Consider the following 57671-nt stretch of genomic DNA (forward strand, 5'->3'; position numbering starts at 1 on the left):
TCAACCTCGGCTTCCCCCAGAACTGAGGCACCCCGGCCCGCCCGCCCTTCGACAAGCTCAGGGACCGACACCCCGGAGCCTGGCGAAGGGCAGGGCCGAGCGGCAAGATCGAATCACACACGACGGAGTGAACACCATGCAGTGGATGTACGAGCAGGGCGAGCTCTCCCGCGACGGCTGGGAGAGCGTCGTCGACGGGGCGACCGAGGGTTGGCAGCACACCGGGCTCCGCGTCGCCGAACTCTCGGGTGACGACGAGCTCGGGCTCCTGGCCGGTGCGGTGGAGCGCATCGTCGTCCCGCTCGCCGGCTCGTTCTCCGTGCAGTGGTCCGACGGTGACGGGAACGCCGACACCGCGGTGCTCGGCGGTCGGGCATCCGTGTTCGACGGCCCCACCGACGTCCTCTACCTCGGTACCGGGACGGCCGGGACGCTCCGAGGCTCCGGCCGGGTCGCCGTCGCTGAGGCACCGGCGACCACCGCGCTGCCGACCCGCTACGTGCGCGCCGACGAGGTGCCCGTCGAGTTGCGTGGTGCCGGGCGCTCCAGCCGGCAGGTCCACAACTTCGGCACGCCGGACGCGCTCGACGCCGCGAAGCTCATCGTCTGCGAGGTCGTGACCCCGGCCGAGAACTGGTCGTCCTACCCCGCCCACAAGCACGATGAGCACGTGCCCGGCGAGGAGACTCGACTCGAGGAGATCTACTACTTCGAGTCCGCCGTGTCCAAGGGGCTGGTCGCGCCGGCGTCGACGGATCCCTTCGGCATGTTCGCCACCTACTCCTCGCCCACCGGGGAGATCGACATCACCGCGATCGTCCGCACGGGCGACATCGCGCTCGTACCCTTCGGGTACCACGGACCGGCCGTCGCGGCTCCGGGCTACGACCTCTACTACCTGAACGTGATGGCGGGCCCCGACGACGAGCGGGCCTGGCACATCAGCGACGACCCGGCACACGCGTGGATCCGTCAGAGCTGGGCCGGCCAGGACATCGACCCGCGCCTGCCGTACACGGCCGATGCGGCACCGCACCACTCGAACGACAGCACCGACGACGAAGGACAGCAGTGATGGCGACGAACCCCAGGACGAAGCGGATGACGGTGAGCCAGGCGCTCGTCGAATTCCTCGGTCACCAGTGGACCGTGGACGGCGACCACCGGGAGCGGACCATCCCCGGCATGTTCGGCATCTTCGGGCACGGCAACGTCGCAGGTCTCGGGCAGGCGCTCAAACAGGCGAACGCGCTCGAGCCCGACCTCATGCCCTACTTCCAGGCGCGCAACGAGCAGGCGATGGTGCACCAATCCGTCGGCTACGCCCGCATGCACCGACGCCTCGGCACCTTCGCGAGTGCGGCCTCGGTCGGCCCGGGTGCCGCGAACATGCTCACCGGTGCCGCCCTCGCCACCACCAACCGGCTTCCGGCGCTCCTGCTGCCCAGTGACACCTTCGCGACACGCGTCGCCGACCCGGTCCTCCAGCAACTCGAACTGCCGCACGACATCGGCATCACCGTCAACGACGCGTTCCGTCCGCTGTCCCGCTTCTTCGACCGGGTGCAGCGGCCCGAGCAGCTGTTCTCGATCGCCCTCGCCGCCATGCGCGTCCTCACCGACCCGGCCGAGACCGGCGCGGTCACGATCGCCCTGCCGGAGGACGTGCAGGCGGAGACCGTCGAGGTGCCGATCGAGTTCCTCCAGGACCGCGAGTGGCACCTCCGCCGTCCACTCCCGGAACGTGCGGCACTGGCTCGCGCCGTCACGGCGATCCGCGGGGCGAAGCGTCCCATCATCGTCGCCGGCGGGGGAGTGATCTACTCGAACGCGGAGGAGGCGCTGCGGCTGCTCGTCGAGGCGACCGGCATCCCCGTCGGTACCTCGCAGGCCGGTGGCGGTTCGCTCGTGTGGGACCACCCCCAGAACGTCGGCGCGATCGGCGCCACCGGGACCACGGCGGCCAATCGTCTCGCGGCGGAAGCCGACGTCGTGATCGGTGTGGGGACGCGCTACAGCGACTTCACCACGGCGAGCCGCACGGCGTTCCAGGCCGAGGGTGTGACCTTCGTCAACGTCAACGTCGCGAGCTTCGACGCGTACAAGCACGGAACGCAGATCGCCGTCGTCGCGGATGCGCGGGAGACGCTCGAAGCGTTGCAGACCGAGCTCGCCGGATTCCGCGTCGACGCCGAACACGCCGAGACCGTCCGCCGCGAGAAGGCGGCATGGGATGCGGTCGTCGACGAGGCCTTCGTGCCGTCCGGACTCGCGCTCCCCGGCCAGGCCGAGATCATCGGTGCCGTGCAGTCGAGCACCGACCCTGAGGACGTGATCGTGCAGGCGGCCGGCTCGCTCCCCGGCGACCTCCACAAGCTGTGGCGCGTGCGGGACGCCCTCGGCTACCACGTCGAGTACGCCTTCTCCTGCATGGGATACGAGATCGCCGGCGGGCTCGGCGTGAAGCGCGGTGCCGAGGCGAGCGGATCCGACCGCGACGTGGTCGTCATGGTGGGCGACGGGTCGTACCTCATGCTCCACACGGAGCTCGTGACCGCGGTCGCCGAGGGCATCAAGCTCATCGTCGTCCTCATCCAGAACCACGGGTACGCCTCGATCGGGCACCTCTCGGAGACGGTCGGATCCGAACGCTTCGGCACCTGGTACCGCAGCCTCGACCCCGAGGCCCGCAACTTCCAGGGCGAGCAGATCCTGCCCGTCGACCTCGCCGCCAATGCGCGCAGCTACGGCGTCGACGTGATCGAGATCCAGCCCGGCGCCTCGTCGATCGACGACCTCAGGGCGGCCATGGCGACCGCAAAGGCCTCCGACCGGACGACGCTCATCCACATCAACAGCGATCCACTGCTGTACTCGCCCGACGGCGAAGGCTGGTGGGACGTCCCCGTCCCCGCAGTCTCCGAGCTGCCGAGCACGCGGCGTGCGTACGAGGAGTACGCCGAGATCAAGGCCACCCAGAAGCCGCTGCTCGGCTGAGTCACCGACCAGAACCCCACGAACGAGTACCGAAGGAACCCGATGTCAGCATCCGCCACCACCCCGTCGATCCGTATCGGCACCGCGCCCGACTCCTGGGGTGTCTGGTTCCCCGACGACCCGAAGCAGGTCCCGTGGGAGCGCTTCCTCGACGAGGTCGTCGCTTCCGGCTACGAGTGGATCGAGCTCGGCCCGTACGGGTACCTCCCCACCGATCCGAACCAGCTCGCCGACGAACTCGGCTCTCGAGGGCTCAAGCTCTCGGCGGGAACCGTCTTCACCGGCTTCCACAAGGGCGACGACCAGTGGAAGCGCGCCTGGGACCAGGCGCTCGACATCGCCGGGCTCGTCTCGAAGCTCGGGGCCGAGCACCTCGTCGTGATCCCGGACCTGTGGCGCAGTGACGCGACGAGTGAGGTCCTCGAGGCTCGCACCCTCGACGACGGGCAGTGGGCGAAGCTCGCCGCCGGGCACGATCGCCTCGGCAAGGCCCTCCTCGAGGAGTTCGGGATCAAGCAGCAGTTCCACTCCCACGCCGACAGCCACGTCGGGACGACCAAAGAGGTCGAGCGCTTCCTCGCGGAGACCGACGAGCGGTACACGAACCTCTGCCTCGACACGGGCCACTTCTCCTACTACGGCGGCGACAACCTCAAGCTCATCGACGACCACCCGTCGCGGATCGGCTACCTGCACCTGAAGCAGGTCGACACGAGCCTGCTGTTCGACGTCCTGAAGAACGACGTGCCGTTCGCCGAGGCCGTCACCCAGGACATCATGGTCGAGCCGCCGTTCGGCGTCCCGGAGCTCGGCCCCATCATCGAGCGCGTCGCGGCACTCGACCCGCAGATCTTCGGCATCGTCGAGCAGGACATGTACGGCTGCTCGATCGATCGCCCGTTCCCCATCGCCAAGCGCACACGCGAGCACATCTTCGGCGAGACCGCCGCGGCCCGCGTCAGCTGACCCACCCCGACCAGCCAGAACCCACGGAAGGCACCGACGCCATGAGCACCACCACCCAGACCACTGACCGTCCCACGGGGACCGACGCACGGACCGGCGACCTCCGGGTCGGCATCGTCGGTGCCGGCCTGATGGGAGCCGACCACGTCAAACGGATCACCGAACGCGTGAGCGGTGCGGTCGTCGCGGCGATCATCGAACCGGACGCAGGCCGCGCCGCAGCCGCGGCCGCCAACGCCCCCGGGGCCCAGGCGTTCACCAGGATCGAGGACGCGATCGCGGCCGGCGCTGTGGACGCCGTCCTCATCGCGACCCCCGGGCAGTTCCACGAGCCGGTGCTCCTGCCGGCACTCGCCGCCGGACTCCCGATCCTCTGCGAGAAGCCGCTGACGCCCGACTCCACGTCGTCGTGGCGGGTGCTCGAGGCCGAGCAGCAGCTCGACCGACCGCACATCCAGGTCGGGTTCATGCGCCGGTTCGACGCCGAGTACCAGCAGCTGCGCGCCCTCGTCGAGTCGGGCGAGGCCGGCGAGCTCCTCATGCTCCGCGGTGTCCACCGCAACGCGGTCGTCCCCGACACATACACGCAGACGATGCTCATCACCGACTCCGTCGTGCACGAGTTCGACGTGCTGCCGTGGGTGGCCGGCTCGACCGTCGCGAGCGTCGAGGTGAAGTACCCGCGTCGCAACCGGCTGAGCCCTGACCACCTGCGCGAGCCGATCCTCGTCATCATCGAGCTCGCGAACGGTGTCCTCGTCGACGTGGAGATGAACGTGAGTGTCCAGTTCGGCTACCAGGTTGCGACCGAGGCCGTCTTCGCCGAGAGCATCGCACGCATCGGCCAGCCGTCGGGGCTGCAGCAGTGGAAGGACGGCCGCTTCAGCGTCGCCGACCACACGAGCTTCGTGACCCGGTTCGCCGCGGCCTACGACGAGCAGGTGCAGCGCTGGGTGGACGCCGTCCGTCTCGGCACGCTCGTCGACGGCCCGAACGCCTGGGACGGCTACAAGGTGGCACTCGCCTGCGAGGCCGGCGTCGCCGCCCTCAACACCGACGGCCCGGTGCCCGTCGTCGTTCCCGAGCGCCCCGCGTTCTACGCTTGATCCGCGTCCGGTCGGGGTCCCTCGCGACGCCGGCCGGACGCACTGACGAAGGAGTTCCCCGATGGTCCGCATCGCCCTCGACCCGACCCCGTACCACCACGACCACGGGCTGCTCGACTTCCCCGACATCGCCGCACGGCTCGGGTACGACCACCTGCAGCTGACGCCGCACGCCGACTTCGGGCCGTTCTACCGCTACCCCAAGGCCGACGACGCCCTCGTCGCCGCCCTGCGCAAGCGCGTCGCCGACGCCGGGATCACGATCCCGGCACTCCTGCCGGTGCAGCGCATCTCCTCACCCGAGGAGCCGCAGCGGGAGGCTGCCGTCCGGAACTTCTCGCGCATCATCCGGCTGGCGGTCGAGCTCGGTGTCGACACCCTCAACACCGAGTTCAGCGGCCGGCCGGAGCGCAGCGAGGACTCGGAGGCGGCGTTCTACCGTTCGATGGAGACCCTGTTGCCGCTCGCCGAACGGGAGGGTGTCCGGATCAACTTCGACCCGCACCCCGACGACTTCGTCGAGGACGGGCTCGAGGCCTGGCGGATCATCCGCGGCTTGAATTCGTCATCCGTCGGCTTCGTCTACGTCGCCTCGCACACCTTCCATTACGGCGACCGCGCTGCCAGCCTGCTGCCTGAGCTCGGCGACCGACTCGGTGCGGTGTACGCGGCGGACACCTTCGACCACCACCGGTCGCATGGCCTTCGATACATCAGCAACCCGCCGGGCAACGCGGCACGGGTGCACCAGCACCTCGCGATCGGCGACGGTGACGTCGACTGGACGGGACTCTTCGCAACGCTCGGTCGCACCGGCTTCCTCGATCGCGAGGACGCCATCCTCGTGTCGAACGTCTTCGCGGAGGACGAGCGCGCCGACGAGATCTCGCGGTTCCAGCTCGAGCGCCTCCGCGCCCTCATCGACACCGGCCGCGCGGCCGCCTCGAATGAGGGAGCGGGAGCCGACGCGTGAGACTCGGCCTCGTCGGATACGGTTTCGGCGGGCGCACATTCCACGCCCCGTTCGTCACCGCACTCGGCGAGGGCGTCCTCGCCGGTGTGGTGACCCGATCGCCGGCGAGACGCGCGGAGTTGGCATCGGATCATCCTGGTGTCCCAGCCTTCGACACCCTGGCCGAATTGCTGGCATCCGGCGTCGACGTCGTCACGATTTCAACGCCGCCGTCGGGACGCATCGATCTCGCGAAACAGGTGATCGACGCGGCCGTACCGGTGATCGTCGACAAACCGATGGCCGTCAGCCTCGCCGAGGCCCGCGAGCTCGTCTCTTACGCCGCCGAGCGGGGCGTGCCGCTCAGCGTGTTCCAGAACCGGCGGTGGGACTCGGAGTCCAGGACGCTGCGGGCGATCGTCCGTTCTGGAGCGGTCGGTGACCTCCGGACGGTCGAGAACGTGCTCGACCGCTGGGAGCCCGAGGCGACTGCCGACGGGTCAGGGGGCGGCCAGCTCCTCGACCTCGGGAGTCATATCGTGGACCAGGTGCGCGAAGCCCTCGGGCCGGCGGACCGGGTGTTCGCGACGATCGACCGCCGACCCGCTGACGCCTACGAGTACGCCTTCGATCTGGTGATAGAGCACCGGAACGGTGTCCGGTCGATCGTCGCATCCGACGTCCTCCAGCCTGACGGCCGGCCGCGCCTCCGGGTCACCGGAAGCTCCGGGACCATCACCCTGGACGGACTCGACATCCAGACCGAGCAGGTGCTCGCCGGCCTGCGACCGGGCGACCGGGGGTGGGGTGTCGAGCCGCACGAGCGGTGGGGCAGGCTGACGACGGTCGATGGCGAGCGTCGGCCCTACCCGCGGGCCGACGGCCGGTGGCAGGACTTCTACACCGGTGTCCGCGACGCCGTCGACTCCGGGTCGGGCGGGTTCCCTGTCGCCGTCGAGGGCTCGCTCGCGACGTTCGCGATCCTCGAGGCAGCGCGGCACAGCGACCGCCTCGGAGCGTGGGTCGACCTCTCATCCGTCTGACGCCTCCGGCACACGGAGCCGGGGGATGAAGCCCCCACGACCGAACGGCCCGCCCTCTCGATGAGGGCGGGCCGTTCGGCGGTACAGCGGCTGCCGATCAGAACGTCTTGTACTGCTCCTTGAAGTGGTCCTCGAGGGACTCCAGGCTCTTGCCCTTCGTCTCCGGGACGCTCGTCGCGACGAAGAGGATGGCGAGGAGACCGACCGCTGCGAAGAGCAGGAACGTTCCGAAACCGAGCGACTCGACGAGCGAGGGGAACGCCAACGAGATGATCGCGTTCGTGGACCAGAGCACCAGGACGGTGATGCCGATCATGACGCCGCGCATCTTCAGTGGGAAGATCTCGGCGATCATGAGCCACGCGAGGGGACCGATGGTGCCCTGCATGATCCCGATGAAGAGCAGGATCGCGACGAGGAGCAGCCACGGGCGGACGGGGTTGTCCTCAGGGAGCCCCAGGCCGATGGCGCCGACGAGCAGGTGCATCGTCGTGGTCCCGATGAAGCCGAACAGCATCAGCGAGCGGCGGTTGAAGCGGTTGATGATGGAGAGTGCCACGAGCATCGCCGTGACGGACATCACACCGTTCAGGACGTTGAAGCTCAGCGCGGCGTTCCGTGTGAAGCCGGCCGCCTCGAGCACCTGGGTGCCGTAGTACATCATCGAGTTGATGCCGGTGAGCTGCTGGTAGGCGGCGATGCCGATGCCGATGAAGAGGAGGCGTCGGATCCACGGGGTCCGCACGATGTCCATGAAGGTGCCGGACTGCTCGTCCTTCTCGATCACGGAGAGCTGCCGGACCTCTTCCATCTCGGCGACGGCCCGCTCCTCGGATCGCACCTGCCGGAGCACCTCGAGGGCCTCGTCGTCGCGACCGCGAGCGAGGAGCCAGCGCGGACTCTCGGGCATCCGGAGCATGCCGAAGAACAGGACGAATGCCGGGATCACGGCGATGGCGAGCATGTAGCGCCAGACGTGGTCGTTGGAGCCCCAGACATTGCCGATGATGGCGTTGATGGCGAAGGCGAGGAACTGCCCGCCGACGATCATCAGTTCATTGCGGGAGACGAGGCTTCCGCGCTTCTCGAACGGGGCGACCTCGGCGAGGTAGACCGGGACGGTGACCGAGGCGCCACCCACGGCGAGACCGAGGATGAAGCGGAAGACGAGGAGGATCTCGTAGCTCGGAGCGATGACACAGCCGCCGGCACCGATGAAGAACAGGACGGCGATGATGAGGATGTTGCGCTTCCGACCGAGTCGGTCCGACAGTCGCCCGCCGAAGAAGGCGCCTACAGCAGCCCCGATCAACAGGGTGAAGGTGATGAGGCCCTCTTGGAAGGGATTGAGCCCGAAGTACTCCATCATGAACGACAGGGCGCCGTTGAGCACCCCGGTGTCGTAGCCGAAGAGGAGTCCACCGAAGGTCGCGATGACGGCGACGAGGCCGAGGCGCTTGTTGTAGGGGCCGTTGCCGAGGGGTGGCAAGGCCACCTTCACGGCATTGGTGATCGTTCCACCATGAGACACGTTGTTCGCTCCTTTGCGTGTTCCCGCCTCCAGCCCCGATGGGCCGGTTGTCGACGCTGAACCGGGTGAGAATGTGTCCTTATGTTAGGACATTCTGCCAACAAGCGCCAGTACCGACATGAGCGTCTTCACGAAGCGAGCCCTGCCGCCACGCATCGGTGGGGCAGGGCTCGCAGGAGGTGGCTCCGATTCAGAACGCGCCAGTGCGGAACCGCTCGACGCCGACCGCGCCCTCGACGACAGCAGCAGTGAGTTCTTCGACACTCGTGTCCTCGCGGCGGACATCGAGGATCTTCCGCCCGTGGTTCATCACGATGTGGCGATCACAGACCTGGTAGGCGTGGTGCAGGTTGTGGGTGACCAGCACCGAGCTCACGCCCTCCGACTTCAACTGTCGGAGATAGTTCAGCAGCGCCTCGGTCGCCCGCACGGCGAGTGCGGACGTCGGTTCGTCCAGGATGAGGAGGCTTCGCTTGAAGTGCACCGCTCGGGCGATGGCGACCGCCTGCGCCTGTCCGCCTGACAGCGAGGCGACGAGCTGCTTCGAGGACTTGATGCCCTCGATCGTCACGACGGTGTCCAGGATCTCCGAGGTGATCGCGTCCATCTGCTTCATCTTCATGAGACCGAGACGGTTGGTGATCTCCCGACCCATGAACAGGTTCCGAGTGATGGACATCTGCGGCACGAGCGCCGAGTCCTGGAAAATCGTCTCGACGCCGAGCTGTTCCGTCAGCGCCCGGTTGACGGTGTCGTGCTGCTGACCTTCCCAGGTGTACGAACCCGACGACATCTGGACGACGCCCGACATGATCTTCACAAGTGTCGACTTGCCGGCACCATTGTCGCCGAGCAGGCCGACGACCTCGCTGTGGCCGATGTCGAAGGAGACGTCGTTCAGGACGGTGTTGGCTCCGTATCGCTTGGTGACTCCCTCGACCCTGAGCAGAGGCGTCGCGGTGTCGATGGTGGCGTCGATGATCACGAGGCCTTTCCTTCCATGAGCTTGTTGAAGATGGCGGCGATCACGATGATGAGGCCGACGAAGAGTTGGATGTAGAAGCCGGGCGCCTTCGCGAGGATGAGTCCGTTCTCGATGATGCGGATGAGGGCGGCGCCGATGATCATGCCGACGATGCTGCCTCGACCGCCGAGGAGCGAGGTCCCACCGACTACGGCGGCGGCGATGGCCATGAGCGTGTAGTCGTCGGTGCTCCCCGGCTGCATCGACGAGGTGCGGACCGCGATAAGGATCGAGGCGAACCCGACGAGTCCGCCGAAGATGCCGAACGCCATGAGCCGGACGACGGCCGGGTTGATGGAGATCGCCTTCGCCGCGGCCGCGTTGCCGCCGACGGCGTAGACGTGGTTGCCGCGCTTGTGCCGGTGGAGGAAGAGCCAGCCGATCACGCCGATGACGAGCAACCAGACCAGCTGTGACCGGAACAGGCCGAAGTCGCCGGCGAAGAGCGTGACGAGCGTGTCGTCCTTCGCGCTCGACAGGATTGCGGGCGATGTGCCGTTCACGAAGAGGCTTGCACCGGTCCAGAAGAACCCCATACCGAGTGTGGCGATGAAGGACGGGATCTTGGTGACGACGACGATGAGGCCGTTGATGAGCGCGATGCCGGTGCCGCAGGCGATGGCTGCGAGTGCACCCCAGCCCCAGCCGACGGCCTCGGAGACGCGGATGAAGATGATCGCGGAGAAGCCGATGTTCGCGCCGAGCGACAGGTCGAACTCGCCCGCGATCATGAGGATCCCGGCGCCGATGCCGAGGATGGCGAGCACGGGGATGGACTGGGAGATGACGCCGGAGAGGTTGCTCGGCGACAGGAACGGGAACGCGTCCGGTGCGACCACGCCGGCGATGATGAAGCCGAGCAGGACGATCGCGAAGATGATGCCGATCTCGAGTGCGCCGCGTCCGCGGGTGTAGGTGATCGTGTCCCGCAGTCGGTCGACGAATCCGTGCGGTTGGTTGTCGGACAGCTTGCGCGGCTGGGAGATGCTCTCCGTGGAGAGCGGGGCGGTCAGGATGGGCGCGGGTTCGCGCGTGGGTGGTTGAGACATGGGGGTCCTTCGGTGCGCGACGGATCGCGGTCGGTTCGGAGAGGGGATGCCGTGCGGTGCGCCGAGGGTCGTGGATCGGCCCCCGGCGCTGTGGGCGGGCGTCAGTAGCGGATGCCCTGCAGGTCCTTCTCCTCGAGGAAGGAGACGTTGGACTTGTCGATCAGGCCGAGGCCGCCGGAGTTGATGTTGGCGGGGGAGAGGCCGAAGTCGATCGACAGAATGCCCTGCATGACCGACTGGTACCCCTGCACGTAGCCCTGCTGATCGGCGGTCGCGAGGATCTTGCCGTCCTTGATGCCCTGGATCACCTGCGGGGACGTGTCGAAACCGACGACCGGGACGGAGATGCCCGCAGCCTCCATGGCGGCGACGACGTTCCGGTGCGGCGTGCCGCCGAGCGGGACGATCGCCTTGACGTCGGGGTTCGCGGTCAGCCACGACGTCATGGAGTTGAGGGCTTCCTCGTCGGCGCCGGACGTGCGGAGGTACTCACCCTTGGCGCCGACCTCGTCGAGGGCCTTCTGGACGCCGCCGCCTCGCTTGATCGCGTAGTCCTGTTCCGGTTCTTCAGCCGGGAACATGACCTTGTCGCCCTCCTTGAGGTCGACTTCCTTCAGGAGGCGTTCGCCGACGAGCGTGCCGACTTCGGTGAAGTCCTGGCCGACGAAGCCGGACACGCAGTCCTTCGCGCTGTCAGGAGCGGGCACGTTGTAGGCGATGACGGTGATACCGGCGTCGTGGGCGTCACAGGCCACTTTCGACCATTTCTCACCCTCGTTGAACGGCATGAAGATGAGCGAGGGCTTGGTCGCGATCGCCGTGCCGACGAGGTCGACCATCTTGTCCGGGTCGCCTTCCGCGGTCTGGTGGGTGAGATTCAGGTGACCGAGCTCGGCGGCGTCCTCGCCGCCCTTCAGGATCTGCGCCCAGAACGGGTCGCTCGCCGGGTTGTAGTAGGTGAAGAAGTAGGCGTCGCGGTTGTCCGCGCGCGATCCGAAACCGGAGGCGAGCCCGGCGTCTGAGCTGCTGCCGGCGCTCGGGGTCGCCGTGCAACCGGCCAGGGCGAGTGCAGCGACGCCGACGAGGGCGATCGTGCCGAGGAGCGAGCGTCGTGCTGAGGTGTTCACTTCGTTGTGTCCTTTCGAGGGGTGGGCCTCGGGCGGCCCGTGCATCATTGCAGGGCTCAAGCTAGTGAAGAACTGACAAGAGGGCAATAGAAAGTCAGGACATATTTACTTATTGGTGACAGAGGCCCGGTGAGCCGCTAAGGTAAGAATGTCCTTACAAAGTTTTGCCGAACAGGAGACTTCTATGCCGCTCGTCAGGATCGACCTCACCGCCGGCCGTGATGCCGCGAACGTCCGAGAGATCGCAGACGCCATCCACGAGGCGATCGTGTCCGTGTACGGGATTCCGCCCCGTGATCGCTTCCAGATCGTGACCGAACATCTGGCCGGTCAGATCATCGCCGAGGATGCGGGGCTCGGTTTCGAGCGCTCCGGCGGCGTCGTCATGATCCAGATCTTCACCCAGCGCGGTCGAAGCGACGAGACCAAGCAGGCGCTCTACGCGGCTGTAGCCGGGCATCTCTCCGAGGTCGGCGTCGACGGCGCGGACGTCTTCATCGGCTACGTCGAGAACGGGCCGCAAGACTGGTCCTTCGGCTTCGGTCGCGCACAGTACCTGAGCGGCGAGCTCGCCGTTCCGGCGCGCTGAGGTCGCGCGATCCGGTCGTTACCGGTCGACGAGGGTGACCTCGAAGGAGTACAGGTCGGGTCGGTAGACGTGCTGGCCGAACTCGACCGCCCGACCGGAGTTGTCGAAGGCGGTCCGCGACATCGTCAGGAGAGCGCCGCCCTTCCGGACGTCGAGCATCTCACTCTCCGCCCCCGTCGCCTCCCTCGCGCCGATCCGCTGCTTGGCCACGCGCATCGTGACGCCGCGTGCTCGGAGGAGTTGATAGAGACCGTGGTGCTCGAGGGCTCCGAGGTCGAGGTCGGTGAGGTCCTCGGGGAGGAAGTTCTCGAGGATCGCCAGCGGGACACCGTCCGCCCGGCGCAGCCGTTTGATGTGGACGATCGGGCTACCGGCCGACACGCCGAGGGCGTCCGCGACCTTCTCGTCCGCCGTTGTGACCTCGGCCGAGAGGATGTCGGTCTCCGGTTTCTGGCCCGTACGCTCGAGATCCTCGAACAAGCTCGTGAGTTCGACGTTCCGCGTGACCTTGCCGTGGACGACCTGTGTGCCGATGCCGCGGCGACGAACGAGGAGGCCCTTGTCCACGAGTTCCTGAATGGCTCGACGGATCGTGGGGCGGGAGAGTCCGAGGCGATTGCCCAGCGCGACCTCGTTCTCGAGACGCGATCCCGCCGGCAACGTCTCATCGTGGATTGCTTGCTCGAGCCGGGTCGCGATCTGGTAGTAGAGCGGGACCGGACCCGAGCGGTCGAGGTCGAGGAAGAGTTCGACGGGGAGCGTCTGCTCGAGCTGTGCCATGAGGCTCCTTCAGGGTGGAGTGAAAACTTGTCCTGACAATATCAGGGCTTTCCAAATGGTGGGTATGTCAGGTCGCAGTGAGTTGGTTCGCAGATTGTCAGGACATACTGTCAAAAATTGGATAGGCTCGACGTACTGCGTCGCCGCAGCTCCGGCGATCGCCCACTCGACTTCCGGAGGCATTTCGATGACCGACACACTCACCACAGCCGACACCCTTCCGCTCGCCGTTGCAGCCGCCTCGACGCCGACAAGTCTGTGGAACGACTCCGCGGACCCTGACGAACTCGCCAGGTCGATCGCGTTCGGTGCGGTCGGCGCGACCTGCAACCCGGTCATCGCGCTCGCCGTGATCTCCCAGAACCTCGACGTGTGGGCGCCGCGGATCGCTGAACTTGCTGTCGAGTTCCCGACGGCAGGGGAGGCCGAGCTTGGCTGGAAGGTGGTCGAGGAGCTGTCGATCCAGGCCGCCGTGCTCCTCGAGCCGGCGTTCCGGGAAAGCAACGGCCGCAACGGTCGGCTGTCGATCCAGACCGATCCACGCCTGCACCGAGACGCTGACGCGCTCGTCGAGCAGGCCGTTCGATTCTCGGCGCTGGCCGAGAACATCATCGTGAAGATCCCCGCGACCGCGGTCGGTATCCGCGCGATCGAGGAAGCGACCTATCGAGGCGTCAGCATCAACGCGACGGTCTCGTTCACGGTGGCGCAGGCCGTCGCGGTCGCCGAGGCGATCGAGCGCGGTCTCGATCGACGGGCCGCTGAGGGACTGCCGGACTGGGAGTTCGGCTCCGTCGTCACCATCATGGGCGGGCGCCTCGACGACTGGCTGAAGGCGTCCGTCGCGAAGGACCGCATCCTCATCGATCCCGGCTACCTCGAGTGGGCGGGCGTGGCCGCGTTGAAGGAGGCGCACCGGATCTTCACTGAACGTGGGTACCGGTCGAGGATCCTCTCCGCCGCCTTCCGTAACCACCTGCAGTGGTCCGAGCTGGTCGGCGGCGATCTGGTGGTCTCGCCGCCGTTCGACTGGCAGCTGCGTATCAACGAGAACCGGATCCCCGTCGACCTGCACCGCATCGACGTGCCGGTCGCTCAGCACATCGTGGACACGCTCTTGGAACGAGTTCCGGAATTCCGGAGGGCGTACCTGGTGGATGGCATGTCCATTGATGAGTTCGACGATTTCGGCGCCACACGCCGGACGTTGCGTCAGTTCCTCGAAGCCGATGCCAAGCTCGACGCGCTGGTGCGGGACATCCTCCTGCCGGTGATCTGAGGCCGAACCGTGAGTGTCGGGTCGAGTGGCTCTGCAGCGCGGGCGGAGCAGGCGCAGGGGATCACCTTCCATTCGCGTCGCTGGGTCCGTCCGGAGGATCTCAATGCACACGGGAGTCTGTTCGGCGGCAGTCTGCTGCGCTGGATCGACGAGGAGGCGGCTATCTACGCGATCCTGCAGCTCGGGAACCCGCGGGCGGTGACGAAGTACATCTCCGAGATCGATTTCGTCTCCTCTGCGCTCCAGGGGGACCTCATCGAGATGGGGCTCCGCGCGACCGCCTTCGGCCGGACCTCGCTCACGATGCGGGCAGAGGTGCGAAACATGGTCTCCCGACGGAGCATCCTCACGATCGAACGGATCGTGTTCGTGAGTCTCGACGAGGATGGGCACCCGGTACCGCATGGGTACACCGCGACGACTTACGACCGTGATCGGCTTCCCGCATCACCGGCGTCCCGGTAAGAGCCTTCGTCACAGCACCAAGGCTGGCGGGGCCGTCGTCGCTCGGAACGTGAGCGAGACCGGCGCCGCCAACCTGGCTCTCCTTCGGATCGCGATGACGGAGCAGGTGTGGCATAACCTTGCCGCCGCGATGCCGACTCGCGAGTACTGGATCGGCGACTGAGCCAGTGCAGCCCGAAAGCGTCGCCGTGGTTCGAATGTTTGGAAGCGGGCGTCAGAACCGGAGGATCGTCCGGATCGCTGCCACAGCACCCGCACGAGCCCACTCGGTGAACTCGAACGGGAGGACCTCCAACCGCGCTGGTGCGTCGTTCGGAAGTCGAATCGCTTCGATCGTCCGACGCACCTCAGGGCCTGCGATTTCCAGGACGGCGAGACCATCGCCGGTCAGGACGACCCGTTCCGGATCGAGTCCGTTGATGATCGTCCCGATGATGACGCCCAGGGCTCGGCCGGCTGATTCGAACGCCCGCAGTGCGGTCGCGTCACCCGCGCGGGCGAGTGAGACTGCTCCCGCATAGTCGACGTCCTCGCGGCCCACCGCTCTCACGATGGACTCGCTCGTGAGGTAGACGCTTGCGCAACCGTGATGCCCGAGCCCGCAGGTCGAGCCGGTGGAATCGACGATCAGGTGGTCGAAGCGACCGGCACGTCCGCTGTGGCCGGTGACGACGCGGCCGTCGACGATCAGGCCGAATCCGATGCCGGCGCCGATCGTGATGAGGGCCAGTGAGTCCGATCCTGCGCCCGCGCCGAACCAGTGCTGCGAGGCGGTCAGCGCGTGGACGTCGTTGTCGGCCGTCACCGGGATGCCCAACCGCTGGCCGAGCAGCTCGGCGAGCGGCACGTCCCGCCACTTGAGGAAGTAGGAGGCGAGGACGATCTGACGGCCGTCGATCCGGGCGAGGTCTCCGGCGAGGCAGATTCCCGCGGCGCGGATGTCGTCGAACTCCACGGCGAATCGGTCGTACAGCCGGCCGATCTGGTCCACGGTGTCGGAGACGGACGTGGACACCAATGGTTCCTCCGCGCTCGCGACGATCTGCGCACTGAGATCCGTCACGACCGCGAACACGGCATCGCCGGTCAGCTTCACCCCGAGGAAATGGTGAGCGTCGCCACGGACGACGAGCATCTCACTAGGCCGACCCATGGCGCCGCGCAGGGCTGTCTCGCCTTCCGTGACCATCGCCTGCTCCATCAGCACCCGGGTCGCGCGGGTCAGGCTCGCTCGGGACACGTCGAGGCGTCGCGCGATCTCGGCGCGGGGGAGCGGGCCGTGGATGAGGAGTTCGCGGAGGGCGCCGCGTTCGGCGTCCGCAAGGTGCGGCCACCGGTGTGGAGCGTTCGTGGACAGACGAGTCTCCGTCACGCGTGGGGTCCTCTCGCCATCGGGTCTCGCCGGCATCGGCGTCGGCATCGGGAGCCTACCGCTTCCGTCATCGTGATCGACTTTGTCACGTTAAGTAATAAAGTAGCAGATGACATCCGTCAGCAGGCCCGACACGCAAGGACGCTCATGGCTTACCTCCCGCTTCATTCCGATTGGACCCTCACCGCTCTCGCCGGACCGGTGCCGAACGCGGTCCGTGACGTGACCGTCGCCGCGTCGGTCCCCGGTTGCGTGCACCTTGATCTCCACGCCCACGGACTCATCGCCGACCCGTTCGACGGGGACAACGAGGCGGCCCAGCAGTGGATCGGGAGCACGGTTTGGCGCTATGAGACGACCTTCCACTGGAGTGCCGACCAGGCGGAGCGTCACGATCTGGTGGCGCTCGGCCTCGACACCGTCGCCTCGATCGAGTTGAACGGCAGGCTCATTGCGGAGACCGAGAATCAGCATCGGAGCTACCGTTTCGACGTCGGTCCGCACCTTCGCACGGGCGAGAACCGACTGACGATCACCTTCGCGGCTCCTGTCGACGAGGCGGAGGCGAGATCCGCGGCGCACGGAGCCAGGCCGCATGTGAACCATCATCCCTACAACGCGCTGCGGAAGGCCGCATCGAACTTCGGCTGGGACTGGGGGATCGACGTCGCGACCAGCGGTATCTGGCGACCGATCGGCATCGAGAGCTGGTCGGGAGTCCGGATCGACTCCGTCCGCCCGCTCGTCGACCTGGCGGACCATGAAGACGGCCTGGCTGGCGTCCTGGATGCGCGCATCAGCTTGGACTGGGCCACGCCGTCCCGCGCGGATTCCGAGCGTGTACGACTCCGGGTCGCCGTCGGTGGGGTCGAGGACACCGTGTCCGTCGAGCCGGGCGTCGCCGAGGTGCGGGTCACCCTCGCCGTTCCGGATGTGGACGTCTGGTGGCCGAGGGGTCACGGTGGACAGCCCCTCTACGACGTCGAGGTCGACGTCGTCGGCGAGGAGTGGGCGGGCGCATCGACGGCGCACTGGCACTCGCGCATCGGCTTCCGGACGGTGCGGATCGACACGGTGCCGGACGACCACGGTTCGCCGTTCGACATCGTCGTCAACGGCGAGCCGATCCAGATCCGTGGCGCGAACTGGATCCCGGACCACGCCTTCGTCACGGAGATCGACCGCGACCGATACCGACGCCGCGTCGCCGACGCGGTGGAGGCGAACATGAACCTCCTGCGCGTCTGGGGTGGCGGGATCTACGAGTCCGACGACTTCTACGACGCCTGCGATGAGGCGGGCGTCCTCGTCTGGCAGGACTTCCTGTTCGCGTGTGCTGCGTATGCGGAGGAGGAGTGGCTCGCAGCCGAAGTCGAAGCGGAGGCGCGCGAGGCGATCACCAGACTCTGCCCCCACCCGTCCCTCGTGGTCTGGAACGGCAACAACGAGAACGTCTGGGGATACGTCGAGTGGGGGTGGCGGACCGAGCTCCAGGGACGCACCTGGGGGAACGGGTACTATCGCGAACTCCTCCCCGCCCTCGTCGCCGAGCTCGACCCGACTCGTCCGTACTCGCCCGCGAGCCCGTACTCCTTCGACGAGTACCTGCATCCGAACGACGCCGCGAACGGCACCATGCACATCTGGGACGTGTGGAACCGACTCGACTACTCCGAGTTCCGCCGGCACCGCCCCCGGTTCGCCTCGGAGTTCGGGTTCCAAGGACCACCCGCGTGGTCGACGCTCGTCGATGTGGTCCACGATGAACCGCTCGACCCGCACGGGCCTCAGATGCTGGTGCATCAGAAGGCGGAGGACGGCAACCTGAAACTCGAACGCGGCCTGCGCGGACATCTGCCTGAACCGCGCACGATCGAGGAATGGCACTGGGCCACCCAGCTCAACCAAGCGGCGGCGATCCGGTTCGGAATCGAGCACTTCCGTTCGCTCGCACCCCTCAACACCGGCGTCATCGTCTGGCAATTGAACGACAATTGGCCGGTCGTCTCCTGGGCTGCCGTTGACTTCGCCGAACATCGCAAGCCGCTCTGGTTCGCGCTCCGGGCGGTCTACGAGCCACGTCTCGCGACGTTCCAGCCCGCCGAGGGAGGTCTGGAACTCGTGGTGCTGAACGACACCGCCGACGCGTGGACGGGGGAAGTGCTCCTCCACCGGAGGATGTTCGACGGGACCGTCCTGGCCACCGCGGCCGTGCAGGCGTCGGTCGCAGCGCGTGGGTCGGCACGGGTGATCGTCCCGGCCGGCGTCGAAGCGGTCGTGGACAGGCGCGCCGAGGTCATCACCGCGTCCCTCGCGGGATTTGCGACCGCGATCCACAATCCCTCGGAGGTCGTCGATCAGGCACTCGACGCTGACCCGGTGTCGACCGAGGTGGTCGTGGACGTCGACGATCCGGGTCGCTACCTCGTGACCGTCACCGCGAGGAGCTACGTCAGGGACATCACGCTCCTGGTCGACCGCGTCGACGCTTCGGCCCGCGTCGATCGAGGCATGGTGACACTGCTCCCGGGCGAACAGGCGCTCTTCCGCGTGACGGCGCGCGCTGGTCTCGAGCCGTCGGCGTTCGTCGCCGAGGAGGTCCTGCGTCACGCGAACGGCCTGCACGCCGGACGCTGAGGCCGACGCCGACGCCACGTCGGGACCCGTCCTGCCGGACGGGTCCCGACGTCGGCTTCAGGCCCGCGTGGCGTGGAGGACGAGCGCCTGTGCCGGCCACAGTGGCGGGATCTGCAGGCCGATCGAGTCCAGGACCGAGCCGGGTAGTGTCACGTCTCCTGCGGTGATCCACTCCGGGGTGGCGAATCCATGACTCGTCCGTCCGATCTCGTCGCGGACGCGGATCCGGTAGTCGGCCGTCGTGTCGAGTCCATGGAGTCTGATGCGTTCGGGCAGGGAGTCCTCCAGCGTGGCGATGCTGGCGATGGTGTAGACGGCTTCCGAGCGATCCTCGGACACCGCTCCGACGACGCGGAGCGCGGGATCGCGGACATCCGCGTGGACGGCGGTGCCGGTGTGGATCACGTGTCGCAGCTCCTTGTAGAGCGCGGCCCAGCGGGTGATCACGACGCGTTCCTCGGGGGTGCACTCTGCGATGTTCCATTCGAACCCCGCCGATCCCATCAGGCTGGTCGCGAGGCGGAACGACAGCGCCGTGGTCCTTCCCGACGAGTGCGCCGTGGTCGGACCGACGTGACCTCCGACGAGTTCCGGCGCCAGGAGCAGCTGCGTCCAGCGCTGGATGTCCTGTCGTTCGACCGGATCGTTCGAATCACTCGCCCAGACGCGGTCTGCGACGCTCAGGATGCCGAGGTCGCTGCGCGCGCCGCCGGAGGAGCAGGACTCGATCTCGAGACCGGGGTGCAGCGCTTTGAGCTCGGCCATCAGGCGGTACAGGGCGCGCGTCTGTCGATGCGTACCCGGTCGCCCGTCGTGCGTCGCCTCGACGAGATCGCGGTTGTGGTCCCACTTGATGAAGTCGATGCCCAGCTCGCCGACCAGACGGTGCAGGCGGTCAAGGATGTACGCGTAGGCGTCCTCGCGGGCGATGTCGAGGACGAACTGGCTGCGCCACGAGATCCCCTCGGGTGTCGGGAAGTGATCCGGTGCGTGGAGCAACCATTCCGGATGTGCCCGCGCCAGGTCGGAGTCGAGGTTAATCATCTCGGGTTCGAACCACAGGCCGAACTCCATCCCAAGCTCGTGCACCCGAGCTGCGAGGGGGCCGAGACCGTCCGGCCAGACGTCGCGGTCGACGAACCAGTCGCCGAGACCGCGGGTGTCGTCCCGGCGGCCGAGGAACCAGCCGTCGTCGAGGACGAAGCGTTCCACGCCGACGTCCGCAGCGATCGCCGCGAGCTCGTGGAGGAAGGCCGGGTCGTGGTGGAAGTAGACCGCCTCCCAGGTGTTGAGGACGAGTGGTCGGGGAGCGCGCGGATGACTGGGACGTGCCCGCTCGAATCGGTGGAAACGCTGCGAGAGTCCGTCCAGGCCGGCATCGGACCAGCCGAAGTAGGTGGTCGGCGTCGTGTAGCTTGTGCCCGGAGCGAGTTCGATCTCTCCGGCACGGAGCAGTTCGCCCGCACCGATGAGGTCGACTGCTTCGGCGAGACGGTCGTTGCGGTAGGTGCAGTCGGCGCTCCAACCGAGGTGGACCGCCCACAGTTCGCCGAGCCGGTCCCGGGGAGCGTCGACCGAGGCGATGGAGAGGTTCGGTGCGTCGTGGCCACCGCGACCGCGTCGGGTCTGCCGCACGGTGGAGCCGCGCGGCATTCGACTCGTGCTGGGCACCTTCTCCCGCGTCCAACGCCCGGCGAAGGTGGTCAGGTGGTCGACGGACTTGGGGACCGGCAGGGTGGCCTCCAACCAGTCCACGGTCAGGGTGCTCGACGCTCGGGCGTCCGCGTGTGTCCGTTCGAGGGAGTGGGTGAGCGTGACCACGCCTCCCGCCTGGATGGCGATGGTGGAGGTCAGCCGCAGAGCGTTCGTCGGGTCGTGTGCGATCGTCGTGAGCGTGGTCCCGTCGGCGGCCGCGATGGGCTCGACGTTCGACCAGCGGGGGTACAGCGGCACGCCGTCGCGTCTCAGTTGAACACCTGGCCGACCGGCCCAGGCATCGCCTTCACCCGGCAGGATGGACGCCTGCCAAGAGGCGTCCACCGTTTCCTCGCCGGATCGTCGGCTGAGTGCTGCGGCGAGGTCGAGTATCGCCGCAGGTGAGAGGTCGCCGAGGTCCGCTCCCCAGTGCAGGACGGTCGGCAAGGTCGCGCGGCTGTGCGCGCCTGCACCGTGACCGCCGGTGTCGACGACGAGGGAGACGCCGTCGCGCCGGAGGACGACGGGGTGCGCGGAGCCGGGTCGAGTTTCGGCGTCGTCGCCGTGAAGCTGCGTGTCCAGGAGGTCTGTCATGAGGCCCTTTCGGTACGGCGTCGGATCGGGACGAGTTGGCCCGAAGTGCTTGACGCACATAATTTACCTAAGTAACAATGGACGCGTCGGGTGGAAATATCCACCCCGATCACGAAGTCGGCGTCGACTGCATCCCGCGGTCAACGCCCTGGGAAAGGATCAACGATGTTCCTCAGTACCACGGGCTCCCGGCCCCGTCGCCGCACCTGGGTCGTGGGTGCCGTCGCGGCCGCCGCGGCAGCACTCCTCCTCTCCGGCTGCTCTCCGTCGAGCGGATCGAGCGGCTCGGCCTCAGCGTCCGACACGCTCGTCGCCTACACCGGCCAGTCGGGCGACTACCAGATCAACTTCAACCCGTACTCGCCCTCGCAGATCGGCGGTATCGGCACCATCTACGAGTCGCTCTTCTTCGTGACCAACGTCAACACCGACCCGTACAAGCCGCTCCTCGGTACCGAGTACACGTGGAACGACGACGGCACGCAGTTGTCGGTCACCGTCCGCGACGGCGCGACCTGGTCCGACGGCAAGCCGTTCACCGCGAAGGACGTCGCCTTCACCTTCGACCTCCTGCTGAAGACCCCGTCGATCAACACCGGTGGCTTCGACGGGACCGTCGAGGCGACCGACGACACGCACGTCGTGTTCACCTGGGACCACCCGGCATTCGTGAGCGGCCCGACGCTCCTCGGACGCACACCGATCGTTCCGGAGCACATCTGGAAGGACACCGACCCGACGACCGACGTCATGGAGAAGCCGGTCGGTACCGGTCCGTACACCCTCGGCAACTTCAAAGCCCAAGCCTTCACGCTGGTCGCGAACCCGAAGTACTGGGACGGTGAGCCGGCCGTGAAGGCGGTCCGCTACCTCTCGCTCTCTGGCAACACCGCGGGCGCCGACGCGCTCGCGGCCGGGTCGATCGACTGGCAGACCGGCCCGGTGCCGGACATCGAGAACGTGTCCACGACCTACCCCGGGTACGAGGCGATCACGATCCCGCAGAACCAGATGGCGCTGCTCACCTGCTCGAGCACCGCGCTCGGCTGCGCCGGTCCGCAGACCGACCCGGCTGTCCGGCAGGCGATCTACTCGGCGCTGAACCGCGACCAGATGAACTCGCTCGCCTTCCAGAACACCGCGAGCGACATCTCGCCGACCTTCGCGCTGACCACCACCCAGCAGGACCTGATCTCTCCGGCGATCGCCGAGCCCGTCGCGCCGAACACCCCTGACACGGCGAAGGCCGCCGGTCTGCTGGAGGGCGCGGGCTGGTCGAAGGGCTCCGACGGCATCTACGAGAAGGACGGCACGAAGCTGTCGCTCACCGTCGAGGTCGTCACCGGTTGGACCGACTACATCACCGCCATCGACACCATGTCGCAGCAGCTGAAGGCGGCCGGCATCGAGCTCAAGGTGGCGCAGTCCTCGTGGAACGAGTGGACGGACAAGAAGGGCAAGGGCAACTACCAGCTCGCGATCGACTCCCTCGGTCAGGGTGCCGCTTCCGACCCGTACTACCTGTACGACAAGTACTTCAACTCTGCGTTCACGGCACCCGTCGGTGAGATCGCGCCGCAGAACATCGCCCGCTTCAGCGACCCAGAGGTCGACGCCGCGCTGGCCGTCCTGAAGGCGACCAACCCGAGCGACACCGCGGCTCGTCAAGCGCAGTTCGACATCATCCAGGCGAAGATCGTCGCGGACATGCCGTACATCCCGATCATGACCGGCGGGACGACCAGCGAGTTCCACAGTGAGAAGTTCACCGGCTGGCCGACGCTCGACAACCTGTACGCCTTCCCCGCGATCTGGGCATCTCCGGACAACGCGGAGATCTTCAAGGCACTGAAGCCGACGGGGAAGTGATGATGATCGCCGCTGAGCAGGAGCAGGAGCACGAAACGCGGCACGGGGGAGGGATGTCGTGAACTACTTCGTCCGCAAGCTGGGGTTCTACCTCGTCGCCCTCTGGGCTGCACTGACTCTCAACTTCCTGATCCCGAGACTGTTGCCCGGCAACCCGGTCGACATCCTGCTGGCCAAGCTGCAGCAACGGGGTGGCATCGTCACCCCGGACACGCGCAAGGCCTACGAGCTCCTGCTCGGCGGCGACTCCTCCGAACCGCTGCCCCTCCAGTACTGGAACTACCTCGTCAACGTCTTCCGCGGTGACCTTGGGGTGTCGGTCAGCTACTTCCCGACGCCGGTCACCGAGGTGATCAGCACCTCACTCCCGTGGACGATCGTGCTGGTCGGCATCTCGACCGTCCTCGCGACGATCATCGGCGTCTCCCTCGGCGCGATCGTGGGGTGGAAGCCTGGCACCTGGCTCGACTCCCTCGTGCCGGCGACCACGCTGCTGGCGGCGGTGCCGTACTTCTGGCTGGCCCTGATCCTCGTCTACGTGTTCGCGACGACGCTCAAGCTCTTCCCCTCCCAGGGCGGCTACGACGTCGTCCTCGATCCGGGCTTCTCCTGGGAGTTCATCGCCTCGGCCGTGCAGTACGGGTTCCTTCCGGCACTGACGATCGTCATCGCGTCGCTCGGCGGTTGGCTGCTCGGCATGCGCAACATGATGGTCTCGACGCTGTCCGAGGATTACATCCTCACGGCCCAGGCGAAGGGGCTCAGCCAGGGGCGCATCCTCCGCAACTACGCGGCGCGGAACGCGGTCCTGCCGTCGGTCGCCGGTTTCGCGATCTCACTCGGGTTCGTCGTGTCCGGGTCGATCGTGACCGAGCAGGTGTTCTCGTATCCGGGCATCGGGTCGAAGCTCCTCTCGGCGGTCACCAACAACGACTACGCGCTGATGCAAGGCATCTTCCTGTACATCACGCTCGCCGTCCTCGGGGCCAACCTCATCGTCGACCTCTTCTACGGGCTCATCGACCCGCGCACCCGGGTGAGCGTCTGATGCCCGGGCGCACGATGTGTGTCCCACTCCTGGCGCAGCCGATCGTTCTGGAAGGACTCAGCCGATGACGAACCTCGCTCCTCGCACCGAACCCAACGTGCCCGACGCGACACGGGCCCTCGCGACCGCCGCCGCCGAGCGAGGGAAGAAACCGCGATCGGCCTGGCGGATGATGCTGCCGACCATGACGCCGTGGCTCGCCGTCGGTCTTATCCTCGTCGGCGGCATCGCGCTCTTCGGACTCGTCGGGCCCTTGCTCGTCGGGGACCCGACGACCATCCGCGACGACGGTCTGCAGCCGCCGAGTGCCGAGCACCTCCTGGGCACGACGCAGACCGGGCAGGACGTCTTCGCCCAGCTGGCGTACGCGACAGCCGGCTCGCTGCAGATCGGGCTCATCGTCGGAGTGCTCGCGACGATCCTCTCCGCGTTCTTCGGCATCCTCGGCGCGTACATCGGCGGCTTCACCGATGAGGCGTTCTCGCTGTTCTCGAACGTGTTCCTCGTGATCCCCGGGCTGCCGCTCGTGATCGTGATCTCGGGGTTCGTCCCACCGGAGCAGCGGGGTCTCTGGACGATCGCGGTCGTGCTCGCGATCACCGGATGGGCCGCGTCCAGCCGGGTGCTCCGAGCGCAGACCCTCTCGATCCGCAGTCGCGACTACGTCGCGGCCTCCCGCGTCGCCGGTGAGCGGGCCGGTCGGGTCATCGCGGTCGAGATCCTGCCGAACCTGCTGCCCGTGCTCGCGTCCCAGTTCGTGTTCGCCGTCATCGCGGCGATCCTCGGTGAAGCGGGCCTGTCGTTCCTCGGGCTCGGTGCGTCGAACTCCTCGACACTCGGCACCATGTTGTTCTACGCGCAGAACGGGTTCGCCCTGCCGCTCGGTGCCTGGTGGTGGTTCGGTCCGCCCGGTCTCATCATCGCCCTGTTCGGCATGGGCCTGTCGCTCATCAACTTCTCCATCGACGAGATCATCAACCCCAAGCTGAAGAACGTCCGCTTGCACCGGAAGCGGGCCAAAACGGCCGCGCGGCTGGAGCGTGCGACGGCGAAGCGCGACAGCGCAAGCTCGGAATCCGACAGGAAGGCACGGGCATGACGCTCCTCGAACCTCCGTCCCAGCGGTCGACCAGACCGGCTGTCGTCACGATCGACGACCTCTCGGTCGTCTACGAGGTCGAACACCCGGTCACCGCGGTCAAGCACGCGACGCTGTCCCTCGCACCAGGGGAGATCCTCGGCCTCGCCGGGGAGTCCGGCTGCGGGAAGACCACGCTCGCGTACGCGATCAACCGACTGCACAAGCCGCCGGCTCGGATCTCCTCCGGCAGCATCACCTTCCACGACCGCGACGGCAGCGACGTCGACCTCCTCGCGCTCAAGGACGAGGAGCTGCGGACGTTCCGTTGGACGAAACTGTCGATGGTCTTCCAAGGGGCGATGAACGCACTCAATCCGGTCACGAACGTGCGGGCGCAATTGTGCGACGTGCTGATCACGCACCGGCCTCAGCTGTCGAGGAAGGAGTGTGTCCAACGGGCGGGCGACGTCCTCGAGCGGGTCGGGGTCGACCGGTCCCGACTGAGCTCGTACCCGCACGAGCTGTCGGGCGGCATGCGCCAACGCGTGATGATCGCCATGGCGATGCTCCTCGAACCGCAGGTCATGATCATGGACGAGCCGACGACCGCACTCGACGTGGTCGTCCAGCGCGACATCCTGCGGGAGATCGTGCGATTGCGGGACGAACTCGACTTCGCGGTCATCTTCATCACGCACGATCTCCCGCTGCTCCTCGAGATCAGCGACCGCATCGCGATCATGCTCGAGGGCGAGATCGTCGAGCTGGGCACCGCGGATCAGATCTACCGCGAGCCCGAGCATCCATACACCCAGCGGCTGCTGCAATCGTTCCCGAGCCTCAGCGGCTCCCGCGGTGCCTTCATCCGGACCGGTGTCGACGAAGAACAGGAGGATGCGTCATGACGACGATCCGCGTCACAGACCTCACGAAGGACTTCACCATCAAGCAGGGGCTGAAGAGGACGGCGTTCCGAGCGGTCGACCGGGTGTCCTTCGACCTCGTCCCAGGACGCACCGTAGCGCTGGTGGGGGAGTCGGGGTCGGGGAAGTCGACCATTGCTCGGATGCTCGCGCGCCTGGAGCGCCCGTCGTCCGGCCAGATCGAAGTGACCCTCGACGATGGTGCGACGGTGCCCCGTTCGCTCTACCGACGCCACGTGCAGATGGTGTTCCAGGACCCGTTCGCCTCGCTCAACCCCTTTCACACGATCGAGCACCACATCGCACGGCCCATCCGGATCCATCGCCGGGCCTCCGGGGCGGGAGCCGTGCACGAGCAGGTGCTGACGATGCTGGAACGCGTGAACCTGACTCCGGCCGAGGACATGGCGGCACGCCGCCCGCACGAGCTCTCGGGTGGACAGCGGCAGCGCGTGGCCATCGCCCGCGCGCTCGCTCCGGGCGCACAGGTGCTCATCGCCGACGAGCCGGTGTCGATGCTCGACGTGTCGATCCGCCTCGGGGTGCTGAACCTGATGGGTCGACTCCAGCGCGAGGACGACCTCGCGGTCCTCTACATCACGCACGACCTCGCGACCGCACGGCACTTTTCGGACGAGATCCTGGTGCTGTACCACGGACGGGTCGTCGAGCGGGGACCGGCGGACGACGTCATCCTCAACCCCCAGCACGACTACACGAAGCTGCTCGCGCTCGCGGCGCCCGACCCGGAGAAGGTCGGCAAGGTCGTGTCGAGCGAGGCGGCACCGGACCGGGCGTTGCTCGACAACTCCGTCTGCTACAACCACCACACCGCTTCCTGGGAATCCGCGGACCGGACGCCGGCGCGTGTCTGAGCGGCACGACGCGGGTGAGGAGCACCTGCTCCGGTGGGGGAACGAGGCGCTGGAACTGGCGTTCGCGTCGGGTCCTGACGAACCGGTCGCTCTCGTCGGCATCGGGTCGCGCGGCGGCGTCGACCGCGCTGTCCCGATCCTCGGGCAGGCGCTGCGGCAGCCGCTCGTGGAGGTGTCCGCGTTCGGCCACGGGCGGTTCCCCGGCAGCTTCCGACACGTCGACACGGTCATCGGAGCACGGCTGCGATATCGGTCCCACCGGCTCGAGGACGACCACACACTGCGGATCGAGCAGAGGGACGTGGACACCGGTCTCAGCGTCACGAGTGTCTTCGAGTTGCGGCCGGAAGTCAGCGCCTTCCGCACGTGGACGGAGGTAACCGCCGGAGATCCGGTCGTCCTCGATTTCGTCTCCACGTTCGTCACCGGGGCCTTCCTCACCGCCGCCCCCGAGGTCGACGGTTTCGTCCTTGCCTCCGCGGCGAACGACTGGGTCGCTGAGAGCCGCTGGACGACGAAGCCTCTCAGGGACATCGGACTCGCCCGCATCGACCGCGATGTGCAGCACCAGCCGCCGCGCAGTCGCATCCACGTCGCGAACCGCGGGTCGTGGTCGAGTGGCGAGCAGGCGCCGACCGCGGTGCTCCTCGCGACCGCCGGCGAATACGCGCTGGCATGGCAGGTCGAGCACAACGGGCCGTGGGGATACGAGCTCGGCGAGACGCGTCACGGTGCCTATCTGCTGCTGACCGGCCCGACGGATCAGGACAACCAGTGGAGTGTCCGACTCGCGCCAGGCGAGCAGTTCACCACCGTGCCGGCATCGGTCGCTTTCGCCGACGGAGGCGTCGACGAGGTGCTCGGCGCACTGACCGAGCAGCGCCGAGCGACGCGCCACCTGCGTCAGGCGGACCACACCCTCCCGATCGTGTTCAACGACTACATGAACACGCTCATGGGGGATCCGACCACGGAGAAACTGCTGCCGCTCATCGATGCGGCGGCCGATGCGGGAGCAGACCTCTTCTGCATCGACGCCGGCTGGTATGCCGAGGGCCACTGGTGGGACACGGTCGGGGAGTGGCTGCCGGCCGCGAGCCGGTTCCCCGGCGGCATCGACGAGGTCATCGACCACATCCGCTCACGCGGGATGATCGCAGGACTCTGGTTGGAGCCCGAGGTGATCGGCGTCCGTTCGCCCCTCGCGCTCGCGTCCTCGGGACGCGCACTCCCGGAGTCGGCCTTCTTCTCCCGCGAGGGCATCCGCATCGCCGAGCACGGCCGACACCTGCTCGACCTGCGTGACCCGGCCGCCCGTGCGCACGTGGACGGTGTCATCGACCGCCTCGTCGCCGACCACGGCATCGGCTTCATCAAGATGGATTCCAATACCATGACCGGTCCGGGCACCGACGCGGGAGGACTGGCTCCCGGCGCAGGGCTCCTGGAGCACAACCGGGCGCTGCTCGATCTGCTCGACGACGTGCAGGAGCGTCACCCGTCACTGCTCATCGAGAGCTGTGCCTCCGGCGCGATGCGGATGGACTCGGCGATGCTCTCCCGGCTGCACCTCCAATCGACCTCCGATCAGCAGGACCCCGTCATGTACGCGACGATCGCAGCCGCCGCGCCCGCGTCGATGCTCCCCGAGCAAGCGGGGAACTGGGCCTACCCACTCACCGGATCCGGCAGGGAGGCGATGGTGTTCGCCCTCGTCAACGGGGTCCTCGGCCGTATGTACCTCTCCGGATACCTCAACCTGATGGAGCCGGCGGAGGTCGCGTTGGTGCGCGAAGCGGTCGCGGCGCAGCAGCTCGTCCTCACCGACATCGAGCAGTCGCTGCCGTTCTGGCCACTCGGGCTTCCCGCGTGGGACGACCCGTGGGTGGCGCTGGGACTCCGGAGCGCCGACCGTGCGCGCCTCAGCCTCTGGCGTCGTCCCGGCGCCTCGGAGACTGTGGTGATCCCCGTGCCGCACTACCGCGGACGCGAGGTCGTCGCGGCCCCGTTCTTCCCCAATGAGACCGACGGCTGGACCTGGCACTGGGACGCACCGTCCGGCGAGCTGACGGTCTCCGTCTCGACATCGGCGCCCACCGCCCGAGTCCTCACCCTCACCCCCGAACCCGAATCACCGACCACGACGAAGGATTCACCGGCATGACCAGGAGCACCGAGACCACCGAGCCCAGCCGACCGATGACCGCGGCCTGGCCCACCGAGACGCTCTCGTTCGGTGGCGACTACAGCCCCGAGCAGTGGCCGTGGGAGACCGTCCTGGAGGACATGGTGTTGATGCGGGAGGCCGGCGTCAACCTCGTGACGCTCGGAGTGTTCTCCTGGGTCGTGCATGAACCGCGGGAGGGGGTGTTCGACTTCACATGGCTCGACCGGATGCTCGATGTCCTGCACGAGAACGGGATCGCGGTGGACCTCGCGACGCCGACCGCTGCGGTGCCGATGTGGTTGCACCGTCTCCACCCGGAGATCCTGCCGCAGGACGAACACGGGCACCCGCTCGCGCCGGGAGGCCGCATCGGTTTCTGCCCATCGTCACCGGTGTTCCGGCGGTTCGCCCTGCGCATCGTCGAGCGACTCGCCGCGCACGTCGCCGGTCACCCGGCGGTCCGGATGTGGCACGTCAGCAACGAGCTCGGCGGCGGGAACGCGCGCTGTCACTGCCCCGTGTCGAACGACCGCTTCCGCGAGTGGGTGGAGGCGAAGTACACCACCGTCGAAGCGCTCAACGCTGCCTGGGGAATGGCCTTCTGGGGGAACAGCTACTCGTCGTTCGAAGAGGTCACGACACCGAGCGGGGCGACGGCGCACAACCCGGGCCAGCTGCTCGACTACGAACGGTTCTCCTCGGATGAACTCCTCGAGCAGTATCGCGCGGAACGGGCCGTCCTGCTGGAGCACACAGACCTGCCCATCACTACGAACTTCATGGTCGGGCTCGGTCCGGATGTCGTCGACTACACTCGCTGGGCGGTCGAGATGGACGTCGTCGCGAACGACCACTACACCTACGGTCCGGACCCGCTCCGGCACCAGGACCTCGCCTTCAGCGGCGACCGGATGCGGGGCATGTCCGGCGGTGGCCCGTGGATGCTCATGGAGCACGCGACCGGCGGGTCGAGTTGGCACTCGATCAACCAACCCAAGGAACCCGGAGAACTCGCGCGCCACGCCCTGGCGCACGTCGCGCGCGGCTCGGACAGCGTCATGTTTTTCCAGTGGCGTGCCTCCAAGTCCGGGACGGAACAGTTCCACTCCGCCATGCTGCCCCATGCCGGCCGTGACAGTCGGGCGTTCAGACGGGTGGTCTCGCTCGGTCAGGACGTCGCGGCGCTCGCGGAGGTGCGCGGAACCGTCGTCACCCGGGCCGACGTCGCGATCCTGCACGACAACGAGGCCGGCTGGGCGGTGCGGAGCGGACTCAAGCCCATCAACCGGATGGGTGCTTCCGAGACGGCTCGTGCCGTGCACAACGCCTTCTTCGAACGGGCCACCACGACGGACGTGGTCGCTCCGTGGACGGATCTCTCGTTTTACCGGATCGTGGTCGTCCCGGGGCTGTTCCTCGTCTCGGACGACAACGCGCGTGCCGTCGAAGCCTTCGTCGAGGCCGGAGGGACCGTGCTCGTCACCTGGTTCTCCGGGGTCGTGGATGAGGTGAACACCGTGCGCCCAGGTGGGTTCACGGGTGCGTTCCGGTCCTTACTGGGCGTCGTGGTGGAGGAGTTCGCTCCACTCGCGGAGGGGCAGACCGTCGGCCTCGACAACGGCTGGACCGCCGCCCGCTGGACCGAGGTCCTGCAAGCACCGTCCGCAGCGGAGGGAGTGGACGTCATCGCCAGCTACTCGGATGGCGCGGTCGCAGGACTCCCCGCCATCACTCGTCGACGCGTGGGTCGTGGGACGGCGTGGTACCTCTCCGCCGACCTGGATGCGTCGAGCCTGGGTGCACTGATCGACCAGCTCTTGGAGGAGACCCCGATCGAACCGGTCGCGAGAGTGTCGACGGGTGTCGAGGCGGTCCGCCGGTCGAGCGCCGACCGGTCCTACCTCTTCCTCGTCAACCATCGGGACGAGGAGGGCTGGGCCGAGGCGTCCGGTGTCGACCTGTTGACGGGTACCGCCCACGAGGGACGGGTGCCGCTCGCGCCGGGCGCGGTCGTCGTCCTGAGGGAGTAGTACGCAGTCGTGTTCGTTGACGAGGATCCTGTGGTTCGACTGATGCGGGGTGTGCTGGAGCGCGTCGGCGATGTCGTCCTTCGCGTCCCACGCGACACTCGCGATGCTGAGCATTCCGCTGCTTGCTGGTCGGGCCGGAGTAGGAGGAGTTCTATGCGGACGGTTCGGCGCTGCCCGCCACTACTTGCCAACGACCCTCGATGATCGACCAATAGCGGCGATACATCATGCGAGCCTCGATGCGGTGGCCTCCATCGAATACGACGATGTCCACGAGCGACGATGTCCGGCCATGACCATCATGTTCCAGAGTTGACCGATGAAGCTCCGACAGCTTGTCGAATCGCGTCGCACCCGAGGCATGAGCATCGAGATCGGCTGCACGGCCAATCACTGACTCGCCCGGCAGCTCGAAGGCCAGGCCCTCGTATAGCAACTCGCGAAGATGGCTCACGTCGCCACCGCGCATGGCTTCGTGAAGAGCCTCCTGGGCTTGGTCGACGGAGCGCCCCTGATCGTCCCGTGTCGTCATGTGATGAGGCTAGCGTGCGGTTTCCGCGGACTGTGCCTGACCGAAAACGATCGTTTTTGGAGCACCGTGAACGTCGGGCGCTGAGGTGCGTCGTGTCGTCAGCACCGTCCCGCAGCAGCAACGCCACTTTGCGCGCAGTGGCGCGGATCGGCGCGCTCCTGGGCGACTACCCTTCCGCCGTTCAGGCCGTTCACAACCAGAGGCACCCCTGGAACGGGTTGCCCCACTGAGACATCCGATCGAGAGTCAACGGGTTCTCTTGCAACGCAGGCAACGCAACGCTCTCTGCGCAGGCCAGCGCAAGCTCAGGGTGGCTCTGCACGGGGACGCCACGGGGACGTATCCAACACTCCGCGTCCATATCCGAGCGTGGCGCGACGCGACCAAAAACCCTCGAGATCCGCATGATCTCGGCGATCTTCACCTGGTGGGCCCTGCCGGGATCGAACCGACGACATCCACGGTGTAAACGTGGCGCTCTACCAGCTGAGCTAAAGGCCCGCGTTCGGATGGGAATACCCGAAGCGACGCATTGAGTCTACCCAAAGTCACCGTCGAGATCGGAGCGCTCCCAACTTCCTCTGCTCAGGCGTGCCCGACGCGAGGTCAGGAAGGCTCCGAACGTGTTGTCGATTTCTGGCATGTCTTCGACGGTACGCCGCGTCTTTCCGATGAGGGGCACCCGGGTTGTTCGCCAGAGCAGTGCGCCGCTCGCCGACCGAGGCATGGGCGGGCCGCCCCTTCTCCGATATATCTGCGGAAGCGAGTACGGGCTAACGTTCCGGCCGGGCTGCGCGGGTTCGGGGACGCACTGAGCGTGGTCTTGCTTCGTCGTCAGTTCAGTCGGTCTGCCAGCGTCTCTCCCACGCGGGACAGGAGTTCGCTGAGCTGCTTTCGTTCAGTGTCGGACAGGCCTGCAGTTGTCAGCTCCTCGAGCTGCGCCCATGTTGTGGTCACGGGCCCCTCGAGATCGCGGCCAGCAGGGGTTGGCCTCACAAGTACGACACGGCCGTCGGTCGTGGATCGCTCGCGTGCGACGAACCCGCTCTTCTCAAGGCGGGCGAGCATCTTCGCGGTGGTCGGCGGCTCAACCATGAGGAGGCGTGTCAGGTCGGCCTGTGTTCGCGGAGACTCGTCCCACAGCAGCATCAGCAACAGCTCCTGCCCGGCAGAGAGCCCGAGTTCGTCGAGGAGTCTGCCAGCGAGCTTGCGATGAGCTTTGGCGACACCTGGCAAGAGTGAACTGACTGGGCCGACGACCTGACTGTCTCCGGCTGCGTTCGGAGCATTTGATGTCACTTGTACCTCCCGGGAATAATACTTAGCCGGCTAATGCTCTATTGCTTGACCGACTAGAGGAGTCAACCATGAGCACGCAGACCACCCCCACCACCAGCACCAGCACCATCGCCGTTTTCGCCGCCACCGGAAGCCAGGGAAGAGCCGTGACGGACGCGCTGCTCGCCCGCGGTGCCCAGGTCCGAGCCCTCGTGCGCGACACCACATCCGAAAAGGCCAAGGCCCTCGCATCAAAGGGTGTCGAACTCGCCCAGGTCGACGTCCACAACGCCGACACCCTCGCCACGGCTCTCGAGGGCGTCGCGGCGTTCTGGTTCATGACCACTCCTCCCGGCGGTATGCAGGACGCCGACACGGCCGGGGAGACCGCCCAGGGCATCGCCCTCGCCGACGCCGCGGCTGCCGCTCGCGTGCCCCACATCGTCTTCAACTCGGTTGGCGGCGCAGAGCGCGACAGCCACGTGCCCCACTTCGACTCCAAGCGTCTCGTCGAGCAGCACCTCGCCTCTCTCGGCGTGAACGTGACCGTGATCCGGCCCGTGTTCTTCATGGACAACTTCCACTGGTTCGCCCCCACCGCCGAAGACGGCGAACTCGTGCTCCGCCTGCCGCTCCCCGACGGGATCTCGCTGCAGATGATCGCCGTTCGCGACATCGGCACCATCGCCGCCCTCGCGATCCTTGACCCCTCGGCTGTGCCGGCCCAGATCGAGATCGCAGGCGATGAGCTCACCGGAAGCGAGATCGCTTCCGCGTTCGCCACCCGGACCGGCCTACCGGCCCGCTACGAGTCCCTGCCGATCAGCACCATGGATGGCCAGGACGACATGCAGGCCATGTTCCGCTGGTTCGCCGAGACACCCGCCTACCAAGCAGACCTCGGCGCCGTGCGTCGGCTCGCACCCGAGGCGCAGACCTTCGCCGCTTGGCTCGACTCCGTCAACTACACCCCCGCGCCGTAATCACCCGGCCCGCCTCACAAGAGAGAAGACCAGTCATGAGAGCAGTCCAGTTCAGTACCTACGGCACCCCCGACGTGCTCGAGGTCGTGACGATCTCCGAGCCGCGCGCCGGCCGCGGCGAGATCGTCATCGAGGTCGCCAGCGCAGGCATCAATCAGATCGACACCAAGATCCGATCCGGCTCCATGGCGGCCACCGCCGAGCTCGCAGCCCCGGCAGGCACCGGCGTCGACGCCGCCGGCACCGTCGTCGAGGTGGGCGACGGCGTGGACGACGTCGCGATCGGCGACGTCGTCTTCGGAACCGGACGCGGCACCCTCGCCGAGCGCGCCATCCTCGACCAGTGGGCCATCCTGCCTGCCGGCATCGACCCCGTCGAAGCCGGTGCCTGGGGCGTTGCAGTCGAGACCAGTCACCGCCTCCTCAGCGACCTCGGCGTGACCCGCGGGACCATCCTGCTCAGCGGCGCCTCCGGAGGCGTGGGCTCGGCCCTCATCCAACTTGCACGTGCCCGGGGTCTTCGCGTGATCGGCAGTGCCAGTCCGAAGAATCACCCCTATTTGGAGCAGCTCGGCGCCGTGCCCGTGGCCTACGGTCAGGAGCTCGTCGCCAACGTGCGCGCGGCGGCCCGGGGGGGAATCGCTGGTGCCCTCGACCTCTCCGGCGCCGGCGTCATCAGTGACCTCATCACCCTGACGGGAGATGCCTCACAGGTTATCTCCATCTCCGACTTCACCGCCCCGCAGCAGGGCGCGCGGATCTCTACAGGCGCGACCAGGACGACGAGCCCCCGTGACGGCTTCGCCGAAGCCCTCGCTTTGCCGGGCTTCACCCTTCACATCGAGAAACGTTTCTCGCTCGAGGACGCGGGCGAAGCTCACCGTTCCGTCGAGGGCGGTCACACTGTCGGCAAGCTCGTCGTCATTCCCTGAGCAAGGTCATTCAGAAACGATCACGTTCGGCTGCCGCGTGCGATCTGCACTGGAGGGTCAGGATGTTCGTGTCGTATTGCCGGCCTGGCGCCGGTAGAGCGTTGCTCTGCTCCAGCCGACGAGTGCAGCTGCTTCCGCGGCGGTGCGGCCGCGATCTCGGGCTTCGGCAACGATGGCGAGCTTCTCGGCGATGATGTCGGGGTTCACGGGTGGGCGGCCGAACCGCGTACCTGACTCGCGTGCCGAGGCGATGCCGGCGTTGACGCGTTCGACGATGAGTTCGCGCTCGTACTCGGCCAGGGTGGCGAGCATGTGGAGCATGAGCCGGCCCGTCGACGTCGCAGGGTCGATCCCATCGGAGAGCGATCGCACGTGGATCCCGCGGCCGCGAAGAAGCTCGACGGTGTTGAGAACATCGATGAGAGATCGGCCGAGTCGATCGATGCGCCACACGATCACCGTGTCGCCAGCCTCGGCGTATTCGAGCAGCTTCGCCATGCCGGGGCGCTCGATTGCGGTCTTGCTGCCGGAAGTCACGTCCGCGAACACGTCGCGCGTCTGGACGCCGGCGTCAACGAGCGCGTCGAGCTGCAACTGCGCGTCCTGGCCGGCGGTGCTCACCCTGGTGTACCCGATCTGCCCCATGGCACCAGCATGTCTCAGAAACCCACACGAGGCACGGTGAGACACGCTGCAACGTGAGACGCGTTTTCGAGACAGGGCGCTGGCTGCGAGACCTGCGGACTATGGCGCGCGAGTTGGCCCGGATTGACGAGATGCAATGCGTCTCGCAAACCTGTTGTTTTCCAAGACGGAACCCGCGTTGCAGCGGGGTGACCCGCAAACCGTCACGTCTCGACTGTGCCGCCACTGTGAATCAGCCGGACCTCGACCCCTCCTCCTCGCTGAACCTCCGGGTTCGTAGCGGCGATGGCGAGCGCCTCCTCTAATGTTGAGGCTTCGATGACGTAGACACCCGCGACCACTTCTTGAGAGTCGACGAAGGGACCGATGGTCACTCCAGACGCGCGAATCGATCGCGCAAGATCACGTGGGGTGAACGCGTAGGCGGCCCGCAGCGCACCAGACTCGGTGAGTGCTCGTCCGTGGGCGTCCGGAACCGCGAGGTCCTCCTCGGTCGCATCCACGGCGTGGATGGAGTCCTCGGTGTAGATCAGGACGGCGAAGTGGGGCATGGTCTTTCCTCTTTCGATTGGTAGCTACGGAAGCGCTGAACAACAGGAACGTACGCATGGCGGTCAACGGCGGCCCCTCAGGTGAGCGTTGAGACTTCGGAGGACCGAGATATGCCCATCCTTCGGGTGGATGATGGCGTTGCTCGCCGGAAGCGACGCTGAAAGCGCGTACGCGTGGCGCTCACCGCAGGACACTGCGGCGACGAGCATGATCAATAGCACGAAGACGGGCCACTTGTGATGCGACCGTGTCCGCTCGAACAGCAGAGGTGTCCAGGTACATACCCGGAGTAGGTCAGGCGACGTCGCCTCCCTCGGCTAGGGATCGCTCCGCCCGCCTCGAGCGTGATCTCAAGGACGGGCATGGTGGTTCCGGTATGGACGGACCTCATACCGCCACCCTATTCGCTGGACATCCCTGAGGAACGAGCTGCGGGGACGCTGTGGAATCCCTCCAACGTCTTGAGCCCAAACCATCTCGATGTTGCACCGCTCCAACCGACGGGCGTCGGCAGCGATGGCGAGCTTCGCCGCGATGATTTCGGAGTTTACGGGCGGGCACCCGAAGCGGGTTCCCGATTGACGGTCGGCGAACGGGTCTTTGTTCGCGACGTTCGGATACCAGCAACGCGCGACTGATATGACGATCTTCGTCGGCCCCTGGCCTGGAAGCTCCCTGATCAACGGGCTACGGCGGATAGCCACAGACCCCATCGCCGTCACTCGCAATGAGCAGGTCAGCCAACGGCCTCATCGAGCCCTCTATCTGGATCTGCAGCTCGTCCCCGAGACGTCCCCTCATGGCGCAACGTAGGTGGTCGGGCGCGCGTCTCAGCGACGCGAGGCGCTCCGGAAGACGCGGAAGCGCTGGGTCAGAGAATGTTTACACCGTGGATGTCGTCGGTTCGATCCCGGCAGGGCTCACCACAAAGGAAGAAGTCCCGCGATTATGCGGATGTCTGTTGCGAGCAGTGTGTCTGGCCGTCCGGACCGAAGCTCGTTGCAGGTTTGGGGTAGACGACACTGGCCTGGGGAGACTTGGGACGTGATTCGGTCGTTTGCGCTGGCGGCGCGATGGTGCCGCTGCGCCGAGCAGATGGTCGATGCGACCGTCGGCTGCCAGGTGGACTGCCGCACGGTCAGGGCGTCGAGGCGGCGAGCTCCTCTCGGACGATGGATGTCCCCGCGCTCAGTGCACTCAGCTTCTTCCAGGCAAGGTCTCGCGGCAGTGGCGCCATGCCGCAGTTCGTGCTCGGGAGGAGCAGGTCCGCGTCGACGAACCGGAGGGCGCTTCGCAGGGTGTCGGCGACCTCCTCGGGCGTCTCGACGGTTTCGCTCGCCACGTCGATGGCTCCGAGCATGACCTTCTTCCCGCGGACGAGCTCGATGAGCTCCATCGGGACGCGGGAGTGGTGGCACTCCAACGAGACGATGTCGAGCGAGGACCGCTGGAGGAGCGGGAACGACTTCTCGTACTGCCGCCACTCCGACCCGAGCGTCGCCTTCCAGTCGGTGTTCGCCTGGATGCCGTAGCCGTAGCAGATGTGCACGGCGGTCTCCACGCGGAGTCCTTCAGCCGCCCGTTCCAGAGCGGCCACGCCCCAGTCCTGCACCTCGTCGAAGAAGACGGTGAAGGCGGGCTCGTCGAACTGGATGATGTCGACTCCCGCAGCCTGAAGAGCTCTCGCCTCCTCGTTGAGGATCGTCGCGAACTCCCAGGCCAGCTGCTCCCGGCTCCCGTAGTGACGGTCGGAGAGGGTGTCGATCATCGTCATCGGGCCGGGCAGTGCCCACTTGATCGGCTGATCGGTCTGCTCGCGCAGGAACCGGGCGTCGTCTGCGAACACCGGCTTCTCGATGCCCACGGCGCCGACGACGGTCGGGACGCTCGCGTCGTATCTGTCGCGGATGCGCACCGTCTCGCGCCGCTCGAAGTCGACACCCGTGAGGTGCTCGATGAACGTCGTGACGAAGTGCTGACGGGTCTGCTCCCCATCGCTGACGATGTCCAGGCCTCGGTGGAGCTGCTCGTGGACAGCTGCGCGGAGGGCGTCCTGCTTCCCCTCGACCAGGGCGTCGCCGCTCAGCCTCCACGGCGACCACAGGGTCTCGGGCTGTGCGAGCCAGGACGGCTTCGGCAGGCTGCCGACGATCGAGGTGGGCAGGAGCGGGAGGGGCGTCGAGGCTCCGCGGGCGGTCATCGGACCGCCTCCGTCTGCCCGGCGGCCCAATGCCGCAGCCGTTCCCCGTGAGGCTTCATCAGATGCTCCTCCGCGAACTGCCCCTGCTCGATCGCGAGCCGGCCTCGCTCCTCGCGGTCGTAGGCGACCGCTGGCCGCGCGTAGTCCTGCTCCTCCAGGTTCGGCCGGTAGACGTCGGCGGCCACCGAGCGCGCACCGTAGATCTCGGGCCGGTAGATCTTCTGGAACGTCTCCATGGTGCTGATGGTGGCGACGAGCTGGAGGTCCGAGTAGTCCTCGAGCAGCTCGCCGCCGGAGTAGAACGCGAGCGGTGCCGCGCTGCCGGGCGGCATGAAGAAGCGGGCGCGCAGGCCCATCTGCGCGAAGTACCGGTCGGTCAGCGAGAGCTCGTCCTGCCGGTACTCGACGCCGAGGATCGGATGGCTGCTCCCGGTGCGCCGGTACGTCCGACTCGTCGAGACGCTGATGCAGATGACGGGCGGCGTCGGTGCGAGCTCCGCGTACTGCGCGGAGGTGAGGAAGTGCTTGAAGAGCGCGCCGTGCAGCACGCCGAAGTCGTCGGGGACGGTGAATTCCGTCTGCGAGGCGTTGACCGCCGGCAGCCGCACGCTGAAGTCGTGGTCGCGGAGGTAGGACGAGAAGTTGTTCCCCAGGGTTCCGGGCTGACATCGACCGGTGCGGCGGTCGATGATCCTCGTGCGCAGGACCTCCAGCAGCGGGAACTCCCGGTCCTCGCCGTCCGCGGAGAGGCGCAGGCCCACGGAGACGATGTCGAGTCCGACGGTGTAGCGGCCTCGGCTCGGATCGTCGCCGGGCACGAGGTCGTTGAACCGGTCATCGATCATCGCCAGCGCCGTGCGAAGGTTCTCCTTGCGGCGCGCACCCCGGGCCAGATTGGCGAAGTTGGTGGTGATCCGGGAGCTTTCCGCCGGCGAGTAGTCCTCGTCGAAGGAGGTGATGGTCGTACTGAAGGTGAACTCGTTCGTCATGATCGGCCGTTCGATAGGAGAGGCAGAGCGGGGTTCGACTGGCTGGATGTGCGGGTGCACCTACGTTCCGAACAGGTTCGCGCGCGTCCCGCCGGACGCAAGCTCATCGCGGAGCACCCCGCGCCGCCGCAGAACGGGGACGAGGTCGCCGAGCATCCGATGCAGGGTGACCGGATGCAGGTCCCCGGAGAAGAGGAGACCGTCGTTGCCGCCATCGTCGCCGAGGTCCTCGACGAAGTCGGCGAACTGCTCCGCGGTGCCCACGAAGCCGGCGCGGTCGGCGACGAGGCCCTTGCGCGCCTTCCGGATGAGCAGCTCACGCAGCGGTGCGTCCTCGGTGTCGCCGTACAGGCCCGCGATCGTGCCGTGCGAGACATGCTCGCCGAAGACCGACCGCTCGACAGGGCGATCCAGATCCAGGCCCGTCAGATCGGTCTCCAGGTCGCTGGACCAGCCGAGCGCGATCTGCCGCAGCGTGCTCTCCTCGGGGTGCCGCGACGCCTCGACGACGCGCTCCGCTTCTTCGGGGCTCGAGACGATCTCGGGCTTCACGACGAAGAGGATCCGCAGGTCGTCGGCGCTTCTACCCTGCAGCTGGGCCGCGGCGAGGACTCTCGCCCGATAGGCACGGACCGCATGCGCCTCCAGCGGCGCGAGCGCGAGCTGCACGTCCGACTGTGTGCCGGCGAAGGCCAGACCTCGTGGGGAACCGCCGGGCGAGACGACGATCGGGTCGCCGTTCGCGAACGGGACGGCGTTCAGCGGGCCGTCCACGCGGAAATGCTCACCGCGGTGCTGGAACGCGTCGATGCGCGCCCCGTCGGCGTATCGACCCGATCCGGTGTCGGCGACCAGTGCGCCCTCGCCCCAGCTGTGCCAGAGCTGGCGGACGATCGCCATCCACTCGTCGGCCCGGTCGTAGGCCGCGTCGTGCGACAGCGGTTCCAGGCCGACATGGCGGGCGCTGCCCACGTCGGTGACGAGGTTGATACCGAAACGGTCTGAGCTGAGGTGCTGCAGCGTCGCGGCCTGCCGCGCGGCCAGGTACGGCGGCGTGATCCCGGCGTTGATCGTCGGCGCCAACCCGATCCGAGTGGTCGCGGCGAACAAGTAGGGCGCCAGGAGGAGCGGGTCGTGCTTGGGTCCGCCGTACGCTCCCCGTACGCGCAGGTCGAGCGTGTCCGGGGAGCCGAGCGAGACGGCGTCCTCCATGACGATCAGCTCGAAGCCGGCCTGCTCCAGCTCGCGGGCCGACTGCTGGTAGAGCTCCGGCTTGGTCCAGTCGTGGTTCCACTCCTGGTACGGATGCCCCCAGCCCTGTGGCCCGAATCCGCGAGAGAAGAACCAGCCGAAGTGCTGACGACGCGTCACGCTCACGCCTCCGCGGCCAGGGCACGCACGGCAGTCAGCCCGCGGTTCAGATCCCGAAGCAGGTCGTCGACGTCCTCGATGCCGATGGACAGCCGGAGAAGACCCGGATGGATGCCGGCGGCGGCCCGCTCGGCCGGAGTGCGCCCGGCGTGCGTGGTCGACGCCGGGTGCAGCACCAGGGAGCGCACGTCGCCGAGGTGGGTCATGTGGCTGAAGAGCTCGACCGCATCGATGAAGGCGGCCGCACCTGCTTCGCCTCCGGCCACGGTGAACGAGAAGACCGAGCCCTGACCGCGGGGGAGCAGCCGCTGCGCGAGCGCGAACGACGGGCTCGACTCCAGACCGGAGTAGTCCACCGAGAGGACCTCGGACTGTCGTTCGAGGAAGCGGGCGACGGCGAGGGCGTTGCTCGAGTGCCGCTCCACCCGCAGCGACAGCGTCTCGATGCCCTGGCGAAGGAGGAACGAGTTCAGCGGCGACGGCGTCGGGCCGAGGCGCGACACCACGATGTCCCGGGTGTAGGAGACGAACGCGCTCCTGCCTCGCTGCTCGGCCCAGCTGCGCCCGTCGAACGCGCGCTCCGCCTGGTTCAGGTGCGGGAAGAGCGCGGGTCGCGCGCCCCAGTCGAAGGTGCCGGCATCGACGATCACGCCACCGAGGGCGGCGCCGTGCCCGGCCAGGAACTTGCTGGTCGAGTGCACGACCACGTCGGCCCCGTGCTCGATCGGCCGCAGGAGGTACGGGGTGGCGAGCGTGTTGTCGACGACGAAGGGGAGCCCGTGCCGGTGGGCGATCGCCGCCAGCGCCGGGACGTCGAGCAGGTCGTTCTTGGGATTCGGGATGGGCTCACCGAAGAGCACGCGGGTGTCGGGTCCGATCCGGCGCTCCCACTCCTCGAGATCGCCGGCGTCGTCGACGAAGTCCACACCGATCCCGAGCCGTCCGAAGTTCTGCACCAGCAGCCCACGATTGCCCTCGTACAGCCGACGCGACGAGAGCACCCGGTCGCCAGCCTGCACGATCCCCAAGAGTGCGGAGGCGGTAGCCGCCTGCCCGCTCGCCACCAGGATCGCCTCTGCCCCGCCCTCGAGGTCGGCGATCCGCCGCTCGACCTCCTCGGTGGTCGGGTTGCCGTTGCGGGTGTAGAGGTACCCCTCGTCCTCGCCCGCGAACCGCTCCCGTGCATGCTCGAAACTGTCGAACACGAAGCCGGCGCTGAGGTGCACAGGGGTGACCCGCGCCCCGTGCGCACCGTCGGGCACGGCACCCGCGTGCACCTGGCGGGTCGAGAAGCCAGCAGCCGCGGAGGACTGCGGTGCGGGCGCCGATCGCGAGATTGCGGCGGCTGCCGGGGCGGTGATGGTCACGGGATGCTCCTGTCCGGGCGCCTGGGAGGCTGATTCCGGGAGCCTGGCAGGTCGCGGCGGGTGCGCGCCAGGACATGACGGACTATGACCGCAGGCGTGCGCGGTACATGCGTGCCCACTGGTCCACGGTGTTGCCGTGAGCCCGGTGGGGTAGGTCAGTCCTCGGCGCCTGTTAGCGTCACAGCGCCCTCGCGGTCATGTGCCCTCGCTCCTGCGCTGGGGCATCACCGCCGCGGTCCTGTCACGGTGTGCGTCAAGTCGTGTCGTGGCAGTGACGTACACTCGCTTCATCGAACGTGTGTTCGAATCTGGAGGGTGTGGCTTGGCGACGATCGTTGATGAGGCAGTGGACGTCGATCTGGCGGCGGATGGGGATCCGACGGCGTTCGTCTGGAAGCGGTTCGAGCACCGTGTCGTCGGTCAGCCTCAGGCGTTGTTTGCTCGCCAGCCGTGGTGGCGGGGTGATGCGTCGCCTGCTCGCATCGACATCGAGACGTGGCGGGTCGACGCGGCTCGCGGCGATGAGGAGCCCACGCGCTACGACCTCCGCCGCGACACGACCGGCAGATGGACGCTCGCGGTCGCCTGGACGTGAGCTTCCCGCACCTCCACGTCGCGTCGCACCTGTCTGCGCACTACGGCGTCACCTCGAGTGCGGCCCTCGCCGGTCTCGCCGCTGAGGATGGCGCGTCGTTCCTCGCGCTGACGGACCGCGACGGTCTCTATGGCGGCCCGAAGCACGTCGGGGCCTGTCTTGCTGCGGGTATCGCGCCGGGGCTCGGTGTGGATCTCGCTGCACTGGATGGACATCTGGAGTCGATCGGCCGTGTGGTCGTCCTCGCCCACGGTCAGAACCAGGGAGCCGGATTCGCCCAACTCTGTCGTGTGGTGAGCGCTGCGCACGGGCGCCGTGATGGGCCTGCGATCCTCCGGGAGGAGCTCGCGGCGGCGCTGGAGGATGAGCCGGCGCTGACGGTGATGCTCGGGCCGTCGTCCGACGTCGGGCAGGCGATCGAGCGTCGCGATCATGCCGCAGCGCGGGTCGCGCTCGACCGGTGGCGCGAGTGCATTCCTGCTGGGCATCTGGTGATCGAGGTCGTCTGTCATCTCACCGACCAGGGTCTACGCGGGAACGTCGCGGCGGCGACACGTCTGCTGAGTCTCGCTGAGTCGGCTGGTGTCCCTGCCGTGCTGACCAACGCGGTCCGTTACGGGCTCCCGGACGAGGCGGCGACAGCCGACCTCGCTGATGCGGCACGGTTCCTTCGCCCGCTGGCGGAGCTCGACGATCAGAACGAGCTGCAGGTGAACGGGCAGGCGTGGTTGAAGCCGGCGAAGCAGATGCGGCAGATCGCGCGGATGATCGTCGGCGCCGGCACGCATGACGACGGTGCGGTGCAACGGCTGCTGGGGGAGACGGAGCGCCTCGCAGAGCGATGCGCCCTCGACCCGGTGTCCGACGTCGGGTGGAAGCAGCCTCGCATGCCGGAGGCATCGGTGATCGGCATCAGCGGAGACCCCCACCAGGCGCTGTGGGAGCGCGCGCAGGCCGGTGTGGATGAGCGGTACGCACGCCCCGGGATGCCGTCGCTGGAGGACGCGCACCGTGCGCTCGAGCACGAGATGCGGATCGTGGAGCAGCTGGGGATGCCGTCGTACTTCCTCACGGTCGCGAAGGTCGCCGACATCATCCGCGAGATGGGGATCCGCATCCAGGCGCGCGGGTCAGGTGTCGGGTCCGTCCTCAACTACGCCCTGCACACCTCCTCCATCGAGCCGATCAGCAATGGACTCATCTTCGAGCGGTTCCTCTCGCCCGAGCGCACCAACCTCCCCGACATCGACCTCGACGTGGAATCCGCACGCCGCCACGATGTCTACCGCGAGATCTTCGCCCGCTTCGGGTCCGACCGCGTCACGCTCATGTCGATGACCAACGCCTACCGGTCACGCGGAGCCGTCCGGGACGCCGGCCTCGCCCTGGGCATGGATGAGTCGATGATCGACATGATCGCCAAACAGATGTGGCGGTTCAATGCCCGGGAGTTCCGCGACGCACTCCGCGACAAGCCCGAGCTCGCCGACCTGGCCGAAGCGGTCCGCGAATCGAGAGAGCTCGACCTGCTCGTCGACGTAACGGAACGCCTGGACCGGCTCCCGCGGCACATCAGCGTCCACCCCTGCGGCGTCATCCTGTCCGACACCTCGCTCCTGCACCGCACCCCGACGCAGCTGTCGGGCATGGGTCTGCCGATGTCGCAGTACGACAAACACGACATGGACAACATGGGCCTCATCAAGCTCGACATCCTCGGCGTGCGCATGCAATCCGCGATGGCACACGCCGTCAGCGAGCACGAACGACTGACCGGCGAGACCATCGAACTCGACGCCCTGCCGCTCGACGACGAACCCACCTACGAACTCCTCCGCTCCACCCGCACCCTCGGGGTCTTCCAGCTCGAATCGCCGGGCCAGATGGAGCTCGTCGGCAAGCTGCAGCCGGAGGTGTTCAACGACCTCACTGTCGAGATCTCGCTCTTCCGCCCTGGACCGATGCAGAACAACATGCCGCTGCAATACCTGCAGGTGCGCCACGGCGAGACCATGCCCGAGGACATCGACCCACGGCTCCGCCCCATCCTGCGAGAGACGCGCGGCGTGGTCGTTTTCCACGAGCAGGTCATGCGGATCATCGACGAACTCACCGGCTGCGGTCTCGGGCCTGCCGACGTCATCCGCCGCCAGCTCGCCGACCGTGGCCGCCTCGCCGGCATCGAGACGTTCGTGCGTGACCGTGCCACAGCGCGCGGCTTCCGGCCCGCCGTGATCGACAAGGCCTGGACGATCCTCGCCGGCTTCGGATCCTTCGGCTTCGCCAAGGCCCACGGAGCCGCCTTCGCACTGCCGACGTTCCAGTCGGCCTGGCTGAAGCGCCATCACCCGGCCGAGTTCATGGCAGGCCTACTCACCCACGACCCAGGCATGTGGCCCAAAGACCTCATCCTCGCGGAAGCCCGCCACCTCGACGTGCCAGTGCTCCCGATCGACGTGCAGCGCTCGGGGCTGGAGTACGTCGTCGAGATCGCACCCGACGGGCGACTCGGTGTGCGCATGTCGTTGGTCGAGATGAAGGGCAGCACCGAGAAGGAACGAGCACGCATCGCGAGGCACCAACCGTTCTCCTCCCTCCAGGACTTCAGAGACCGAGTCCGGCCGCGACGCCGCACCTTCGAGGCGCTGGCCCGCGTCGGTGCGCTCGACGCGTTCATCGACTACATCCCCAGACGCCGCCACGAACTCCTCGCCCACCTCGCCGGCGTCACCACGAGTGCCCAGCTCATCGCCGACGAGCAACTCGCCTTCGAACTCGACCTCCCCGTGCCCGAGCGCAGCACGATCACCTCACTCGAACTCCGAGGCCGGACCCAGACCGACCTCGAACTCCAAGAGATGCGCCTGGCCGTGAACCGCCACCAGATGGAACGCTTCCACCCACTGTTCCGAGAACTCGGCGTCACGCCGGCACGCGACCTCATGGACCTCCCGGGTGGAACCGAGGTCCTCATCGCCGGCGTCCGCCGAGCGACCAACACGCCGCCGATGCGCGGCGGCAAACGCGTCGTCTTCGTCTCACTCGACGACGGCACCGGACCGGTCTCCAACGTCGTGTTCTTCCACGACGTCCAGGAACAGATCGGATCAGGCGTCTTCCAGACCCACTACATGCTTGTTCGCGGCACGACGAGGCGCTCAGGTGCGCGAGGCGTCTCGGTTACCGGATCGGCGGCCTGGGACCTCTTCACCGCGCAGCACGAGTGGTTGGCGAGTGGATCCGATCTTGTGGACATCACACCGTTGCGACGGAATGCCGTGTGAAGCTGGCACAGACCGGGCCCGGCCCCGATCAGCGCACGCTGATGAAGATCGGATTCGTGTACAGCCAGGTGTCGGCCCACGGGTCGGCCGGGGAGATCGGGTACGGCTGAGGTGCCCGCGGGTCGACCTCGGCGCCGAGTGGACCGACCCCGTGCACCTGGCCGTCGCTGCCGCGGAGGCGGACATAGCCGTCCTCGGCGGCCGGCTCGAGCGGCACCACGACACGGAACGGGGAGTCGCTGCGATCCGTGACGTCGAGCATCTCGACGACTCGGGTGCCGGGTGCGCGCTGCTCGTCACGGTCGGCTACGGGCCCGGTGACGCGCCCGCGGATCAGGTCGAGGTGCGCCAATCTCGGTGTCGTGCCGCGCGAGGTCGGCGTCGTCGTGGGCGTGACGTCGACCACGAGCTCGAGGGCGGTGCCGCGTTCGACGGTGAGGGTCCCGCCCAAGGTGGCGACGGTCTCCGGCTGGTCGGTAGCACGGAGCACGACGGAGAGCCCGGCGACGAGGTGCCCGTGGTCGACCCAGAGTCGCCCAGCGCGGATCGCGTCGAGCAGGGAGGCGGACGACCGGTCGACGACCCCGACATGCGTGCGGCTGAACTCGCCCGGCCAGAAGTCGGCGCCGTTCTGCGGCGTGTCCGTGGCGATCGGGTCGGGCCGACGGCCGGCGCGGTTGAAGTTCGCGAGCGTCGCCCCGGCCTCCCAGCCCGGCCCGGTCGGGAAGTCGCCGACGCGTGTCGCGTCGGACTCCTTGAGGTGCAGATCACTGTTCGTGGTGATCCACCAGCGCCGTCCCTCGCTCAGCAGCGAGTCCCACATGCCGCCGACGACGGCCGTCGTCCAGTCGAAGCCACCGTGCGTCAGGTACGCCTCCGCGGGGTAGCCGGGGAAGGAGAACTCGCTGGGAGTGTTCTCGTACTCGCCGCGCCGCGAGCGTTCGGTCGCATTCGCGGCGATCGCTCCGGCCTGGGCGCCAGGAGCACCCTCCATGCCGACGAACACCTCGGGGTCGGCGTCCTGCCAGGCACGGAGCTCTCCGGGCGAGTCGATGCCGAGGCGGCTCGGGTGGTTCGCCAGGACGATCACGTCGTCGATGACACCTGCACGCTTCTGGGCGCCGAGCCAGGCGATCCCGTCGGTCGCGTGCACGAGCCACTCGGCGGCGTCTTCGGTACCAGGGCGCGGTTTCTCCCAGCCGTTGAGCTTGCCGTCGTGGTCGAGCTCGAAGCGGCGCAACACGAGGGTCGTGCGGGGCCCGGGCGCGATCAGGACGGTTGCGTGCTCGGCTCCCGGGATGTACCACTCGAGGCCCTGGAGCACGAGCATGTCGGGGCGCGCCGCCCGCGCGGTGTCGATCTCGCGTGCCGCGTTGAACACCCCGCCGACGTTGGCATGCCCCTTGTTGCTGTGCTCGGTGAAGGCGATCGCATCGACCGCGAAGCGCTGCGCCTGATCGAGGATCGTCGTCATCGGATACTTGGCGTCGTGCGAGTAGACCGAGTGCACGTGGTGGTCGAACACCAGCCAGGAGAGCGCGTCCGGATCGACGACCGCCGACGCTGATGGCAGCGGCGTGGCGTTGGCAGAGGTCGCGCTCCCGAGCCCGTGGGCGGTCGTTCCCACGGCGACCGTTGCGGCAACGGAGGCACCCAGGAAGGACCGGCGGGAGAGGCCGGACCGAGCCGATGCGCCCCGGTCCACCTCGGGCACTGAGGATGCGCCACCGGTCGGCGCGGTCTGCTCGGGGCGGGGATCGAAGGGCATGGCATCACTTTCATCGGACGGACGGCCCGATCGTAGGCAGCGGAGGTGAACCTCGGCCCAACGGCCGGTGCCTCGGGTGATGCCAGGCGTTCACGACCCATTCACCCGCGTAGGCCAGAGTCCTGGCGTCGCCGGGTATCGCCGTCTCGGCGGCCCACCGCACCCACCAAAGGTCCCGATGTCTTCCACTGTCCCCGTCATCCACCGTTCTCCGTTCCGTGCCGCAGGGCGCGCCCTGCTCGTCGCGGCAGCTCTCAGCGCCAGCGCGGTCCTCTGCCTCGCCGGCGCCGGTGCTGCCGTCGCCGCCTCGGCGCCGGCCGAACCGGCACCGCTCACGCTGCACGACACCGCCGGCGCCGCGGTCACGTCAGGTGACGCGCGCGCCGTCCCGTCATTCGGCTCCGCGGTGCTCGCCGCGGGCTGCCCTGCCGATGCGGACGACGGCGCCCGACTCTCCGTGACGGCGGGAGGGGTCACCGTCGTCACGTCTCCGACCGTCGCGGTGACCGCCGGGCAGCCCATCGAGGTGCCGATGGCCATCTCGTTCCAGGAGGTCGTGGACGGCGGTGTCGAACAGGGTGACGCGACCCTCGCGCTCGAGTGCCTGGCCCTCGAGTCAGGCATCCCGTCGTCGGTGGTCACGGTGGCGACCCTGCCGGTGGCGTTCGCCGCAGGTGTCTGGTCGGTTCCCGGCGCTCAGGTCGAGCCGGTCCCTCCGACGGACACGCCGACCGCTGCCCCACCCGCGGAAGGTCCTGGAGCAGGGGCGATCGCGACACCGCGACCCTCGGCCACAGCACGACCCTCCGCTGACGGAGACCTGGCGCTGACGGGCTGGCAGCTCGGCGGAGCCGTCGTCGTCGCCGCAGGCCTGCTCGCGGGCGGCGCCGCCCTGATGCTGCGCCGGCGTGTGCGTTAGGCGTTCGCCGCACGGGCTCTGACGGAGCGACCACCGCTCGAAGGACTGCTTGGCGGTGCTGTCACGCTGGGCTGGGAAGCTGTCGCCGGCAGCGCCCTTGTCCCTGCCGTCAGCGTTCGGCGCGCAAGGCGGTCCACATCACGACGAACGCTGCAGCGATGCCGAGCACGCTACCCGCGAGCCCGACGATCATGGCGGGGTGGCCGGTGTCGGCGAGGCCGATCGAGCAGGCGACCACACCGACACCGGACGCCATCAGGCCGACGAAGCTGAACGCCGCGAGGACGAAGCGCTTGGCGGTTCGGGTGGGATCGGGAGCGGGAGGGAGCGACATCGTGTCTCGTTTCCGCCGTCGCGTCGGCTGCGTCGGCTCATCCGCATCAGGGTAGAGGGCGTCCGGTCGATGCGGCGAGGGGGTTTCCCCGGGGCAGCGCGGGAGGGGCTGGGGGACCTCGGAGCGGGCCAGATATGGCGGACGCGCGCGGCCAGTGCTGAGCGAGGCTCGAAGCACGACTCGGCGACGTCGACCGCCGCCGGCGTTGGCGTCCCGAGGGCGACGCGTGCCAACCTGGGATCAGCGGGGGAGGACGGACGACATGTCGAAGCGATGCGGAGAAGTACGGTGACGGGTGACTTGGAGCGCGGTGAGGGCGGCACGCTGGAGCCTGCGTGGACCGGAGGCGAAGCTGTGCCGGTGAGGTTCCGTCGGGCCGTCCCTGCGGACGCGGCTGCGGTGCTGGCGCTCTTCGATGCAGCGATCGCCTGGTTCGTCCGGATCGGCAACACCCGGCAATGGGGTACCGAGCCGGCATCCGGGCAGGAGCGCTGGATCACTCGTGTCGAGCAGTGGTGCGCTTCATCCGATGCCTGGGTCGCTGAGCATCCCGCGATCGGCGTGTGCGGAGCACTCGTGCTGGGCGAGGCGCTCGAGTACGTGCCGGCCGCCACCGAACCGGAGGTCTACGTCAGGGTGTTGATCGGCTCGCGCGACCCGCGGGTGAAGGGCACGGGTCGCCGCTTGCTGGCTCTCGCCGAGGAGCGCGCGCAGGCCGCGGGGGTCGGTCGCCTGCGGGTCGACTGCTACGCTGGAGGATCGGGGGATCTCGTCCGCTTCTACGAGGCCGCAGGCTTCGAGCGTGACGTGACGTTCACGGTCGGCGACGGTATCGACGCATGGCCGGGCCAGGTGTTGTCGCGGCGAGTCGACCTGAAGCGGTAGTGCCGTACCTCAGATCATCCGTCACTCTCGCATCCGATCGGTCGAATACGCCGGCGTCGCGTACACCCCGCCCTGCGGCATGTGCGGGTCGATGTGTTGGGTTTCGCCCCACTGGGAGGCGTCGTCTTGCGGGGTGAAACCGACCGCCGTTCCGGCGTCGAGATCCCACCATCCCTCGGTGTTCGCGGACACCGCGTAGAACACGGCTGTGTGTTCGGTGGTGGTCATCGCCGCGATGAACGCGCGCACGGCGTCGGCGGGGCTGAGCCAGGTCCGCTGCTCTCGCGCGGAACCTGGTTGCTGCTCGTAGCTGCCGATGCGGAGCGAGATGGTGCTGATTCCGAACTTGTCCGCGTAGAGTCGGCACAGCGCTTCTCCGGCGACTTTCGACACCCCGTAGAACCCGTCCGGACGGGGCGGAACATGCGGTGCGATGTGAGCGCCCGACGGGTAGAAGCCCGTCAGACGGTTACTGCTCGCGTACACGACCCGGGCGACGCCGGCCCGCCGGGCGGCCTCGAGGACGTGATAAGTCCCGACGATGTTCACCTCGGCCAAGTCGTGGAAGTCAGCCTCGTCGGGTATCCCGCCGAGGTGGATCACCCCGTGCGCCCCATCGAACAGCTCGACCAGCGCGGCAAGGTCGGCGAGGTCGGTGCTGGTGACGACTTCCTGCGGACCGAGCGGAGTCATCGAGCGGACGTCGGTGGAGACGAGCACCGCCTCGCGGTGGAGCAGTGCGGAGCGGAGCGCCGATCCGATGTTCCCGGCGGCTCCGGTGATGACCCAACGGGTTCCAGCGATCTCTGTCATCGTGTGAGCGTACAAGACGACATCCAGCAAGCTGAGTGTCTCCACGGCTGCCGCAGTGCAGCAGGTGACAATGGGGCATGCAGAGCGATGAAGCACCTCCAGTCCGCCGGCGGACGATCGAGTGGCAGGATCCGATGATCGGGGCCGCACGGGTCGCCGAGATGGCAGGTATCGACTACCTCCAGGCCATGATCGACGGGGTCCTGCCGCCGCCGCCGATCGTCTCGCTCATGGACATGACCCTGAGCTCGGTCTCGCGTGGGACCGCCACGTTCATCTGTGAGCCGAGCGAGTCCCACTACAACCCGATCGGTGCCGTGCACGGCGGGTTCATGTGCACGGTGCTGGATTCGGCTGCGGGGTGTGCGGTCCAGACCACGCTGCCCGCCGGAGTCGGGTACACCTCGCTGGAGATCAAGGTGAACTACCTGCGGGCAGTGAGCGCCACGTCGGGGCAGCTGACCGCCGTGGGAACCGTCACCAAACCGGGTTCACGGGTGGCGTTCGCCGAAGCGGTGATCACCGATGCGGAAGGCCGAGTGGTGGCCACGGCGTCCAGCACGCTGCTCGTCTTCCCGATCCCGGCGTGAACTGACCGGCGCGACGCAGCGCTTACAGGCGTCGATCGTGTCTCGAGTGGTGGCCCCCGAGATCTCAGCTGGTCCAGGCGGAGGCGAGGCTGCGGTCGATGACGCGTCGCCAGCCGACCGGGGCTGAGGGATCGTGGCTTGCGGTTCCGGCCATCCACAGGACGGTCATGAGGTCGTCTGCGGTGAAGTCCGGGGAGAGGGTGCCTGCGGCGTGGGCATCGTCGATCAGGTCTTGGCCGAGTGCCGTCGAACGATCGCACGTCTCGATGAGCGAGGTCGCATCCGGGAACCGGCGGAGCATCGCGTCATTCAGAGCAGGATCGCCGACCTGCAGGTCGATCATTCCCGCGATGAACGCCTCCAGCCGCGCGCGGGGTGATTCTTGGCTGAGCGCCTGCGCTTTGAGCGCGAAGAGCTTCTCGCCGGCGATCGCGGGGATCACGGCGTCGATGAGTGCCTCGCGGGATCCGACCCGGTTGTAGAGGGTGCCGATGCTCACGCCGGCCTCGCGAGCGATCTCCTCCAACGGAGCTGAGAGTCCGCGGCGGGAGAACACCCCCACCGCGGCGGCGTGCAACTTCTCGACGTTGGCCCGAGCGTCTCGGCGGAGACCGTTCGACTGTGACATGACAACTCCAGTGGATATTGAGGGCAACCTCAAGTTATGCTCGATCTTGTTTGAGGGCACCCTCAACTTAGCTCAAGTATGCAACGCCCCACTTCCCCGTGGGATTCGAAAGGACACATCATGTCGCTCATCACCATCATCGGAGCCGGCCCCGGTCTCGGCCTTGAGATCGCCCGCGCTTTCGGGCGTCGGGGCTTCGACGTCGCGCTGGTCGCGCGAACCCAGTCCAAGCTCGACGCGCTCGCCCAGACCCTCGCAGGCGAAGGGATCACCGCTCACGGGTTCGCTGCCGACATCAGCCGACCCGACACCGTCACCGCGGCACTGCGCTCGATCACGGACACCCTCGGCCCGATCGACGTGCTCGAGTTCTCGCCCGCGGACCCGTCCCTCGCGCCCGTCGACGTCCTCGAGGTGACGATGGAGAACCTGCAACCGCAGCTCGACTTCTATCTCGGCGGCGCGCTCGCCGCCGTCGGGGCCGTGCTGCCGGACATGATCGCAGCAGGCAAGGGGACCGTGCTCATCACGACTGGCGGCGGATCCATCAGCCCCATGCCCTTCCTCGGCAACGTGAACATCGCCGCAGCGGGACTTCGCAACTGGGCCCTCAACCTGCACAACGCACTGCAACCGAAGGGCGTCTACGTCGCGCACCTGGGCATCACCGCCCTCATCGGCGGCGGCCACCCGGACGCCGAGCCCGAGGTCATCGCGGAGGCCCTGGCACAGCTGCACGACGAGCGTCAGCAGGCCGAGCTGCACTACGTCGCCTACAACGGCTGACCTGCAGACTTCGCGAGGGAGACATCATGAAGCTGACGATCTTCGGCGCCACCGGCCGCACCGGTATCCACCTGGTCGAGCAGGCACTCGCCGCCGGGCATGACGTGGTGGCCTTCATCCGCAATCCGGCGAAGCTCGACCTGCGCCACGACCGACTGCGGGTCGTTCAGGGCGAGCTGACCGACGCGGTCGCCGTTAAAGACGTCGTCCGCGGTGCCGACGCCGTCCTCGCCACCCTGACCGCCCAGATCGTCGGTGGATCCAAGGACATGCCCGTCGCTGCCGGAACGCGCAACATCGTGGCCGCGATGCGCACGCACGGGGTCCGCCGACTCGTCTTCAGTTGGGGACCGAGCATTCTGGTTCCCCGCAGCCCGCTGATGCGCGCAGTGAGCAGGGCGAGCTACGCCCTGCTCAGGCTGGGGCCTGAGTCCACCGAGGTGGGCGAGGCCATCCGCGGCTCTGATCGCGACTGGACGACCGTGGTCGTCACGATGCCCCACGACAAGCCCGGATCGGGAGCGGTCAGGGTGCGAACCGCGGCCGGATCCGGCGACCGGGTCCGTTTGCGCATCGCCCGCGCCGACCTCGCCCGGTTCATGCTCGCTCAGGCCGATGACCTGCGATACGTCCAGCAGGAGCTCCGGATCAGCAACTGACAGCGGCCACGGCGCCGCCGCGGAATGCTCCGCGGTGGCGCTCTGACCACGATCCGGTGTTCGTGAGCGCGGATGTGGATTGCCGGCATCGAGGTGACGACGTCGGTGAGCGAGAACGGCTTGGACCCGTCGAGTCGCACCTTCGCCTTCCTCGGTAGGATCATCCGGATGACCGCACTCGCCGGAGCCACAGACGCGCAGATCGACGCCGTCTGCGAAGCCTTCGCCACGGTGTCCTGGCCCCTCGACCGCGGCGACTTCACGGCGGTCGCGGAGCGCCTCGGGTGGCAGCTCAAGGTGGAGACGTCGAGCGGTGTCCAGCATCGTTCCGGGTACCCCGTGAACCTACCGACCGTTCGTTCGCTCATCGCAGAGCAGGCGGTTTCCCAAGTGACGGTCGCGGTCTCCGACAAGAGCGACGACCGGGCAGGACTACGGAGTGTGGCGCTCGACGTGCAGTCAGCGCTGAGCCGGCACCTCGGTCAGCCGTCCGGTTGCCATGCCGGAGACTCCTTCTGGGAATTGGACAACGGCGGCAGGATCTGGCTCAAGACGGTACCCAAGAAGGTGTTGCTCGTCGTCGAGGGGCAGCGATTCGCCGATGTGGAGCGACGCGAAGAGCGTCTGGGCCTCGGCGCGGACTGAACGCCGACGATCGGGCATTGCGGTTGTGTGGCTCCTGCTGCACGCTGGGGGCATGCGGGAGATGTTGGGGAGCCGGGGCGAGGTCGTCGGCGTGCTGCTCGTGGTCGCGGCCTCGATCGCACTCATCGTCGCCGCCTTCGCCTTCCGCGCGGGGGACGAGCTCGCGTTCTTCGTACTGATCTCCGCTTTCGCTGCGGGGACGACGGGCTTCGGTGTGCACATCGCGAGCCGCGAGGCCCGCTTCCGACGCGACAAGCGCTGAGCTGCGGGAGTCGAGCGGCGAACCCGGTGGCGGGATCGCTTCGCGCACCGACATCGGTACGACTGGTCAGCGTCTGCGGGGGAGCACCGTCGAGGAGGCGAGTCCGGCGATGCCGAACACCGCGAAGACAGCGGTGACTGCCGCGTTCTGGACGATGATCCCGAAGATGATGAACACCACACTGACGACCACCGTCATGACGGCTGCGGCCTGATACAGGTTCGAGTTCGTTGCTCTGGTCATGTGTCGCTCCGTTCCGGTCCTGCTCTCGACCGTAGAAGAACCTGAGGGAGCGCACATCCGCCGGACGGGGGACCGCCCTGCGTCCAGGCGTCTGTCGCTGCGCGCAGAGCGTGGAGGATCAGCTCGAGCGGGTGAGCAGATCGGCGACTCCTAGGCCTGTCAGCTCGGCGCAGTACGCGGTGCGACCCGTCATCGCCATGATGAGCGCCAGGGTGCTGCCCCGCACGACATCACCCTCCCCGATGGTGGTGGCCGTGTCGACCGCTTCCAGTCGCAGACCTCGTACCCGCTTCTTCGCGACGACGACCTGATCGGTGCTTGCGTAGTACCTCAGGAGAGCAGTCAGCGTCGCCTCCGGGTACTCCCGGACGAGACCCAGCGGGCGGCGAATATCCTCGCCGTGAACGACCACCTCGCCGAGGAGCGCCATTCTCGGCAGAGGGGGCGAGATCCGGCTGCCGATCGTCGAACGGAAACGGCTGAGCGTCTCCGCCGGCGACGAACCAAGCTGCTCGCGCAGACGATCATCCACCTGCTTGTCGAAGTCGAAACGCGCACGCACGACCCCAGCGAACCAACGCGGCCCCGACACGGCCCCGCTCACCGTCAGGTGGGCGAGGACCTCGCGGACGGTCATCCCGGCGCAGAGCGACGGCGTCGACCAGGACGTCTCGCCCAGCGGTGCGAGGTCTCGTGCGAGCGCTTGCCGTTCAGCATCGATGCTCAGCCAGGCTGCGTTCCGCTCCATGCCGTCATCCTCTCGTGCCGCGAGTGCGGGACTGTCCGTCGACGTTCTCGTTCTCGATCATCGGGCTTCGTCCAGTGCGTCCAGGAAACGCAGGAGTGCTGTCGTCACGGCCTCGGGAGCATCCTGCGACGGCACGTGCCCAGCGTCAGGGATCACCACCTCGCCGTTCCCCTCGTGCTCAGCCCAAGCGGGCATCGCCTTCGCGATGTTGCCGGTTCGATCTTGCGCGCCTCTGATGAGGCACAAGGGGATCGGTGTGCGGTAGCGAGGTGCGGGTCGGACGAATGAGGCGGTCGCTTGCCAGATCGCGAGGAAGTGTCGCTTCGGCACTTGTGAGAAGGCGCGCATCAAGTCCTGCTGTGCCGCGTCCGTGACGGCCGAGGCTCGAGCCATGAGGCCTGGAAGTGTGCGCGCGGGGATGAGGCTGAGCGTAGGAGCTGCCAGGTGGAGCAGTCGCCGCTCCATCCACCCGAGTGGTCCGGAGTTCCAGGTCGCGTCGATGACGACGAGTCCCGAGTACGCCTCCGGTTCTCGTCTGACCATCTCCTGGGCGATGTTCCCGCCAAGGGAGTGACCGACCAGCACGGGATGGTCCAGGCCGAGCTCGGATATGAGTGCTTCTGCATCTGCGACGAACAGGTCTGCCGTGATTCGCGAGCGGTTGGGCCTCGACAGCCCGTGCCCCCTCATGTCCCAGACGACTGCTCGGCGACCGGAGTTCGCCACGGCGCCGGCTTGCTTCTCGAACGACACATGGTCTGCTCCAGCGCCATGCAGAAACAGCACCGCGCGCCCGCCGGGCCCCGAGTCCCGGAAGGCCACCGAGCACCCGTTCAGCGGTAGCGTCGCGTTCAGATTCACCATGTCTTGAATCTAACGACTCCCGCCGATGCGCCGGTCGAACCGTGCTCGTGGCCGCAGTGCGCCAGACGGCCGTGACCCGAGTGTTCACCTCGCGCGTCATACTCGTCTGCTAGCGTCGTCGGCGATAGCGCCTAGGGTTCCGGAGCAGCAGTGCTCGGCTGGTCCGAGCGGCGCCACGGTCGAAGCCCATGCGACGGCCGTCATCTGACAGGACAAAAGCCCGGAGGACCCTCCTTTGTCGCGCCCGCGACCAGGAGAAGGGTCGTCATGTCCTCGCTCGCCGTCCTCATCGTCCTCTCCGCTGCGGTCGCCCACGCGGCCTGGAACGTCCTCGCCCACGGGGTGAGTCGCATCGGTCTGCCGTTCCTCTGGTGGGGAGCCGTGGTCAGCACCGCGCTGTGGGCCGGCGTCATCCCGTTCACCGGGGGAATCGGATCCGGCGGGCCGGACGGATCGGGTGATCTCGCCGGTTTCCTCCTCGGCGTCGGCGTGTCCGGGGTCATCCACGTGGGCTACATGCTCGTGCTGCAGCGGGGCTACGCGACCGGCCGCCTCTCGACCGTGTACACGACCGCCCGGGGGACCGGGCCGACGATCAGCGTGGTGGTCGCCGTGCTCCTGCTCGGCGAACGCCCGTCGGGCATCGCGTTGATCGGTGTGGTGGCGATCCTCGCCGGCGTCGTCGCCGTCGGACTCGCCGACCGGGGGACACCCGGAGGACCCGATGTGCGGATGGCTGGACGCCGGCGGCGCATCGACCCGGGCGTCCTGTGGGGTCTCCTCACCGGCGTCGCCATCGCCACGTACACGATCTGGGACGCCCACGCCGTGCGGACCTGGGAACTCTCACCCGTGGCGTTCATGGTCGGCTGCACGCTCATCGAGATCCCGATCTACTCGATCGCGCTCGGCCGCCGCCGCCGAGAACTGGCCGGCGTGCTGCGACGGCACTGGCCCCGACTCCTCGCCTTCGGCGTGCTCTCGCCGCTGTCCTACATCCTCGTGCTGATCGCCATCACGATGGCGCCGGTCGCGCTCGTCGCGCCGATGCGGGAGATCAGCGTGGTGCTCGTGGCCCTGTTCGGCGTCGTGGTCCTGCGCGAGGGGAGACCCGGGTGGCGGATCGCCGCCTCGCTGATCGTGGTCGTGGGCGTGTTGCTGCTCGCCGGGTAAGCGTCGAGATAGGCATACAAGAGATGAACTTCGCCTGAACTGGCGCGACATAGGTACATTTGTTCGCTGTTGCGTGTCACGATGCTGACGTCCCCTTCACACCGAAAGGCCGTCATGACCCTCCGCCGTTCGCAGTTCGCCGCCGCCCTCGCAGGTGCAGCGCTGCTCGCCACCGTCCTCTCAGGATGTTCCGCCTCCGCGGCCTCCACCTCCACCGACTCAGCCTCCGCAGCGGGCTCGAATGCCGGCACCTTCGCCGTCGACGAGAACACCCTCGTGTTCGGCGTCGTGCCGGACTCGGTCGAGACCGAGACCAACTACCAGCCGCTCATGGACTACATCGCCAAGGAGACCGGCAAGAAGGTCGAGTACCACGAGTCGACCGACTACGCGGCGCTGATCGAAGCCTCGATCGCGGGTCAGATCG

The 57671-nt window shown here is 67.7% G+C and carries 52 protein-coding genes and 1 tRNA gene (1 of these 53 running past the window's edge); 30 read left to right on the forward strand and 23 right to left on the reverse strand.

The annotated features are described in order from the left end of the window. Positions 1-136: 136 nt before the first annotated feature. The 6 genes from iolB to QRN26_RS00030 all read left to right on the forward strand — a co-directional run bounded on the left by iolB (position 137) and on the right by QRN26_RS00030 (position 7064). Positions 137-1075, forward strand: a complete 939-nt coding sequence (gene iolB, locus QRN26_RS00005) for a 5-deoxy-glucuronate isomerase (RefSeq protein ID WP_285034933.1) — start codon at positions 137-139, stop codon at positions 1073-1075. Then, positions 1075-2997, forward strand: coding sequence for a 3D-(3,5/4)-trihydroxycyclohexane-1,2-dione acylhydrolase (decyclizing) (iolD, locus tag QRN26_RS00010; protein ID WP_285034799.1), 1923 nt, complete (start codon positions 1075-1077; stop codon positions 2995-2997). The genes iolB and iolD overlap by 1 nt, the downstream gene beginning before the upstream one ends. Before the next feature lie 42 nt (positions 2998-3039). Next, positions 3040-3963 carry a sugar phosphate isomerase/epimerase family protein gene (locus QRN26_RS00015; RefSeq protein ID WP_285034800.1) on the forward strand — a complete coding sequence of 308 codons (924 nt, stop codon included), beginning with the start codon at positions 3040-3042 and terminating at the stop codon, positions 3961-3963. Positions 3964-4004: 41 nt separating this feature from the next. Next, positions 4005-5069 (forward strand): Gfo/Idh/MocA family protein, encoded by a 1065-nt coding sequence (locus QRN26_RS00020; protein WP_285034802.1) that lies wholly within the window; start codon positions 4005-4007, stop codon positions 5067-5069. Between the two features lie 61 nt (positions 5070-5130). Further along, a complete protein-coding gene (locus QRN26_RS00025) occupies positions 5131-6042 on the forward strand; it encodes a sugar phosphate isomerase/epimerase family protein (RefSeq protein WP_285034803.1) in 912 nt (303 codons plus the stop codon). Then, the gene (locus tag QRN26_RS00030) at positions 6039-7064 is read left to right on the forward strand and encodes a Gfo/Idh/MocA family protein (RefSeq protein ID WP_285034804.1); all 1026 of its coding nucleotides are present in this window, start codon (positions 6039-6041) and stop codon (positions 7062-7064) included. Before QRN26_RS00025 ends, QRN26_RS00030 begins: the two co-directional genes overlap by 4 nt. A 97-nt stretch (positions 7065-7161) precedes the next feature. Here QRN26_RS00030 and QRN26_RS00035 read toward each other — a convergent pair whose 3' ends face one another. The 4 genes from QRN26_RS00035 to QRN26_RS00050 form a co-directional block, all read right to left on the reverse strand. Further along, positions 7162-8595: a sugar porter family MFS transporter gene (locus QRN26_RS00035; RefSeq protein WP_285034805.1), complete on the reverse strand. Its 1434-nt coding sequence runs from the start codon at positions 8593-8595 to the stop codon at positions 7162-7164. A 190-nt stretch (positions 8596-8785) separates the two neighbouring features. Beyond that, entirely contained in the window at positions 8786-9580 is a 795-nt protein-coding gene (locus QRN26_RS00040) for an ATP-binding cassette domain-containing protein (RefSeq protein WP_285034807.1), read from the reverse strand. Continuing rightward, positions 9577-10668, reverse strand: coding sequence for an ABC transporter permease (locus QRN26_RS00045; protein WP_056006360.1), 1092 nt, complete (start codon positions 10666-10668; stop codon positions 9577-9579). Before QRN26_RS00045 ends, QRN26_RS00040 begins: the two co-directional genes overlap by 4 nt. A 101-nt stretch (positions 10669-10769) precedes the next feature. Beyond that, the gene (locus tag QRN26_RS00050) at positions 10770-11795 is read right to left on the reverse strand and encodes a substrate-binding domain-containing protein (RefSeq protein ID WP_056006357.1); all 1026 of its coding nucleotides are present in this window, start codon (positions 11793-11795) and stop codon (positions 10770-10772) included. A gap of 184 nt (positions 11796-11979) precedes the next feature. On the opposite strand from QRN26_RS00050, the gene QRN26_RS00055 reads away from it, so the two are divergent. After that, positions 11980-12384, forward strand: a complete 405-nt coding sequence (locus QRN26_RS00055; RefSeq protein ID WP_056006353.1) for a tautomerase family protein — start codon at positions 11980-11982, stop codon at positions 12382-12384. 18 nt (positions 12385-12402) lie between these two features. On the opposite strand, the gene QRN26_RS00060 is transcribed toward QRN26_RS00055, so the two are convergent. Further along, the gene (locus QRN26_RS00060) at positions 12403-13164 is read right to left on the reverse strand and encodes a GntR family transcriptional regulator (protein WP_056006350.1); all 762 of its coding nucleotides are present in this window, start codon (positions 13162-13164) and stop codon (positions 12403-12405) included. On the opposite strand from QRN26_RS00060, the gene QRN26_RS00065 reads away from it, so the two are divergent. Continuing rightward, positions 13163-14443, forward strand: a complete 1281-nt coding sequence (locus tag QRN26_RS00065; RefSeq protein WP_350223900.1) for a transaldolase family protein — start codon at positions 13163-13165, stop codon at positions 14441-14443. The two genes, QRN26_RS00060 and QRN26_RS00065, sit on opposite strands and share 2 nt — an antisense overlap. Before the next feature lie 9 nt (positions 14444-14452). After that, on the forward strand, positions 14453-14908 hold the full coding sequence (locus QRN26_RS00070; protein WP_082498450.1) for an acyl-CoA thioesterase: 456 nt from the start codon (positions 14453-14455) through the stop codon (positions 14906-14908). Positions 14909-15122: 214 nt separating this feature from the next. Here the strand turns inward: QRN26_RS00070 and QRN26_RS00075 are convergent, their stop codons facing one another. Next, entirely contained in the window at positions 15123-16280 is a 1158-nt protein-coding gene (locus QRN26_RS00075; RefSeq protein WP_285034809.1) for an ROK family transcriptional regulator, read from the reverse strand. A gap of 147 nt (positions 16281-16427) precedes the next feature. Here QRN26_RS00075 and QRN26_RS00080 point away from each other — a divergent pair, with 147 nt between their 5' ends. Continuing rightward, a complete protein-coding gene (locus QRN26_RS00080) occupies positions 16428-18917 on the forward strand; it encodes a glycoside hydrolase family 2 protein (protein ID WP_285034810.1) in 2490 nt (829 codons plus the stop codon). Positions 18918-18974: 57 nt separating this feature from the next. Here the strand turns inward: QRN26_RS00080 and QRN26_RS00085 are convergent, their stop codons facing one another. Beyond that, the gene (locus QRN26_RS00085; RefSeq protein ID WP_285034811.1) at positions 18975-21206 is read right to left on the reverse strand and encodes an alpha-galactosidase; all 2232 of its coding nucleotides are present in this window, start codon (positions 21204-21206) and stop codon (positions 18975-18977) included. 165 nt (positions 21207-21371) lie between these two features. On the opposite strand from QRN26_RS00085, the gene QRN26_RS00090 reads away from it, so the two are divergent. From QRN26_RS00090 to QRN26_RS00120, 7 genes are all read left to right on the forward strand, one after another. Continuing rightward, a complete protein-coding gene (locus QRN26_RS00090) occupies positions 21372-23075 on the forward strand; it encodes an ABC transporter substrate-binding protein (RefSeq protein WP_056006341.1) in 1704 nt (567 codons plus the stop codon). A 58-nt stretch (positions 23076-23133) separates the two neighbouring features. After that, positions 23134-24123, forward strand: a complete 990-nt coding sequence (locus QRN26_RS00095) for an ABC transporter permease (protein ID WP_285034812.1) — start codon at positions 23134-23136, stop codon at positions 24121-24123. Between the two features lie 64 nt (positions 24124-24187). After that, on the forward strand, positions 24188-25222 hold the full coding sequence (locus tag QRN26_RS00100) for an ABC transporter permease (protein WP_056006335.1): 1035 nt from the start codon (positions 24188-24190) through the stop codon (positions 25220-25222). Continuing rightward, a complete protein-coding gene (locus QRN26_RS00105; protein ID WP_285034814.1) occupies positions 25219-26109 on the forward strand; it encodes an ABC transporter ATP-binding protein in 891 nt (296 codons plus the stop codon). The genes QRN26_RS00100 and QRN26_RS00105 overlap by 4 nt, the downstream gene beginning before the upstream one ends. Beyond that, positions 26106-27002 carry an ABC transporter ATP-binding protein gene (locus QRN26_RS00110; protein WP_056006330.1) on the forward strand — a complete coding sequence of 299 codons (897 nt, stop codon included), beginning with the start codon at positions 26106-26108 and terminating at the stop codon, positions 27000-27002. Before QRN26_RS00105 ends, QRN26_RS00110 begins: the two co-directional genes overlap by 4 nt. Then, positions 26995-29166 carry a glycoside hydrolase family 36 protein gene (locus tag QRN26_RS00115; RefSeq protein WP_285034815.1) on the forward strand — a complete coding sequence of 724 codons (2172 nt, stop codon included), beginning with the start codon at positions 26995-26997 and terminating at the stop codon, positions 29164-29166. Before QRN26_RS00110 ends, QRN26_RS00115 begins: the two co-directional genes overlap by 8 nt. Next, a complete protein-coding gene (locus QRN26_RS00120) occupies positions 29163-31199 on the forward strand; it encodes a beta-galactosidase (RefSeq protein WP_285034816.1) in 2037 nt (678 codons plus the stop codon). Before QRN26_RS00115 ends, QRN26_RS00120 begins: the two co-directional genes overlap by 4 nt. A gap of 151 nt (positions 31200-31350) precedes the next feature. Here QRN26_RS00120 and QRN26_RS00125 read toward each other — a convergent pair whose 3' ends face one another. The 3 genes from QRN26_RS00125 to QRN26_RS00135 all read right to left on the reverse strand — a co-directional run bounded on the left by QRN26_RS00125 (position 31351) and on the right by QRN26_RS00135 (position 32967). Continuing rightward, positions 31351-31731 (reverse strand): nuclear transport factor 2 family protein, encoded by a 381-nt coding sequence (locus QRN26_RS00125; RefSeq protein ID WP_056006324.1) that lies wholly within the window; start codon positions 31729-31731, stop codon positions 31351-31353. 425 nt (positions 31732-32156) lie between these two features. Beyond that, a tRNA-Val gene (locus QRN26_RS00130) sits at positions 32157-32232 on the reverse strand. A 333-nt stretch (positions 32233-32565) separates the two neighbouring features. Continuing rightward, positions 32566-32967: a MarR family winged helix-turn-helix transcriptional regulator gene (locus tag QRN26_RS00135; RefSeq protein WP_285034819.1), complete on the reverse strand. Its 402-nt coding sequence runs from the start codon at positions 32965-32967 to the stop codon at positions 32566-32568. Positions 32968-33098: 131 nt separating this feature from the next. Between QRN26_RS00135 and QRN26_RS00140 the strand changes: the two genes are divergently transcribed. Together QRN26_RS00140 and QRN26_RS00145 are read left to right on the forward strand one after the other, a co-directional pair. Continuing rightward, the gene (locus QRN26_RS00140) at positions 33099-33992 is read left to right on the forward strand and encodes an NmrA/HSCARG family protein (RefSeq protein ID WP_285034820.1); all 894 of its coding nucleotides are present in this window, start codon (positions 33099-33101) and stop codon (positions 33990-33992) included. A 35-nt stretch (positions 33993-34027) separates the two neighbouring features. After that, positions 34028-34924 carry an NADP-dependent oxidoreductase gene (locus QRN26_RS00145; protein ID WP_285034821.1) on the forward strand — a complete coding sequence of 299 codons (897 nt, stop codon included), beginning with the start codon at positions 34028-34030 and terminating at the stop codon, positions 34922-34924. A gap of 57 nt (positions 34925-34981) precedes the next feature. On the opposite strand, the gene QRN26_RS00150 is transcribed toward QRN26_RS00145, so the two are convergent. The 6 genes from QRN26_RS00150 to QRN26_RS00175 form a co-directional block, all read right to left on the reverse strand. Next, positions 34982-35569: a recombinase family protein gene (locus tag QRN26_RS00150; protein WP_285034935.1), complete on the reverse strand. Its 588-nt coding sequence runs from the start codon at positions 35567-35569 to the stop codon at positions 34982-34984. 203 nt (positions 35570-35772) lie between these two features. Next, the gene (locus tag QRN26_RS00155; RefSeq protein ID WP_285034822.1) at positions 35773-36120 is read right to left on the reverse strand and encodes a YciI family protein; all 348 of its coding nucleotides are present in this window, start codon (positions 36118-36120) and stop codon (positions 35773-35775) included. Positions 36121-37259: 1139 nt separating this feature from the next. Next, entirely contained in the window at positions 37260-38321 is a 1062-nt protein-coding gene (locus QRN26_RS00160; RefSeq protein ID WP_285034823.1) for a methionine synthase, read from the reverse strand. Then, complete coding sequence (locus QRN26_RS00165) at positions 38318-39310, reverse strand: putative oxygenase MesX (protein WP_285034824.1); 993 nt, start codon at positions 39308-39310, stop codon at positions 38318-38320. Before QRN26_RS00165 ends, QRN26_RS00160 begins: the two co-directional genes overlap by 4 nt. Before the next feature lie 60 nt (positions 39311-39370). Then, the gene (locus QRN26_RS00170) at positions 39371-40681 is read right to left on the reverse strand and encodes an LLM class flavin-dependent oxidoreductase (protein WP_285034825.1); all 1311 of its coding nucleotides are present in this window, start codon (positions 40679-40681) and stop codon (positions 39371-39373) included. Positions 40682-40683: 2 nt separating this feature from the next. After that, entirely contained in the window at positions 40684-42018 is a 1335-nt protein-coding gene (locus QRN26_RS00175; RefSeq protein ID WP_285034936.1) for an O-acetylhomoserine aminocarboxypropyltransferase/cysteine synthase family protein, read from the reverse strand. A 295-nt stretch (positions 42019-42313) separates the two neighbouring features. Here QRN26_RS00175 and QRN26_RS00180 point away from each other — a divergent pair, with 295 nt between their 5' ends. Together QRN26_RS00180 and dnaE are read left to right on the forward strand one after the other, a co-directional pair. Further along, positions 42314-42643 (forward strand): hypothetical protein, encoded by a 330-nt coding sequence (locus tag QRN26_RS00180; protein ID WP_285034826.1) that lies wholly within the window; start codon positions 42314-42316, stop codon positions 42641-42643. Further along, positions 42616-45927: a DNA polymerase III subunit alpha gene (dnaE, locus tag QRN26_RS00185; RefSeq protein WP_285034827.1), complete on the forward strand. Its 3312-nt coding sequence runs from the start codon at positions 42616-42618 to the stop codon at positions 45925-45927. The genes QRN26_RS00180 and dnaE overlap by 28 nt, the downstream gene beginning before the upstream one ends. Before the next feature lie 28 nt (positions 45928-45955). On the opposite strand, the gene QRN26_RS00190 is transcribed toward dnaE, so the two are convergent. Then, entirely contained in the window at positions 45956-47695 is a 1740-nt protein-coding gene (locus QRN26_RS00190; RefSeq protein ID WP_285034828.1) for a PHP domain-containing protein, read from the reverse strand. Between the two features lie 178 nt (positions 47696-47873). On the opposite strand from QRN26_RS00190, the gene QRN26_RS00195 reads away from it, so the two are divergent. After that, the gene (locus QRN26_RS00195; RefSeq protein ID WP_285034829.1) at positions 47874-48614 is read left to right on the forward strand and encodes a hypothetical protein; all 741 of its coding nucleotides are present in this window, start codon (positions 47874-47876) and stop codon (positions 48612-48614) included. A gap of 109 nt (positions 48615-48723) precedes the next feature. Here QRN26_RS00195 and QRN26_RS00200 read toward each other — a convergent pair whose 3' ends face one another. Beyond that, positions 48724-48948 carry a hypothetical protein gene (locus QRN26_RS00200; RefSeq protein WP_056777810.1) on the reverse strand — a complete coding sequence of 75 codons (225 nt, stop codon included), beginning with the start codon at positions 48946-48948 and terminating at the stop codon, positions 48724-48726. A 354-nt stretch (positions 48949-49302) separates the two neighbouring features. On the opposite strand from QRN26_RS00200, the gene QRN26_RS00205 reads away from it, so the two are divergent. After that, the gene (locus tag QRN26_RS00205) at positions 49303-49833 is read left to right on the forward strand and encodes a GNAT family N-acetyltransferase (protein ID WP_285034830.1); all 531 of its coding nucleotides are present in this window, start codon (positions 49303-49305) and stop codon (positions 49831-49833) included. Positions 49834-49854: 21 nt separating this feature from the next. On the opposite strand, the gene QRN26_RS00210 is transcribed toward QRN26_RS00205, so the two are convergent. Beyond that, positions 49855-50646 carry an NAD-dependent epimerase/dehydratase family protein gene (locus QRN26_RS00210; protein ID WP_285034831.1) on the reverse strand — a complete coding sequence of 264 codons (792 nt, stop codon included), beginning with the start codon at positions 50644-50646 and terminating at the stop codon, positions 49855-49857. A 77-nt stretch (positions 50647-50723) separates the two neighbouring features. Here QRN26_RS00210 and QRN26_RS00215 point away from each other — a divergent pair, with 77 nt between their 5' ends. After that, the gene (locus QRN26_RS00215; protein ID WP_285034832.1) at positions 50724-51236 is read left to right on the forward strand and encodes a PaaI family thioesterase; all 513 of its coding nucleotides are present in this window, start codon (positions 50724-50726) and stop codon (positions 51234-51236) included. A 64-nt stretch (positions 51237-51300) separates the two neighbouring features. Here QRN26_RS00215 and QRN26_RS00220 read toward each other — a convergent pair whose 3' ends face one another. Further along, complete coding sequence (locus QRN26_RS00220; RefSeq protein WP_285034833.1) at positions 51301-51864, reverse strand: TetR/AcrR family transcriptional regulator; 564 nt, start codon at positions 51862-51864, stop codon at positions 51301-51303. 120 nt (positions 51865-51984) lie between these two features. On the opposite strand from QRN26_RS00220, the gene QRN26_RS00225 reads away from it, so the two are divergent. The 4 genes from QRN26_RS00225 (at position 51985) to QRN26_RS00240 (ending at position 54216) form a co-directional block, all read left to right on the forward strand. Then, on the forward strand, positions 51985-52650 hold the full coding sequence (locus QRN26_RS00225; protein WP_285034834.1) for an SDR family NAD(P)-dependent oxidoreductase: 666 nt from the start codon (positions 51985-51987) through the stop codon (positions 52648-52650). A gap of 26 nt (positions 52651-52676) precedes the next feature. Further along, positions 52677-53309, forward strand: a complete 633-nt coding sequence (locus QRN26_RS00230) for an NAD(P)-dependent oxidoreductase (protein ID WP_056777798.1) — start codon at positions 52677-52679, stop codon at positions 53307-53309. 168 nt (positions 53310-53477) lie between these two features. After that, positions 53478-53954: a DUF6301 family protein gene (locus QRN26_RS00235; protein ID WP_157579792.1), complete on the forward strand. Its 477-nt coding sequence runs from the start codon at positions 53478-53480 to the stop codon at positions 53952-53954. A gap of 52 nt (positions 53955-54006) precedes the next feature. After that, positions 54007-54216: a hypothetical protein gene (locus QRN26_RS00240; protein ID WP_056011234.1), complete on the forward strand. Its 210-nt coding sequence runs from the start codon at positions 54007-54009 to the stop codon at positions 54214-54216. 66 nt (positions 54217-54282) lie between these two features. On the opposite strand, the gene QRN26_RS00245 is transcribed toward QRN26_RS00240, so the two are convergent. The 3 genes from QRN26_RS00245 to QRN26_RS00255 form a co-directional block, all read right to left on the reverse strand. After that, entirely contained in the window at positions 54283-54459 is a 177-nt protein-coding gene (locus QRN26_RS00245) for a hypothetical protein (RefSeq protein WP_157579791.1), read from the reverse strand. Positions 54460-54577: 118 nt separating this feature from the next. Beyond that, positions 54578-55207, reverse strand: coding sequence for a maleylpyruvate isomerase family mycothiol-dependent enzyme (locus QRN26_RS00250; protein WP_285034835.1), 630 nt, complete (start codon positions 55205-55207; stop codon positions 54578-54580). 57 nt (positions 55208-55264) lie between these two features. After that, complete coding sequence (locus tag QRN26_RS00255) at positions 55265-56071, reverse strand: alpha/beta fold hydrolase (RefSeq protein ID WP_056777790.1); 807 nt, start codon at positions 56069-56071, stop codon at positions 55265-55267. Positions 56072-56338: 267 nt separating this feature from the next. Between QRN26_RS00255 and QRN26_RS00260 the strand changes: the two genes are divergently transcribed. Together QRN26_RS00260 and QRN26_RS00265 are read left to right on the forward strand one after the other, a co-directional pair. Further along, positions 56339-57244, forward strand: coding sequence for an EamA family transporter (locus QRN26_RS00260; protein WP_285034836.1), 906 nt, complete (start codon positions 56339-56341; stop codon positions 57242-57244). Between the two features lie 114 nt (positions 57245-57358). Continuing rightward, positions 57359-57671, forward strand: partial view of a phosphate/phosphite/phosphonate ABC transporter substrate-binding protein gene (locus tag QRN26_RS00265; RefSeq protein ID WP_285034837.1) — the beginning only. 629 nt of this gene lie beyond the right edge of the window; only the first 313 of its 942 coding nucleotides appear in the window; the start codon lies at positions 57359-57361; its stop codon lies beyond the right edge, outside the window.

It is taken from the genome of Plantibacter sp. ME-Dv--P-095 (assembly GCF_030209365.1).
Taxonomy (GTDB): Bacteria; Actinomycetota; Actinomycetes; order Actinomycetales; family Microbacteriaceae; genus Plantibacter.

Coding starts and splice junctions, on each gene's coding strand:
- iolB (WP_285034933.1), top strand. CDS start 137: ATGCAGTGGATGTACGAGCAGGGCGAGCTCTCCCGCGACGGCTGGGAG.
- iolD (WP_285034799.1), top strand. CDS start 1,075: ATGGCGACGAACCCCAGGACGAAGCGGATGACGGTGAGCCAGGCGCTC.
- QRN26_RS00015 (WP_285034800.1), top strand. CDS start 3,040: ATGTCAGCATCCGCCACCACCCCGTCGATCCGTATCGGCACCGCGCCC.
- QRN26_RS00020 (WP_285034802.1), top strand. CDS start 4,005: ATGAGCACCACCACCCAGACCACTGACCGTCCCACGGGGACCGACGCA.
- QRN26_RS00025 (WP_285034803.1), top strand. CDS start 5,131: ATGGTCCGCATCGCCCTCGACCCGACCCCGTACCACCACGACCACGGG.
- QRN26_RS00045 (WP_056006360.1), bottom strand. CDS start 10,668: ATGTCTCAACCACCCACGCGCGAACCCGCGCCCATCCTGACCGCCCCG.
- QRN26_RS00055 (WP_056006353.1), top strand. CDS start 11,980: ATGCCGCTCGTCAGGATCGACCTCACCGCCGGCCGTGATGCCGCGAAC.
- QRN26_RS00065 (WP_350223900.1), top strand. CDS start 13,163: ATGAGGCTCCTTCAGGGTGGAGTGAAAACTTGTCCTGACAATATCAGG.
- QRN26_RS00060 (WP_056006350.1), bottom strand. CDS start 13,164: ATGGCACAGCTCGAGCAGACGCTCCCCGTCGAACTCTTCCTCGACCTC.
- QRN26_RS00080 (WP_285034810.1), top strand. CDS start 16,428: ATGGCTTACCTCCCGCTTCATTCCGATTGGACCCTCACCGCTCTCGCC.
- QRN26_RS00085 (WP_285034811.1), bottom strand. CDS start 21,206: ATGACAGACCTCCTGGACACGCAGCTTCACGGCGACGACGCCGAAACT.
- QRN26_RS00090 (WP_056006341.1), top strand. CDS start 21,372: ATGTTCCTCAGTACCACGGGCTCCCGGCCCCGTCGCCGCACCTGGGTC.
- QRN26_RS00100 (WP_056006335.1), top strand. CDS start 24,188: ATGACGAACCTCGCTCCTCGCACCGAACCCAACGTGCCCGACGCGACA.
- QRN26_RS00105 (WP_285034814.1), top strand. CDS start 25,219: ATGACGCTCCTCGAACCTCCGTCCCAGCGGTCGACCAGACCGGCTGTC.
- QRN26_RS00110 (WP_056006330.1), top strand. CDS start 26,106: ATGACGACGATCCGCGTCACAGACCTCACGAAGGACTTCACCATCAAG.
- QRN26_RS00120 (WP_285034816.1), top strand. CDS start 29,163: ATGACCAGGAGCACCGAGACCACCGAGCCCAGCCGACCGATGACCGCG.
- QRN26_RS00125 (WP_056006324.1), bottom strand. CDS start 31,731: ATGACGACACGGGACGATCAGGGGCGCTCCGTCGACCAAGCCCAGGAG.
- QRN26_RS00140 (WP_285034820.1), top strand. CDS start 33,099: ATGAGCACGCAGACCACCCCCACCACCAGCACCAGCACCATCGCCGTT.
- QRN26_RS00145 (WP_285034821.1), top strand. CDS start 34,028: ATGAGAGCAGTCCAGTTCAGTACCTACGGCACCCCCGACGTGCTCGAG.
- QRN26_RS00150 (WP_285034935.1), bottom strand. CDS start 35,569: ATGGGGCAGATCGGGTACACCAGGGTGAGCACCGCCGGCCAGGACGCG.
- QRN26_RS00155 (WP_285034822.1), bottom strand. CDS start 36,120: ATGCCCCACTTCGCCGTCCTGATCTACACCGAGGACTCCATCCACGCC.
- QRN26_RS00160 (WP_285034823.1), bottom strand. CDS start 38,321: ATGACCGCCCGCGGAGCCTCGACGCCCCTCCCGCTCCTGCCCACCTCG.
- QRN26_RS00165 (WP_285034824.1), bottom strand. CDS start 39,310: ATGACGAACGAGTTCACCTTCAGTACGACCATCACCTCCTTCGACGAG.
- dnaE (WP_285034827.1), top strand. CDS start 42,616: ATGGACGCTCGCGGTCGCCTGGACGTGAGCTTCCCGCACCTCCACGTC.
- QRN26_RS00190 (WP_285034828.1), bottom strand. CDS start 47,695: ATGCCCTTCGATCCCCGCCCCGAGCAGACCGCGCCGACCGGTGGCGCA.
- QRN26_RS00195 (WP_285034829.1), top strand. CDS start 47,874: ATGTCTTCCACTGTCCCCGTCATCCACCGTTCTCCGTTCCGTGCCGCA.
- QRN26_RS00200 (WP_056777810.1), bottom strand. CDS start 48,948: ATGTCGCTCCCTCCCGCTCCCGATCCCACCCGAACCGCCAAGCGCTTC.
- QRN26_RS00210 (WP_285034831.1), bottom strand. CDS start 50,646: ATGACAGAGATCGCTGGAACCCGTTGGGTCATCACCGGAGCCGCCGGG.
- QRN26_RS00215 (WP_285034832.1), top strand. CDS start 50,724: ATGCAGAGCGATGAAGCACCTCCAGTCCGCCGGCGGACGATCGAGTGG.
- QRN26_RS00220 (WP_285034833.1), bottom strand. CDS start 51,864: ATGTCACAGTCGAACGGTCTCCGCCGAGACGCTCGGGCCAACGTCGAG.
- QRN26_RS00225 (WP_285034834.1), top strand. CDS start 51,985: ATGTCGCTCATCACCATCATCGGAGCCGGCCCCGGTCTCGGCCTTGAG.
- QRN26_RS00230 (WP_056777798.1), top strand. CDS start 52,677: ATGAAGCTGACGATCTTCGGCGCCACCGGCCGCACCGGTATCCACCTG.
- QRN26_RS00235 (WP_157579792.1), top strand. CDS start 53,478: ATGACCGCACTCGCCGGAGCCACAGACGCGCAGATCGACGCCGTCTGC.
- QRN26_RS00240 (WP_056011234.1), top strand. CDS start 54,007: ATGCGGGAGATGTTGGGGAGCCGGGGCGAGGTCGTCGGCGTGCTGCTC.
- QRN26_RS00245 (WP_157579791.1), bottom strand. CDS start 54,459: ATGACCAGAGCAACGAACTCGAACCTGTATCAGGCCGCAGCCGTCATG.
- QRN26_RS00250 (WP_285034835.1), bottom strand. CDS start 55,207: ATGGAGCGGAACGCAGCCTGGCTGAGCATCGATGCTGAACGGCAAGCG.
- QRN26_RS00255 (WP_056777790.1), bottom strand. CDS start 56,071: ATGGTGAATCTGAACGCGACGCTACCGCTGAACGGGTGCTCGGTGGCC.
- QRN26_RS00260 (WP_285034836.1), top strand. CDS start 56,339: ATGTCCTCGCTCGCCGTCCTCATCGTCCTCTCCGCTGCGGTCGCCCAC.